Below are 56,528 nucleotides of genomic sequence, written 5' to 3'. Positions count from 1 at the left end.
TCTCCCTCACGCAGATTTCCGAACGCCAGCAGATCTCCGTGGCCTATCTCGAGCAGATCTTCTGCAAGCTCCGCCGTGCAGGGCTCGTTGCGAGCGTTCGCGGTCCGGGCGGCGGGTACCGTCTCGGCGCTCCGGCGGGCGACATTACCGCCGCCGCGATCATCGAGGCGATGGACGAGGACATCGACGCCACGCAGTGCCGCGGCGACGGCAGCTGCCTTGGCGGCGCCGCCTGCCTCACGCACCATCTGTGGGAGGACCTCAACCGGACCACGAGAAAGTTTCTGGAGGGCGTGACGCTCGCCGGCATGGTCGAGGCTCACGCAGCCCGCCACGGCAAGCAGGTCGTGTCCGCCGTCATTCCGGTGCGAAAGCACGCCTGAGGCGCCGCCTTTCAGCCGAAGCACAAAAGAGCCCCCTCTAAACCTACAAGCATCGCCGGCACCGACGATCCGTTCCCAAAAAGGATTCATGATGAAGCTGCCCGTTTACCTTGACTACTCCGCGACGACGCCCTGCGACCCCCGCGTGGTCGACAAGATGGTTCCGTATCTCTACGAGAAGTTCGGCAATCCCGCCAGCCACAGCCACAGCTACGGCTGGGAGGCCGAGAAGGCCGTTGAAGAGGCCCGCGGTCACGTTGCTGCCCTCATTGGCGCCGATCCCCGCGAGATCGTCTGGACGTCCGGCGCAACGGAGAGCGACAATCTCGCCATCAAGGGTGCCGCGCACTTCTACAAGGACAAGGGCCGTCACCTCATCACGGTGAAGACCGAGCACAAGGCCGTGCTCGACTCTATGCGCCATCTTGAGGGCGAGGGCTACGAGGTGACCTACCTCGACGTCAAGGAGGACGGCCTCATCGACATGGACGCCTTCCGTGCGGCCATCCGTCCCGACACGATCCTCGTCTCCGTGATGGCGATCAACAACGAGATCGGCGTCATTCAGGACCTCGAGACGATCAGCGCGATCTGCCACGAGCACGGCATCATCTTCCACTGCGACGCCACGCAGGCCGCCGGCAAGATGGACCTCAACGTCGACCGCCTCAAGGTCGACCTGATGAGCCTCTCCGGCCACAAGGTCTACGGCCCGAAGGGCATCGGCGCCCTCTACGTGCGCCGCAAGCCCCGGGTGCGCATCGAATGCCAGATTCACGGCGGCGGCCATGAGCGCGGCATGCGCTCGGGCACTCTTGCCACCCACCAGATCGTCGGCATGGGCGAGGCCTATCGTCTTGCCAAGGAGGAGATGGAGACGGAGATGCCGCGTCTTGCGCGCCTTCGCGACCGCCTCTGGGACGGCATCCGCAACAACATTCCCGAGGTCTACCTCAACGGCAGCATGGAGCACCGCTCCCCGCACAACCTCAACGTGAGCTTCGCGTTCATTGAAGGCGAAAGCCTGATGATGGCCATGAAGGACATCGCCGTCTCGTCCGGCTCCGCCTGCACGTCCGCCTCGCTCGAGCCCTCCTACGTGCTCCGAGCGCTCGGCCGCGACGATGAGCTCGCCCACAGCTCGATCCGCTTCACGCTCGGCCGCTTCACGACCGAGGAGGAGATCGACTACGTGATCAAAACCCTCGTCGAAGGCGTCACCCGCCTGCGCGAGATGAGCCCGCTCTGGGAAATGCACCAGCAGGGCGTCGACCTCAATCAGGTTCAGTGGTCCGAACACTGATCCCACGGAACCCGCACAGAACACAACACTGACCGGAGAGGCGCGCGAGCGCCCTCCGACGGAGATACAAGACATGGCATACAGCGAAAAACTCATGGACCACTACGAGCATCCGCGCAACGTCGGCACGCTCGACGTCAAGGATGACAATGTCGGCACCGGCATGGTCGGCGCCCCCGCCTGCGGCGACGTGATGCGCCTTCAGATCAAGGTGAACGACGAGGGCGTGATTGAGGACGCCAAGTTCAAGACCTACGGCTGCGGCTCCGCCATCGCCTCCTCCTCTCTCGTGACAGAGTGGGTCAAGGGCAAGACGCTCGACGAGGCCGGCCAGCTCACCAACGCCGCCATCGCCGAAGAACTCGCGCTTCCGCCCGTGAAGATCCACTGCTCGATCCTCGCCGAGGACGCAATCAAGGCGGCCATCAACGACTACCGCAACAAGCAGTCCAAGGAGTGATGAATCATGGCAGTTACGCTGACTGAAGCCGCCGCGAAGCACGTCCAGAAGTTCCTCACCCGGCGCGGAAAGGGCGTCGGCCTGCGCCTCGGCGTCAAGACCTCGGGCTGCTCGGGCATGGCCTACAAGCTCGAGTTCGCCGATGAGGTCAACTCCGACGACCAGGTCTGGGAAAGCTTCGGCGTCAAGGTGATCGTCGACGAGAAGAGCCTTCCGTACCTTGACGGCACCGAGCTTGACTACACCCGCGAAGGACTCCAGGAGGGTTTCAAGTTCCACAACCCGAATGAAAAGAGCCGCTGCGGCTGCGGCGAGTCCTTCCACGTTTGATGGATCATCGGGGATCCGCACGAAAGGCGGGTCCCCTTTTGGGCAGGAAAAGCAAGAAAAGGACAGGAAGAACCGACGATGGCGCAGATGAGTCCATTCCAGCTGTTCGGCATGAAGCCCGCCTTCATGATCGACGAAGCTAAGCTTGAGGCGGCCTATCAGGCCGCCATGATGAAGGTGCATCCCGACCGCTTTGCGGACAGGCCCGCCGCCGAAAGGCGCGTGGCCGAGCAGTGGAGCACCCGCATCAACGAAGCGTTCAAGCTCCTCAAGAGCCCCGTGAAGCGCGCGGCCTGGCTCTGCGAGAACGCAGGCCGTCCGATCGAGGCTGAAACCAACACCCGCATGCCCGCCGACTTCCTCATGACGCAGATCATGTGGCGCGAAGCCCTCGAGTCGGGCGACGCAGGCGCGGCGGACGCCGTCCGCGCCGAGGCAGGCGGGGTGCGTGCGGACGTCGTTCGCGGGCTTGCCGAAGCCATTGACGAAAAGGCCGACTGGGCCGCCGCCGTTGATCTCACGCGCCGCCTGATGTTCATCGACCGCTTCCTTGAGGAAGCGGCGCGCGACTCCAAATAAAAAGAGAAGGTCCCCTCATGGCTTTATTTCAGATTGCAGAACCCGGCCTTTCCGCCGCCCCGCACGAACACCGCCTTGCGGTCGGCATCGACCTGGGCACCACGAACTCCTTGGTGGCAAGCGTCATCAGCGGCTCCACGGAGGTGATCCTCGATGAAGGGGGCGCTGCCATCCTGCCCTCCGTCGTTCACTACGCCGCCGACGGCACAGTGACGGTCGGCGCGGTCGCACTGCGCGACGCCAGCCGCGATCCCAAGAACACCATTTCCTCCGCCAAGCGCCTCATCGGCCGCACGATGAAGGATCTGGCCGACGTCCACAATCTGCCGTACGACCTCGTCGACGATCCGTCGATGGTCCGCATCGCCACGTCCGCAGGCGTCAAGTCTCCCGTCGAGGTGAGTGCCGAAATCCTCCGCTCTCTTGCAAAGCGCGCCGAGGACCGTCTTGGCGGCGATTTGACGGGCGCCGTGATCACGGTCCCCGCCTACTTCGACGATGCGCAGCGCCAGGCGACGAAGGACGCCGCCCGTCTTGCGAACCTCACGGTTCTGCGCCTTCTCAACGAGCCGACGGCGGCTGCGCTCGCCTACGGCCTCGACAATGGTGCCGAGGGTACCTACATGGTCTACGATCTCGGCGGCGGCACGTTCGACGTCTCGCTTCTCAAGCTCACGCGCGGAGTCTTCGAAGTTCTCGCCACGGGCGGCAATTCGGCGCTGGGCGGCGACGACTTCGACCACCGCGTCCTCTGTCACGTCACGGAGAGCTTCCGCGGCGGCAATCCCAAGGCCCGCTTCACGGTTGACGGCAAGCCTGCCGACACGCTTCCCGGCCACATCCTCTCCGCCGCCGAAAAGCGCCGTCTGATGGCGCTCTCGCGCGCCGCGAAGGAGGCCCTCACGAAGGACGAGTCGACCTGCATCCGCTTTGCGTTCGACAACGGCGACGAGGTCGAGCTTGATCTCACGCGCGAGGAATTCGACGCAATGACCTGCCACCTCGTCAGGAAGACGATCGACACGGTCGAGGCCGTTCTGCGCGACGCTTCCGCCGGCGTTTCCGACGTCCGCGGCGTGGTGCTCGTCGGTGGCGCGACGCGCATGCCCTGCGTCCGCACGGCCGTCGAGAAGTTCTTCGGCTTCGCCCCGCTCGACGACATCGATCCTGACAAGGTCGTGGCGATCGGCGCCGCGATGCAAGCCAACAAGCTTGCAGGCAACACCTCGGGCGACGACTGGCTGCTGCTCGACGTCACGCCGCTTTCGCTCGGTCTCGAGACCATGGGCGGCCTTGTTGAAAAGGTCATTCCGCGCAACAGTGCGATTCCCGTGGCGCTTGCCCAGGACTTCACGACCTTCCGCGACGGCCAGACGGCCATGGCGATCCACGTCGTTCAGGGCGAGCGCGAGCTCGTCGACGCCTGCCGTTCGCTCGCCCGCTTCGAGCTTCGCGGCATTCCGCCGATGGCTGCGGGCGCCGCCCGCATCCGCGTGACCTTCCAGGTCGACGCCGACGGCCTTCTCTCCGTCTCCGCACGCGAAATGACGACGGGCGTCGAGGCTTCGATCCAGGTCAAGCCGAGCTACGGTCTTTCCGACGACGACATCGTCCGCATGCTGCAGGACGGCAACGGCAGCGCCGAAGAGGACATGCGCGCCCGCGAGCTTCGCGAGCAGCAGGTCGAGGCCCGCCGGCTTCTCGAGTCCACGCATTCCGCACTCGCCTCCGACGGCGACCTGCTTGACGATGCCGAGCGCGCCGAGGTCGACGCGCTTGTCGAACGCCTCACCGCGCTCGTCATCTCCGACGACGTCGAGGCGGTCAAGGCGGGCATCGAGGCCCTTACGAAGGGCACCGAGACTCTGGCCGAGCGCCGCATGGACCGTTCGATCCGCGAAGCCCTCTCGGGTATGAGTGTCGACGACGAGATGTTCGACGAGAAGCCCGAAGACGAATCCAAGAACCATTGACGATTCACTAGAACATTCACTGGAAAGGGTGATGAAATGCCGAAAGTGACAGTGCTCCCCCACGAAACGCTTTGCCCGGAAGGCCTCGTCTTTGAGGCTGCTACGGGTGAGAACCTGGCCCGCGCGCTCCTTGCGCACGGCGTCAAGATCGAGCATGCGTGCGAATTCTCGTGCGCTTGCGCCACCTGCCACGTGATCATCCGCGAAGGCTTCGACTCCCTCGAGGAGCCCGACGACAACGAGCTTGATCATCTCGACACCGCTTGGGGCGCCAGCGTGCTCTCCCGTCTCTCCTGCCAGACGAAGGTTGGCGAGGGCGACATCACGGTCGAAATCCCGAAGTACAGCCGCAACCACGCACGCGAGGAGTAAGCCATGTCTCTCAAGTGGACGGACGCCCAGGCGATTGCCGAGGAACTCTATGACGCGGATCCCGATCTTGATCCGCTCACGCTCTCCTTTGTGAAGCTCCACGACATGATCTGCGCGCTGCCTGACTTCGACGACGATCCCGAAGCCTCCAATGAAAAGATCCTCGAGGGGATCCTCATGAAGTGGCTCGACGAGCGCGATTGAGCGCAGGCGGTGTTCTGGCAAAGCAAAACGGCGGTCTCCCGATGGGAGGACCGCCGTTTTTGTCCGTGCGGCAGGCGCGGCGTCCGTCTCAGAGGGCGCTGACCTTGACGAGCGAGTCCGCAAGCGCGCGGGCGTCTTCGGCCGTGCGGGTGAGCGGAACGTTGGGAAGGAATCCGAGTCCTTCAACCTTCTTGTGGAAGGTTTCGTGCCCCTCGTCCGTGCAGGCGGACTGGTTGATGCGCGCATCGGCCATGATGACGCCGATGCCTGCGGCGCGAAGGGCATCGCCCGTGTAAGGCTCGTCCCAGAGGACGAGCAGGGGGCGGTCGGCCTTGAGCGACTCGGCCTTCAGGTCGTCAGGGGCGCCTGCGAAGCTACAGGAGAGGCCTGCGGCCCTGAGGCCTTCGCCGAAGGCCGTCCAGCGGGCGGCCTCGGGCGTGACGATGAGAATCTGCATGAGGAGGCCTCTTTCAGTGATGACCGCCGCCGCAGGAGTGGTTCGGCGAGAAGCGCGGCAGTTCGCCCGCGATGTGGGCGGCCACGGCCTTTTCAACCGTTTCGATGCCGGCGGCGTAGTAGACGTCGACGCCTTCCTGCAGGAAGCCCATGAGCGGGCGCATGCCCATGCCGCCAGCAAGCAGGACGGTGACACCGCGGTCGGCGAGGTAATTCACGGGGGCGAGGCAGCCGCCGTGCTCGTGGGCGCAGGACGGGATGACTTCGGACTTCACGACGGCACCGTCCTCAACGTCGACGAGCGTGTAGCAGTCGCAGTGGCCGAAATGGGCGCCGACCTGGGCTTCGAGGCCGCCGGGAAGAACGGACGGAATGGCGATTTTCATGATGTTTTCTCCTTGATGGGAATGATTCTGCTTCGGCGGCCTCCGCGCACGAGCGCGAGCAGGCGGTCGGCAAAGTTTTGGAAGTGGTCGTCGAGCTCCGACGGCGTCTCGCCGACGGCTTCGCCGCGGCTCATGGCCTCGGTGAAGACGGGCGTGAACGGAAGGGTGCCGAGGACTTCGGCGCCTGCGTCGCGGGCGGCCTGCATGGCGGCCTCCGTCGCTTCGGCGCTGAGGTCGGCCTTGTTGACGATGACGGCTATCGGCAGCCTGAAGCGGCGTGCAAGTTCGGCAAGTCGCTTGAAGTCGGCGATGCCCGAGGCGCCCGCCTCGATGACCGCGCAGACGAGGCCTGCGCCCGAGAGCGAGCTGATGACGGGGCAGCCGATGCCGGGCGTGCCGTCCGAGAGGATGATTTCGGCGCCGTCCGCCTGGGCCGCCTTGGCTGCCTCCTGCTTGAGGAGCAGGATGAGGCGGCCGGAGTTTTCGGCCCCGGGCGTCAGTTCGGCGTGGATCATCGTGCCGAAGCGCGTGCGGCTGCGGTAGTACTCGCCGCAGTGTCTGGGCACGAAGTCGAAGGCCAGCTCGGGGCAGAGCTTCACGCAGACGGCGCAGCCTTCGCAGAGCTGCTCGATGACAGGGTATTCGCAAGGAGCCGCCTGCTTGATCGCGTCGAACCTGCAGAAGGCAAGGCACTGGGCGCAGTCGATGCAGTTGTCGGAGTTGAAGACGGCGAGATGCCCGCTCACGAAGTCGGCGCGCATCTCGGTCTCGGGCTTGAGAAGAATGTGAAGGTCGGGGGCGTCGACGTCATAGTCGCAGACGACGATCTTCTCGCGGGCGCTCATGGCGCGCGCAAGCGCTGCGGTGACGCTGGTCTTGCCTGCGCCGCCCTTGCCGCTCAGTACGACGATCTCATGCATGACGGCCTCCCTCGAAAAGGGTGCTGAGGGTGCGAGCGGCTTCGGACAGGCACTCGCGCCAATCCTCGGAGTCGAGCATCGGATGGCGTCCTGCGGCAGCGCGTGCGGCGGCCTCGCGATCAAAGGGCAGGCGGGCCGCGACGGGCAGGCCTTTTTCCCCGCAGAAGGCGATGAGCTCCGCTTCACAAGCGGCGGCGGAAGGCTGGCCGCTTCGGTTGATGACAGCGGCCATGGGCTTGCCCAGACTTTCGAAGGCGCGCAGCGCGAGCTTGAAGTCGTGTACGCCGAAAGGCGTCGGATCGATGACGAGCACGACGGCGTCCGCGGAGGCCGCCGCCGTCATGACGGGACAGGAGACGCCGGGCGGGGCGTCGATGAGGAGGTCGGCCTTCTCACGCGCGGCGCAGGCCGAGGCCTTGCTCAGAAGTGCCCTGATGAGGGGAGGCGTCATCGCCTCGCCCACGCGCGAGCGGCCCTCGAGGAAGATGCGTCCGTCCTCAAGCGCGCCGAAACCGATGCGGCCGAGCTCGCGTTCGCCCGTCACGATGGCGTGCGGGGCGCAGACGGCCGTGCAGCCGCCGCAGCCGTGGCACATATCGGAGAACGGCATGATGCGGCCGCCGAGCTTCTTGATGGCATTGAACTGGCAGATCGACGTGCATTCGCCGCAGAGGTCGCAGGCGTCCGTAACACGCACGGGTACCTCGAGCCCCACGGGCGTTTCCTCGGCGAACGCGTGCGGGAGGTAGAGCCCGAGGTCGGGCGCCTCGACGTCGGCGTCGGCGAGGACGGCGGGATTCGGCCAGAAGGCGGCGATGCCCGCAGTGACGGTGGTCTTGCCCGCACCGCCCTTGCCGCTGGCAAAGAGAATTCGCATCAGGCTTCCTTGTTCGAGGGAAGAATGACGGTGAGCTCGCCCGCCTCGAAGGCGCGGACGACTTCGCCCACCGTGCGGTTGTCGACGTCCTGGACGGTGCCGATGCCGATCGCCTGCAGCGCATCGAAGGCCTTGGGACCGATGTAGCCGCTCAGCGCGACCGTGGCGCCTGCGTTCGAGACGGTCTCGACGGCGATGAGGCCCGCGCCCTGTGCGGCGGTCTGGCCCGCACCATTTTCGATGTATTCGACGGCCTTCGTCTCCGTGTCGTAGATGATGAAGCCGGCGGCGCGGCCGAAGCGAGGGTCGACGTCGTCCTCAAGCGTGGGGCCTTCGGCGGAAATGGCGATCTTCATGGCGGGATGCTCCTTGAGCAGCTCGCCGGATTCGCGACGACACGAGTTCGTGCCGCCCGTGACGACGAGCGGAATGTTGTTGACGAGACTCAGGGCCACCTTCTTCCTCGCAGAGGCGAGGACGCGGCCGAAAGTGTGGCGCGAGACGCCCATGCCCGAGCTTGCCTCGGATTGGGAGAGCCCTTCAAGGTCGGCCAGACGCAGCGCCTCAAGCTCCTCGAACTTGAGGCTGACGCGCTCGGCTGAGGCGGGAAGCTTCCCTGAGGGCTTGAAGTAGACGGTGCGCATCGGCATGTCGACGATGCGGCTGCGCGGAGGACGGCTCATGTTCAGGTCTCGCTAGTTAATGCTCAAATGAGCATAACTCCCAAAGGGGTTGATGTCAAGCAAAGACGACTGCAATCTTGACTTTATAAGTCGACATATTCAATTCGGGCGCGAAAGGCGGCGTTCGGAAACGTCGGCGGAGGACGTGAAAGTCAGTCGGCGTGAAGGAGGTGCTCGAGGATGAGTCGGGCGGCCTCGGGCATGATGCGTCCTTCCTCGATCATGGAGAGGACTTCTTCGGTGTTGAAGGCGGCGAAGCCCGCGGCCTCGCCGTCGAGGTTGACGGGGGCGTCGCAGGGGGAGAGCCTGAGGATGAAGCCTGCGGTGCTCTCCTGCATGCGGCCTTCGGGAACGTCGTGAAGGACCTGCCAGGAGAGGTGTGCGGGGGAGTGAAGGCGGGAGAATTCGGGGTCGAGCCCCGCCTCCTCATGGAGTTCGCGCAGCATGGCTTCGGCGGGCGTTTCGCCCGAGGAGACGAGGCCTGCGGCGAGATTGTCCCAGAGGCCGGGACCGATCGACTTGGAGAGGCTTCTCTGCTGAAGGAGCAGGCGGCCGTCGGGTGCGAGGGCGAGAAGCCTCACGACGACGGTGGCGAGGCCGAGTGCGCGGAAGACCGAGCGTTCGGCGCGGGCGACGATGCGGCCGCGGGCATCTCTCACGTCGAGGAGCTCGAAGGGGCGCTTCTGGGTGAGGCCGTGGTGTGCAAGTCCGGCCGTCAGGGCCGCAAACGCGGGCTCGAGGCCTTCGGGCGCGAAAAGCTCGAAGACGCGCGGGCGCACCTCGGGTGCGAGGGCCCGAAGTTCGGGATCCGTGCGCAGGGCGTGCATGACGTCTTCGCGCAGGCTTCCGAGCTCGAGTCCTCGAGCGACGAAAGCCCCGAGGGACTCGGGGCTTTCGGTCTGCATCCGGGTGCGAAGCTCCGCGAGGAGTTCCGCAGCCCGGCTGCGTCGGATCGAGTCGAGTCGATCCATGGGCTTCTTAGTTGCCCGATTCCGGACGCATGTGCGGGAAGAGCAGCACGTCGCGGATCGTCGGGGCGTCGGTGAGGAGCATGATGAAGCGGTCGATGCCGACGCCGCAGCCGGCGGTCGGGGGCAGGCCGTACTCGAGGGCGCGGATGTAGTCGGCGTCGTAGTACATGGCTTCGTCGTCACCGTGGCTCTTCGCATCGGCTTGGGCCTTGAAGCGGGCGGCCTGATCGTCCGGGTCGTTGAGCTCGGAGAAGCCGTTGCCGAGTTCTCGGCCGGCGATGAAGAGCTCGAAGCGTTCCGTCACGTCGTGGTTGGCGTCGGAGGCGCGGGCGAGCGGGGAGATCTCCGTCGGATAGTCGATGATGAAGGTCGGCTGGATGAGCTTGGCTTCGGTCGTCTCCTCGAAGAGGGCCATCTGCAGGGCGCCGAGGCCGACGTAGTCGGGCTGCGGCTCGCCGAGACGGACGAGTTCGGCGCGCAGGAAGGCTTCGTCGGCGAGCTGTTCGGCCGTGTAGTCGGGCGAGTACTTGAGGATGGCTTCAACCGGGGTGAGGCGGTCGAAGGGCTTCTCGAGGTCGATCTCATGCCCCTGGTAGGGCAGGATGGCGGAGCCGGTGGCTTCGCGGGCGGCCGTGCGGAGAAGGTCTTCCGTGAACTGCATCTGGTCGCGGTACGTCCAGTACGTGCAGTAGAACTCCATCATCGTGAACTCGGGGTTGTGACGGACGGAGACGCCTTCGTTGCGGAAGTTGCGGTTGATTTCGAAGACGCGCTCGAAGCCGCCCACGACGAGGCGCTTCAGATAGAGTTCCGGCGCGATGCGCAGGTACATGTCCATGTCGAGCGCATTGTGGTGCGTGATGAACGGCTTGGCGTTGGCGCCGCCCGGAATCGGGTGGAGCATCGGCGTCTCGACCTCGAGGAAGCGGTGCGCGAGCATGAAGCTGCGGATCGCGGCGATGGCCTTGGAGCGGACGAGGAAGCGGTTGCGGGAGTCCTCGTTCATGATGAGGTCGACGTAGCGCTGGCGGTAGCACATTTCGGTGTCGACGAGACCCTTGTGCTTGTCGGGCAGCGGACGGATGTTCTTCGTCATGAGGCGAAGCTCATGGGCACGGATGGAGAGTTCGCCGGTCTTCGTGCGGAAGAGCGTGCCCTTGACGGCGACGATGTCGCCGAGGTCGAACGTCTTCCAGGCGGCATAGGCTTCTTCGCCGATGTCGCCCTTCGTGATGAAGTACTGCATGTCGCCCGTGAAGTCGCGGACGGTCGCGAAGCTCGCCTTGCCCATGATGCGCTTGAGCATCATGCGGCCGGAGCAGGCCACTTCGGGCTTGAGCTCCTCGAGCTCTTCGGCGGTGGCGTCCTGGTACTTGGCGCGGATGTCGCCGAAGAGGTCCGTGCGAACGAAGTCGTTCGGATAGGCGACGCCGGCTTCGCGCAGGGCGGCGAGTTTGGCGCGGCGCTCGGCGATGATGTGGTTTTCTTCTTCCGCCAACTGCTGGGCGGTTTCCTGGTTCTGAGTCTGTTCGGACATTTTGTGTTCCTGTGGTGAGGCCGCGGCGGACGTGCCGTCGCGGCCTTCCTAGAAGCGGATCGTGTCTCAGGCGGCGGCGACGCCGTTCTTCAGAGACGCTTCGATGAACTGGTCGAGATCGCCGTCAAGCACGGCGCCCGTGTTGCCGGTTTCGACGTTCGTGCGGAGGTCCTTCACGCGGGACTGGTCGAGCACGTAGCTGCGGATCTGGTGACCCCAGCCGATGTCGGACTTGCTCTCCTCGAGCTTCGTCTGCTCTTCCATGCGCTTGCGCATCTCAAGCTCGTAGAGCTTGGCCTTGAGCTGCTGCATGGCCTTCTCGCGGTTGCGGTGCTGGGAGCGGTCGTCCTGACAGATCGTGATGATGCCCGTCGGAATATGGTGGATTCGGACGGCGGACTCCGTCTTCTGAATGTGCTGACCGCCGGCGCCCGATGCACGGAAGACGTCCACGGAGAGGTCGGCGGGGTTGATCTCGATTTCGATCGAGTCGTCGACTTCAGGGTAGACGTACACGGACGTGAAGGACGTGTGGCGGCGGGCGTTCGAGTCGAACGGGCTCTTGCGCACAAGGCGGTGGATGCCGGTTTCGGTGCGAAGCGTGCCGTAGGCCCATTCGCCCTCGATGTAGAGCGTGCAGGACTTGATGCCGGCGACTTCGCCCGGGCTTTCTTCTTCAAGGGTGACCTTGAAGCCCTTGCGTTCGGCGTAGCGCATGTACATGCGTTCGAGCATGCTCGCCCAGTCCTGGGCCTCGGTGCCGCCTGCGCCTGCCTGGATTTCCAGGTAGCAGTTGGCCGAGTCCATCGGCTGGTTGAACATGCGCTTGAATTCGAGCTGAGCAACCTCCTTCTCGATTTCCTCGACGTCCTGGCCCACGGCTTCAACCGTGTCCCAGTCTTCTTCGGCCATCGAGAGTTCGAAAAGCTCGGCAGCATCGTTGATGCCCGAGGTGAGCTTGTTGAAGCTGCCGACGATGTCGTCGAGGAGCTTCTTTTCCTTGCTCACTTCCTGAGCATGTTTGGGATCGTTCCAGAGATCCGGGTTCTCAACCTCGCGGTTGACTTCTTCGAGACGGCGCGCTTTGCGATCGACGTCAAAGATACCCCCGAAGTTCGGTCAGACGGCGCGTAAGGTCGTCCGTAAGGTTCTGGATCTGGTTGATGCGTTCGACTTCCATCATGTAACTCTGCTTTTTGTAGGGGTGGAAAAGGAATGGCCGCACCCGATCAGGGCGTTCGCTGGAGGCGAAGCGCGGAGTGCGGCTGAAAAATCAATCAATTATAAGGCGAAAGCGCCTGCGGTTTTTGCCGCAGGCGCCCTCAAAAGTGCACGAAAGCCTTGGAAAATCAAAGCTCTGCGGCCTCGATGACGAGCTGCACGCTCCTTCTGCCCATGAACTCGTTGATGTTCGGGCGATAGGCGAGGCGCACCATGCCGGGGAGCGTCTCCGTGTGGCGGAAGAAGATCGCGTCGAAGCGCTGGCCGCCGAGCTCGAGGATGAGCTTGGTGTGGGCGTCCTTCACGAGGCTCTGGCGCACGACGCGGAACTCGTTCGCAAAGACGGGCGCGTCGAAGCCCTGGCCCCAGATCTGGCTGTCGATCGCCTGCACGAGGCGCTCGGTGATCTCGTCGGGGGCGAGGCCGCCGTCCGTGTAGATCACGCGCTCGAAGACGGAGGCGTCGACCATGCTTCTGACGGCCTTCTCGAAGGCGTCGCGGAAGGCGGGCAGGTCGTCCTCGCTCCTGAGCGTGAGGCCTGCGGCCATGGCGTGGCCGCCGAAGCGGAGGACGGCGCCGGGCAGGGCCTTCGAGACGAGGTCGAGCGCGTCGCGCAGGTGTACGCCCGCGATCGAGCGGCCCGAACCCTTCAGCGCGCCGTCGTCCGTGGGCGCGAAGACGATCGTCGGACGGTTGACCTTTTCCTTGAGGCGGGAGGCGACGAGGCCCACGACGCCCTCGTTGAAGCGGCCGTCGTAGAGCGTGAGCGTCGCAAGGCTGTCGACGTTGCAGCACGAGAGCGCGGTCTCGGCCGCCTGCTGCATCTCCGTCTCGAGCTCCTGACGGGCGGCGTTGAAGTCGTTGAGGCTGCGTGCATAGTCGAGCGCGACGACGGGATCATCGGCAAGGAGGCACTCGATGCCGTTTTCCATCGTGTCGAGACGACCCGCCGCGTTGATGCGGGGCCCGAGCGCAAAGCCGAAGTCGCGCACGCCCGCGGCCTCGGGCTTCTTGCCCGCGACGGCGAAGAGCGCGCTGATGCCTGCGTGCGTGCGGCCGAGCCTGATGCGGTTGAGGCCCTGGGCGACGAGGATGCGGTTGTTCTTGTCGAGCTTCACGACGTCGGCGACGGTGCCGAGTGCGACGAGGTCGACGAGGGCGTCGAGCCTGGGCTGGGTCTGCTGCGTGTAGACGCCTCGCTCGCGAAGCAGCGCCCTGAGGGCGAGGAGCACGTAGTACATGACGCCCACGCCCGCAAGGGCCTTCGAGGGGAAGGCCGAGTCCGCGAGGTTCGGATTTACGATGCAGACGGCGGGCGGAAGCTCGGCGCCGGGCAGATGGTGGTCGGTGACGATGACGTCGATGCCGAGCTCCGCGGCATGGCGCACGGCTTCGGCGGAGGAGACACCGTTGTCGACGGTGAGGAGCACGTCGGGGCGCGGCGTGCGTGCGGCGAGCAGGTCGACCACGGCGCAGGAGAGGCCGTAGCCGTGATGGACGCGGTGCGGCACGAAGTAGTCGGCCTTCACGCCCATCATGCCGAGTCCTCGGATCGCCACGGCGCAGGCGGTGGCGCCGTCGCAGTCGTAGTCGGCGACGACGGTCACGCGTTCTCCGCGCTCACGCGCGAGCGCAAGGCGTTCGGCGGCCTCGCGGGTGCCCTCGAGCATGGCGGGCGGCAGCATCGACTTCCAGTCCTGGGCGAGCTCGGAGGCGTCCCTGATGCCGCGTGCGGAAAGCGCACGTGCGACGGGCGGCAGGTAGCCCTCTTCATGGAGGCGTCGCGCGGCCTCAAGATCGAATTCACGGTTGAGGATGCGGGTCATTGCACGGCTCCTTCATAGCGGTCGGGGCACCAGGCGGCGGGTTCGACGGAGGACTTCCTGCGGAAGAGCCTCTCCATGAGGCCGGCTTCGGCGGGGGCGAGCGTGGCGGCGCCCGTCTCGCCGAAGGCGACGACGAGGACGTCGTCGGCTTCGAATCTCTTTGCGTCCTCCCTGTAGGAGGCGGCCTTGCGGGCGACCTCGGGCAACGCGCGGGCCCAGGCCTCCCAGTCGCGTGCGAGCCAGGCGGGGTAGAGGTCCTCGATCACGGCGACGACGTCGCCGTGGGGCGCCTCGGGCCAGCGGCCCGTGTCCCTGCCGATGCGTTCGATGAGGATGCCTGCGGCATTGGCCCAGCCGCGGACGGCGGCGTCGTCGGAGGCGACGCTGCGGATGAGCGTGGGCGGGAAGAAGAGCTCCTCGTGTCCGCCGCCCGAAATCCAGAGGGCGTCGACGGCGTGCCTGCCTGCGGCGCGGCGGGCGGCGTTGACGGGATGGTCGGCGAGAATGGCGCGGACCTCCCTGAGGAGCCCCTTCACCTCTTCGGCGGCTTCGCCCTCGACGGGCGCCTCGTCCAGCATGAGGCCCGGGAGCGCCATGGCGGGCGCCGTGGTGACGGCCCAGTCCTCGCGACGCGTCAGGAACCAGCTCGTGTCCCAGATTTGAACGCGAAGGCCCGCCTTCAGGAAGACGGGCTCGATGGCGAACGTGAGCTCCATGAATTCGCGCTCCTCGAGTTCGGGGCGTTCGGCGAGAACGTGGCCGTTTTCGAGCGAGAGCGGCGTGAGGCACCAGAGTTCGGGCGCCTGCTCGCGGCCTCCGAGGGAGAGCCAGCGCCAGGGCGCCTCATGGGGCGTGGAATTGCGGCGCGTGATCACGCGCCAGAGCCAGGAAAGGTGCGGGGCGCGGCGGTAGCAGCCTGCGTCGAGCACCTGTGCGACGACCTGTCCCGCGCCTTCGCCGAGGCTCGAGAGCGCACGTGCGGACGCCTCGGGGAGCGAGGACAGGATGCGCTGCGCCTCGCCTTCTGGCAGGCGGGCGCCGGGAATGAGAATGAAAGCTTTCGACATAGTTTGAGCATTGTAACGGGAGGAGGACAGGCTAGAATGGAAACCTTCCCAACTCCTCACCTTGTCAGCCCGTGAAAATTCCGTTTGAACTGACCATCGGCCTCACCTACACGCGAGCAGGACGCAGGGGACGCCGCAAGGACCGCTTCCTTTCGTTCATCTCCGGCATGTCCGTCGCATCGATCGCGCTCGGCGTGGCTGCGCTCATCATCGTGCTCTCCGTCATGAACGGCTTCCAGAAGGAGGTCCGCGACCGCATGCTCGGCGTCATCCCGCACATCGAGATCACAAACGGCATGGGTCCCATGACCGACTGGAGGAGCGTCGCTGCCGACGTCATGAAGAATCCCGAGGTGGTTGCGGCCGCGCCCTACGTGCAGGGACAGGGCCTGCTCAACTCGGGCAGCGTCGTTCGCGGCGCGATGGTCAAGGGCATCGATCCCGAGACGGAACCCGGCGTGAGCGACATCTCGCAGCACCTTGAGCGCGTCGAATCGCTCGACGTCCTCAAGCCCGGCAGCTTCGGCATCCTGCTCGGACGCGACCTCGCCCATGCGCTGCGCGTGCGTCCCGGCGACCGCGTCTCGATGATGGTGCCGCAGGGCAGCGTCACGCCCGCGGGCCTCGTGCCCCGCATGAAGCAGTTCACGGTGCTCGGCTACCTGTCTTCTGGCCACTATGAATATGACAGCACGATGGCGCTCGTCAACATGCAGGACGCCGCCGCGCTCTTCCGCACGGGCGGTCCCCAGGGCCTTCGCGTGCGCGTCACCGACATGGATCTTGCGCCCTCCGTCGCCCGCTCGCTCGCCAGGACGCTGCCGCCCGGCGCCTACGCCTCCGACTGGTCGAGGCAGAACCGCACCTGGTTCGCGGCCGTTCAGGTCGAGAAGCGCATGATGGGCATCATTCTCTTCCTGATCGTCCTCGTGGGCGCCTTCGGGCTCGTCTCCTCGCTCGTGATGACCGTCAAGGAGAAGCAGGCCGACATCGCCATCCTCAGGACGCTCGGTGCGAGCGAGGGCGCGATCATGCGCATCTTCGTCATCCAGGGCACGATCGTCGGCATCGTCGGCGTGGCCTTCGGCGTCGCATCGGGCCTGCTCGTCGCCGAGAACGTCGGCGCGATCGTGAGCACGATCGAGGGGATCTTCAATGTCGAGTTCCTCCCGAAGTCGATCTACTTCATCTCCGACATGCCGTCCGATCCGAGGATGTCCGACATCATTCCGATCGCGCTCTTCTCCTTCCTGCTGAGCCTCGCGGCCACGCTCTATCCGAGCTGGCGCGCGGCCCGCACCCAGCCTGCGGAGGCACTTCGCTATGAATAAGGAACTTGCCGTCGAGGTCTCGGGCCTCGTCAAGGTCTATCACGACGGCGACCATCCCGTCCCCGTCCTCTCCGACGTCACCTTCAGCGTGGCCCGCGGGGAGACCGTCGCGATCCTCGGCTCGTCGGGCTCGGGCAAGTCGACCCTGCTGCACGCCGTGGGCGGGCTCGACACGATCGATTCGGGAGAGGTTCGCGTGGCGGGCACGAGCCTCTCGGGGCTTTCCCAGAAGGCGCTCGGCGAGCTTCGCAACCGCTCGCTCGGCTTCGTCTACCAGTTTCACCACCTCCTGCCCGAGTTCACGGCGCTCGACAACGTCGCGATGCCGCTCTGGATCCGCAGGGAGGATCAGGAGGCCTCGAGAGAGGAGGCCCGCAGGATGCTCGAGGCCGTGGGTCTCGGCCACCGCCTGCAGCACCTGCCCTCGCAGCTCTCGGGCGGCGAGCGCCAGCGCGTCGCCATTGCACGCGCCATCGTCACGAAGCCCGTCTGCATTCTCGCCGACGAGCCGACGGGCAACCTCGACAAGGCGACCGCCCAGGGCGTCTTCGACATCTTCCTCAAGCTCGCGCGCGACGAGGGCACGGCCATCGTGATCGTCACGCACGACGAAGGACTTGCGGCCCGCTGCGACCGCATCCTCAGGCTCGACGCGGGCGTCATCAGGGAGGCCTGACCTTGCAGGGACTCGTCGACACGCACTGCCATCTGCAGGCGCCGGCCTTCGAGGCCGATCTTGCGGAGGTGGTCGCGCGCGCCCGCGCTGCAGGCGTTGCGGACATGGTGGTGTGTGCGGGCGGCTCCGACGACTGGGAGAGGACCGCCTGTGTCGCCCGTGAGCACGGGCTTGCCTACATGCTCGGCATTCATCCGCTCCTCGTTCCCAAGGCGCATGAGGAAGACCTCGAGAGGCTCTCGGCGCTCGCCGAGGCATCGATGGCCGATCCGCACTTCATCGGGATCGGCGAGATCGGACTTGAGGGGCTCGTCATGACGATCGACGCACGTCAGGAGCACTTCTTCAGGGAGCAACTCAGGATTGCGGCCCGCCTCGACCTGCCGTGCTCCATTCACGTGCGAAAGAGCGCCTCGAGGCTTCTCTACCATCTGAGGCGCATCCGCGTCACGGGCGTCGTCCATGCGTTCAACGGCTCGGATGCCGAGCGGGACGCCTTCCTTGCGCTCGGCCTCAAGCTCGGGTTCGGCGGCGCCGCCACCTACGAGGGGAGCCTGAGGATCAGGCGGCATCTCGCCGAGGTGCCTGCGGATGCCTTCGTGCTCGAGAGCGATGCGCCCGACATGCCCTCGTCGGCCCGAAGGGACTCCGGAGACCTGAGGTCGGAGCCCGCCGACGTCGCCCAGACGGCCTCGCTTGCCGCCCGGCTTCGCGGCGTCACTAGGGATGAACTCTTATTTCAGTCAATCCAAACCACACAAGCCGCGTTTAAGCGGCTCAAGCTGCGCCAACTTCGTTAAGATGGGCTAAGTACCCCAAAAATGGAGGCGAATTGCTCATGAAAACGAAGGACATACTCGTCTCGATCATCGGGCTCGACGAGCCCGGTATCGTGGCCGCGACGGCGGAGACGCTGACAAGACTCGGCTGCAACATCGAGCAGATGACTCAGACGACCCTCAGGGATCAGTTCACGGCCGTGTACCTCGTGAACAAGCCCGAGGACATTGAAAACAAGAACATCCGGCTGGAGATCCAGACCGCCTACGATGCGAAGAAATTTCATCTGACGGTTTCGATCCGCGACGTGGAGACGGCCGAAGGCAAGGCCGCCGCAGGCGAGCCCTTCATCGTCAGCATCTGGGGCCACGACCGCAACGACATCATCGCCACCTTCGCCCGCATCTTCGCGGAACAGCGCATCAACGTCGAGGGCCTCAAGGCCTTCCGCATCGAGGACGACCAGAGCCTTCAGGTCTTCGAGGTCGTCATCCCCGAGCAGGTCGACACCCGCTCCCTGCACCGCATCATGGGCGAGCGCGCCAAGCGCATGGGGCTGAGGCTCTCCATGCAGCACGCTGCCATCTTCGAAGCCATTCACCGCGTCCGTGTGGTTTGAGACGAAAGGAAAGCTAAAACATGTTGACTGATTCTGAAGTCCTTGCGACTTTGTCCATGCTTCGTTCTGAACACCTCGATGTCAGAACCGTCACGATGGGTATCTCGCTCTTCGACTGCGCGGCCCCCGACTTCGACACGTTCGCCTACAAGGTCCGCAGCAAGATCCTCAGGAACGCCGAGAAGCTCGTTGAAACCTGCGACATCGTCGGCGACCGCTACGGCATTCCCGTCGTCAACAAGCGAATTTCGGTGAGCCCGATGGCCACCGTCTGCGCGGGCTTCACGCGCGACCAGATGGTCGAGGCGTGCCGCGTGCTCGACGACTGCGCCAAGGACGTGGGCGTCGACTTCATCGGCGGCTTCGGTGCGCTCGTTGAAAAGGGCATGACGCCCGGAGAACGCAACCTCATCGACGCGCTTCCCGAGGCCCTTGCCACCACGGACCGCATCTGTTCCTCGATCAACGTGGGCTCGACCAAGGCCGGCATCAACATGGACGCCGTGAAGCTCATGGGCGAGCGCATCCTCGACGTGGCCGCGGCCACGGCCGACCGTGACGCCATCGGCTGCGCCAAGCTCGTCGTCTTCTGCAATATTCCGCAGGACGTGCCGTTCATGGCGGGCGCCTACCTCGGCGTGGGCGAGCCCGACGTCGTGATCAACGTGGGCGTCTCGGGTCCAGGCGTCGTCAAGAAGGCGCTTGACCGCGCCTTCGAGGCCAAGGGCGACTACCTCACGATCACGGATGCCGCCGAGGTCATCAAGCACACGGCCTACAAGGTCACCCGCGTGGGCGAGATCATCGGCAACGAGGTCGCCCAGCGCCTGAACCTGCCGTTCGGCGTGGCCGACCTCTCCCTGGCGCCGACGCCCGCCGTGGGCGACAGCGTGGGCGAGATCTTCCAGACGATGGGCCTCTCCTCGATCGGCGCTCCCGGCACGACGGCCATTCTGGCCATGCTCAACGACGCCGTGAAGAAGGGCGGCGTCTTCGCCTCCTCGCATGTGGGCGGCCTTTCGGGCGCCTTCATCCCCGTCTCCGAGGACAGCGCCATCGAGGCCGCGGCCCGCAGCGGCGCCCTCACGATGGAGAAGCTTGAGGCGATGACGAGCGTCTGCTCCGTCGGTCTCGACATGATCGCCATCCCCGGCGACACGTCCGCGGCCACGATCTCCGGCATGATCGCCGACGAAATGGCCATCGGCATGATCAACTCCAAGACCACCGCCGTGCGCATCATTCCCGTGCCCGGCAAGGGCGTCGGCGAAAAGGCCGTCTTCGGCGGCCTGCTCGGCGAAGCTGCGATCATCCGCGTGCCCGGCGGCGACTCGACGGGCTTCGTGAAGCTCGGCGGCCGCATCCCCGCGCCGATCCACTCCCTCAAGAACTGATCGGCTGAACCTGTCCGGGTCGCGGCGGACGCTCCGTCCGCCTGTCGCGACGACCATTCACGGCGCCGTCCTCCTGTTTTGGAGGCGGCGCCTTTTTTTTGCTAGAAGAGAGGGTAAATACTGGTTTTGGTGGAAATTGTGCAGGGAGTGCGATACGCTATGTGGTGAGTTTCGCATGAGTACCGATATGATAAGTGGTATTGATACTGCGTGTATGATGGAAACGCGTGTGCCACAATCGTTTCGGGAATGAAGCCTTGGGGTTTGCCGTTTGTTTTTCCTATATGTCCGTACGAGCGGAACGAAGCCCGACAACGCAACCTTAAGGATGCTCCCTCATGAAAGCCAGCACCCCCATCGGCCCTTCTCTGGGCCTCAACGCCGTCCGCCTCTCACTCCTTTCCGGTGCCGTCACCGCTGCCCTTGGCGCCCCCGCAATGGCGCAGGAGAGCATGGAAATCGAGCTCGATCCCTTCGAGCATACCGTCTTCGTTCCGGGTGAGGACACGCGCGACGTTCTTGTGACGGGCGTGAAGACCGCAACGATCACGGCGGGCTTCAACAACGTCCTGATCGCCCCTCGTGTCGAGCAGGAAACGACCTTCAGGCTTCAGGGCTTCGGCGTCTCGAACGCCCTCACGGGCGTCTCGCTGGTCCTCCCCGCCGGCAAGGGTCCCGTGAACGTGCTGGCTTCGGGCGGCACAACGACCATCGTGATGGACACGTCGAACCTGCCTGAGGATGATGGTCAGGACGGCGGTTCTGGCAACGAAAATCCCGACGAAGACCTCGGTGATCTGGGGGGATTTCGTCTGCTTTCCGACGAGAATCAGGCTGATTATTCGGACGGTCAGTTCAAGGCGGGGGCGAAGCTTGTGCATGCGTTCGCAAACGGCGGGCGCGCCGCGCTTGAAACGGTGGGCAGGAACCCTCAGGACGTGCTTGTCATTGCAGGGCATCTCCACGTCACGCCAGATGTGCAGATGAGCTTCGGCGTCGAGGGCTCCGAAGAGACGAATGCCAACTTCCATCTGGGACCGTCGGCGGGCGTCGTGATCAACAAGTCGTGGTTCATGGGACTCGCCGAGGACAAGGGGGCGATCACGTTCGGCAAGGGGACGAAGGCCGTCTTTGAGAAGGGGGCCGTCTTCATCATCACGGACGGCATGGACGACCTGCGCGAACCTGAAGAGTTTGAGGCGGACGACGAGGCGCAGGAAGTGCCTGTGGAAGAGCGCCTCGTCTTTAAGGCGGTCGCGGGATCGGAGGTCACGGGCGTGGAGCACCTCGAGGGTTTTCTGACCAAGGATGGGCAGGTGTGCTCGATGAAGTTCGAGCAGACGGAGGACGGTTGGAGGGTCGTTGAGCGGGAGTGGCGCTACGAGGGGCCACTTGAGGAGGTCGTGAACGCACTGGGCGTCGAAGCCATGAAGGCCGATGCGCCCAAGGCGCTGCGCAAGGAGTTCCTCAGGAGGCAGAGCCCGAGTGAATTCGGCAAGACCATCAACTGGATGACCGAACTGATGGTGGGGGCGGGCACTTCGACGGAGATGATCAGGACGGCGGAGAACGTCGTCGAGCTCACGTCAAGGGCTGCAGTCGCCTTCGAGGACGACCAGGCCGTCAGGGTGTCCGCGAGAACAGGCTCGAGCAGGGGGCGCTTCAAGAGCGTCGATGGCAGTACAGGAGGATTCGCCGAGTGGTCGAGGGACGTGACGGGGCTTGACCTCGAGGTGCATCTCAGGCACCTCACCAGATTAGGCGGGCTGGTCGTCTCCTATGCCGACGCGGACGTCGGAAGCTCCTTCGATGTCTTCGACGTCAGTCAGGAGTCGAACATCGCTTCCCTGGCAGTCTACTACGGCGAATCAAGCGACAGGTTTGCGGTGACGGGCTACGGGATGTTCTCGGGCGCCAACGACAAGGTCCGCGTCATCTCGACGGGCGACATGCTCACCACGGGCGATCCGTCCCGCCGGGCCATGACGGCGGGCGTCGCGGGAAGCTTCTATCCCGACTGGGGCGGCTACAAGGACGTCAACTTCACGGGCGCCGTCTCCCTGACGAATTATCTTAAGTCGACATATGGGATCGCCTTTGACGGTGAGCGTGTCATGGACGTGGAGGAGGAGGGCAGGTGGGTGGGCACGCTGCAGCTGCAGGCGGGTTGGCACAGGCTCTTCCGTCCGGCGTCCTCGTCCTGGATCAAGGCCGACGTCACGCTCGGGGGACGCGTGCGCGCGGGCGACCTTGAGGTCAGGCAGACGGTGAGCGCGGGAGGCACCTCCTCAAGCGTCGGGCACGACGACCTGACTCGAGGCGAGATCTTCGGCGACGCCGCCCTCAAGGTGCGTCTGCGCGACAGCGTGGCGGGGCTGCATGTCGGCGGCTCCACTGGGCCCGACGGCTCGCGTTCGTGGACAGGCGGCGTGTCGTTCGACTACCAGTTCTAGGCGGGGTCTGCGCCCGTCGTCGGAAGGCGTCGGGCGTCGCGGGTCTGCCTATCCGACAGATGATCCTCTAAAATGGAAGATGCAGGCGTGCGCCCTGCGGGAAGTCCGCGGGACGTCCGCCTGCATGACTGTTGAAGCCCTCCGCTGCTGGGAAAGAGGCCTGCGGAGGCGCCTGGAGGAGATAAAACAGAAATGTCGGAAACGCCTGCCCTGGTCGTGGACGTCTCGCTTGCACGCAGCATGGTCGAGCCGCTCTATCGCGACCTTACCCTTCCGACCGGTGAGAACGTCATGCAGCATGCCGACGGCATCGCAAGCATTCTCAGAGAGGTCAGGGACGATCCGGAACTCATCAGCGCAGCCTATCTTTTCTGCGTGCCTTCCGTGATCCAGAATTCCGGCGAATGGATCGAAAAGAGCTTCGGTCCCGCCGTCAACGGGCTCGTGCAGGAGCTCGGACAAGTGAACGAACTTTCCCGCCGCGCCCGTTCCGAAAACGAGGAGGCGAACACGCGTCATCAGGTGGAGGCCATGCGCCGCATGTTCCTTTCGATGTGCAAGGACCTGCGCGTCGTCCTTCTCAAGCTTGCGAGCCGCCTGCAAACGCTGCGCTGGTTCGCCGCCTCGAAGCGCGAGGGCGCCGAGAAGTTCGGCACCGAGACGCTCGACCTTTACGCACCGCTGGCCAACCGCCTCGGCATCTGGCAGCTCAAGTGGGAGCTCGAGGACCTGTCGCTGCGTTTCACGCGCCCGTCCGAATACCGTGAGATCGCACAGCAACTCGACGAATCGCGCGAGCAGCGCATCGAGTTCATGCAGAGCGCCGTGCTGCGCATCCGCGGACTTCTTGAGGAGAACGGCATCAAGGCCGAAGTCTCGGGACGTCCGAAGCACATCTATTCGATCTGGAAGAAGATGCAGCGCAAGCACCTGCGCTTTGATCAGCTCTTCGACGTGCGCGCCGTGCGCATCATTGTCGACACGGTCGAGCGCTGCTACCAGGTGCTCTCCATCGTGCACGAGAACTTCCCCGTGATTTCGAAGGAGTACGACGACTACATCGCCAAGCCCAAGCCCAACGGCTACCAGTCGCTTCACACGGTCGTGACCGACAAGGCGGGCCGTCCGCTCGAGATCCAGATCCGCACCCGCGCCATGCATGAGTTCGCAGAGCTCGGCGTGGCCGCGCACTGGCGCTACAAGGAGGCAGGCAACTCCAACGGCGCGACGAGCGCCGAGGAGCAGCGCGTCGCCTGGCTTCGCCAGCTGCTCGCCTGGGGCAGCGACATGCAGAACCAGGGCCAGCCCGAGGGCGAGGCCGTGCTCGACGACCACATCTATGCGCTCACGCCGCAGGGCCGCGTGGTCGAGCTGCCCCGCGGGGGCACGCCCGTCGACTTCGCCTATGCCGTGCACACGCAGCTCGGCCACCGCACCAAGGGCGCAAAGGTCGACGGCGTGCTCGTGCCGCTCAACACCAAGCTCGAGACGGGCCAGACCGTCGAGATCATCGCCGCCAAGGTGGGACAGCCGTCCCGCGACTGGCTCTCCGCCGAGAAGGGCTTTGCGGCCAGTCCGCGCACCCGCAACAAGGTCCGCCAGTGGTTCAACGCCCAGCAGACTGCGGAGCTCACCGCCCAGGGCCGCGAGAAGATCGACAAGGAGCTTGCGCGCCTCGGCAAGACTGCGGTCAAGCTCGAGGATCTCGCCAAGCGCCTCGGCTATGAGGGCGTCGACGAGCTCTGCCTTGCATACGGCAAGGAGGAGATCACGCAGACGGCGCTCGCCACCGCTGTGCAGCAGCCCAAGCCCGTCGCGCCCGAGCCCGACGAGGTCCTCATCCGCCAGTCCCGCAACACGGGCAAGAGCGACGTGCTCGTCGTGGGCGTCGATTCGCTTCTCACGCAGCTCGCCCGCTGCTGCCATCCCGTGCCGCCCGACGAGATCGTCGGCTACGTCACCCGCGGCCGCGGCGTGACGATCCACCGCGCCGACTGCCCGAACATCCGCAACATGTCCGAGCAGGACCACGGCCGCCTCATCGAAGTGAGCTGGGGCAGGGGAGGCGACGGCGTCTTCCCCGCCGAGGTCTTCGTCGTCGCGACCGACCGTCCCGGCCTCATCAGGGACATCTCGGAAATCTTCATGAAGGCCAAGCAGAACCTCGTGGGTATGAATTCCCAGAAGGTGAAGACCGACGTCCGCATGCGCTTCACGGTCGAGATCCCCTCGGCCTCGAGCCTGACGTCCACACTCACGGCCATTCGCGAGCTCAAGGGCGTCCTGTCGGCCCGTCGCTGCTGATTTCGCAGACCCCTTGAGGTGTGATTACAAATAAAATACCGTAAAAACGGTAGGCGAGAAACTTCGGTTTCTCGCCTTTTTTCATTGTGCTACAGTGGTTTGCGGGTTTTTGTGTGCAGAGTGCCGAAAAAAAATATTTTTCGACGGTCTTGCTTTTTCAAAAATCTCAGGCATAATTTCGTTCTCACACGGCAGGCACGTAGCTCAGTTGGTTAGAGCATCACCTTGACATGGTGGGGGTCGTTGGTTCGAATCCAATCGTGCCTACCAGGAACTTCTTCCTGCGACGTCCGTGTGAAGCGGTTCAAGGACCGCGAATGCAAGAGTTTGCAAATGCGCAAAATCTCAGGCATAATAAAAACCTTGACAGGCACGTAGCTCAGTTGGTTAGAGCATCACCTTGACATGGTGGGGGTCGTTGGTTCGAATCCAATCGTGCCTACCAGAATTTTATTTGGGATTTTGTTGAACGATGTGTTCTTCGCAGACTTTTCGCACAACAACACCCTCTCTTTGAAAAAATTGAGGGCGTGAGCGAAACGTTGTCCAACAAAATGTCCAAGGCAAAGAAGTGCGGCTCATGTCCGCACTTTTTTTTCGCCTGTAGAAAACGAGGTTAAAAATGGTTGCAATTACCCTTCCGGACGGCTCCAAGCGCGAATTCGCCGCCGCCGTCACCGTTGCCGATGTCGCCGCCGACATCGGTGCCGGTCTGGCCAAGGCCGCTCTCGCCGGCCGCGTCGACGGCAAGCTCGTCGACCTCTCCCATGTGATCGACAAGGACGCTCAGGTCGCCATCATCACGGGCCGCGACGCCGAAGGTGTTGAAATCATCCGTCACTCGACCGCCCATCTGATGGCGCAGGCCGTGAAGGAGCTTTACCCGGAAGCCCAGGTCACGATCGGGCCGGCCATTGAAAACGGCTTCTACTACGACTTCTCCTACAGCCGTCCGTTCACCCCCGAGGACCTCAAGGCCATCGAGGAGCGCATGGACGAGATCGTCAAGCGCAACATCAAGATCGAACGCATCGAGATGTCCCGCGACGAAGCCGTGAAGTTCTTCACGGATCTCGGCGAAAAGTACAAGGCCGAACTCATTGAAGCCATCCCGCAGGGTGAAACGATCTCGCTCTACCGTCAGGGCGACTTCACCGACCTCTGCCGCGGCCCCCATGTGCCGTCCACGGGCGCGCTCAAGGTGCACCGTCTGATGAAGGTTGCCGGCGCCTACTGGCGCGGCGACTCCAAGAACGAGATGCTCCAGCGCATTTACGGCACCGCCTGGGCCACGAAGGACGACCTCAAGGCCTATCTGACGATGCTTGAGGAAGCCGAAAAGCGCGACCACCGTCGCCTCGGCCGCGAGCTCGACCTCTTCCACCTCCAGGACGAGGCCCCGGGCATGATCTTCTGGCATCCGAAGGGATGGGCCCTCTGGCAGGTGATCGAGCAGTACATGCGCCGCATCTACCAGGACAACGGCTACGGCGAAGTCAAGGCTCCGCAGCTTCTCGACCGCTCGCTCTGGGAACGTTCCGGTCACTGGGCCAAGTATCGTGACAACATGTTCACGACCGAGTCCGAGAACCGCTACTACGCCCTCAAGCCGATGAACTGCCCGGGCCACATCCAGATCTTCAACTGCGCGCTGCGTAGCTACCGTGATCTGCCGTTCCGCCTCGGCGAATTCGGCCAGTGCCACCGCAACGAACCCTCCGGCTCGCTCCATGGCATGATGCGTGTTCGCGGCTTCACCCAGGACGACGGCCACATCTTCTGCACGGAAGACCAGATTCTCGCCGAATGCGAAGCCTTCACGAAGCTCGTCAAGGACGTCTACCAGGACTTCGGCTTCACCGAGATCGCCTACAAGGTCGCCACGCGCCCCGAAATGCGCATCGGTGAGGACGCCGTCTGGGACAAGGCCGAGCATGCCCTGATGCAGAGTCTTGACGCTCTCGGCATCAAGTATGAAGTTCTTGAGGGTGAAGGCGCCTTCTACGGTCCCAAGATCGAATATCATCTTAAGGACTGCCTCGGTCGCTCTTGGCAGTGCGGCACCATCCAGGTGGACTTCCAGATGCCGGGCCGCCTCGGCGCCGAGTACGTCGCCGAAGACAACTCGCGCAAGGTTCCCGTCATGCTTCACCGCGCCATCCTCGGTTCTCTCGAACGCTGGATCGGCATGCTGATCGAAGAATACGCCGGCGCCTTCCCGACCTGGCTCGCCCCGGTCCAGTGCGCGGTCGCCTGCATCACGGACGCCCAGAAGGACTACGCCGACGAAGTCGCCGCCAAGCTTCACGCTGCCCGCATCCGCGTGCAGTCTGATTTGCGCAGCGAAAAGATTAACTATAAAATCCGCGAATTGAGCCTGCAGAAGATTCCGTACATTCTCGTCGTGGGCGAGAAGGAAAAGCAGGCCGGTTGCGTGGCGGTTCGCGCCCGCGGTGGCAAGGACCTCGGCTCGATCAAGCTCGATGACTTCATCGCGATGATCAAGCAGGAGGACGAAGCCCGCTCGCCCTTTGCGCACTAACCGCAAAACTAACGATTTAGGAGATTGTCATAGCACAAGATCGCAAGCATCGGATCAACGGTGAGATCCGAGTTCCTGAGGTCCGACTGACCGGCGTCGATGGCGCCCAGATCGGCATTGTCCGCACTGCGGAAGCCCTGCGCATGGCTGAGGACGCCGACGTTGACCTCGTTGAGATCGCGCCGAACGCCCAGCCGCCGGTCTGCCGCCTGATGGACTACGGCAAGTTCCGTTATCAGGAACAGAAGAAGGCTCAGGAAGCCAAGGCCAAGCAGAAGGTGATTCAGGTCAAGGAAGTGAAGTTCCGCCCGGTGACGGACGAAAACGACTTCCAAACGAAGCTCCGCTCCCTGGTGCGATTCCTCAATGACGGCGACAAGGCCAAGGTCACGCTGCGCTACCGCGGCCGTGAAATGGCTCACCAGCAGTTCGGCATGGAGCTGATGGACCGCATCCGCACGGAGCTCGCCGAAGTGGCTCAGGTTGAACATCAGCCCAAGCTCGAAGGCCGCCAGATGATCATGGTGCTGGCTCCTAAAAAGAAAAAGTGATTTTTTCACACACTGCCTCAAAATTGAGGTAGAATTCTGTCTTTCCCAAAAAACGGACCGCAAGTCGGTCCGTTTTTTGGATAACAAGTGAGCCTCGGGCTTGAGAAAGTTCCCGTCGTCTGGATGGGGCGCCTGTGGTTCATCAAATAAAGAGGTAACGGCAAATGCCGAAGATGAAGACTAAGCGCGCTGCCGCCAAGCGTTTCAAGCCGCGCGCCAGTGGCTCGATCAAGCGTGCCCACGCTACGAAGCGTCATATCCTTACGAAGCGTACGACGAAGAACAAGCGCCAGCTCCGCGGCATGGTCGATATCCATGAATCCGATATCGCTTCCGTGCGTCGCATGTTGCCTTACGCCTAATTAAAGGAGATATAGAAGATGCCCCGAGTTAAGCGTGGTGTGACGGCTCGTGCCCGTCATAAGAAAGTTTTCGCCCTTTCCAAGGGCTTCAGCCTCCGCCGCAACAACGTCTACCGTGTTGCCAAGCAGGCTGTCATGCGCGCCGGTCAGTATGCCTATCGTGACCGCCGTGACAAGAAGGGTACGTTCCGCCGTCTGTGGATCGCCCGTATCAATGCCGGCGCTCGCGCCAACGGCATGACCTACTCCGTGTTCATGAACGGCCTCAAGAAGGCCGGCATCGGTCTCGACCGCAAGGTCCTTTCCGACATGGCCATCTTCGACAAGGAAGGCTTCGCCTCCCTCGTCAACCAGGTCAAGGGTGCCTAATTCGAAGCATGTCCGGACGGACGGTTTGCACTGAATCGTCTTGCTTTCATCCGGAAGCTTTGAGAAGAAGAGACTCGGTATTCGCTGGGTCTCTTTTTTTTCGCCCTTTTTTCCGTCCTTCGAGGACTCCGAGGCCGCAGCGCTTTCCCGTGAAAGCCTGCGGTCTGTCGCTTTTGAGCAAAAAAAATGGACATGATGACAAACCGTTCATCACCCATCTATGATGAAAAATAAGGAGCAGGTGCATCGCCAACCATTCAGATCAGCTCATGAAGAGATACGGGTGCGACGCAGATCTCGGTGTGGTGATGAGGGCTTGGTTCCTGCGAATCTTTCATGATGCGACTTCGGGCCGCAGGGGGGCGTGCTTTGCTCTCATCTTTTTCATGAAAAAAAGAGGCCGAAAGGCATCAGAATTTTCCCTAGGGCGTTGTGCCTAGACGGAGGGGTGTCTGTTCTCGTCAAAGTGACGAAAACGACTGCGCCTTCGGTGGGGTTCGTCGAAGCTCCTGCCGAAGTCTTGTCCGGGCGTCGGGGCGTCTAGTACAAACGCCCGAGGCAGTCCGAAAGTCGGCGCAGGTATACTGCGATGCGTGGTAAACCCCGACAACGGATCACCGCCGTCGCTGGGGCGCCTTTCGCAGAAGAACGATTCAATCGTCTTCACTTCAACCCTCCCTCCGAAAAAGGACAAGACTCATGGCGGATCCCAAGACTCAGACTGCCTGCGAGGAGAATCCGAAGGTGGGCTTCGGCGCGTACATCGCGCTCGCGCTTGCCATCATCATCTTCTCCGGCGTCTTCTACAAGATGCCCGACGCCTACAAGTGGCTCGGCGCCTTCGACTACACGACCCTCATCGGCAAGTACGGCACCATCGCCGGCACGGCCAGCAACTTTCAGGGCTCCGGCGGCTTCAGCGCCCGCGCGGGCTTCCTCTTCTCCCTCAATCTGTTCCCCGGTGTCATGCTCGCCATGGGCCTCATTGAGGTGCTCTCCTTCTACGGCGCTCTGCGTGCCGCTCAGGTCATCCTGACGCCGCTCCTCAAGCCGATCCTCGGCGTGCCGGGCTACACGGGCCTTGCCCTCATCACCGACCTTCAGTCCACCGACGGCGGCGCCGCCATCACGCGCGCCCTGCACGACGAAGGCCGCATCACGACGAAGAACCTCGTGACGATCTGCGCCTGGCAGTATACGGGCGCGGGCTGCGTGTCCAACTACTACTCCACCGTCTCCGGTCTCTTCACGCTTTTCACCGTGAAGGTCTGGATCCCGATGGCCCTCATTCTGGTCCTCAAGTTCGTGGGCGGCGCTCTGATCCGCACCATCCTCAGCACCGTTTATCGCAAGGACTTCGAAAATGACTAATCACTCCACCACCTCGAAGAATCCCTTCGACATCTTCATCGTCGGCCTGCGCAAGGGTCTCGACATCGGTCTCTACAGCCTGCTGCCGAACGTGCTGATGGCCTTCGTGCTCACGTACATGCTGAATCTCTTCGGCGTCATGAAGTTCCTCGGCGACACCTGCGGCGGCGTGATGGGCGCCTTCGACCTTCCGGGCGAGGCCATCACGGTGCTTCTCGCCACGTGGCTCTCCTGCGGCGCCGGTGTCGGCGTTGCCGCCAGCCTGGCCGCTGCCGGCCAGCTCAACGCCCATGACGTGACGATTCTCGCGCCGGCCTTCATTCTGATGGCCTCCCAGATCCAGTACATGGGCCGTCTTCTCGGCGTGGCCAACTGCCCGAAGAAGTACTGGCCGCTGCTCATGTTCAACAGCGTCTTCATGGCCTGCCTTGGCATGATCGTGATGCGCTTCGTCGCCTGACCGCGTCCCTGAGCAATCACAACCCGAAAGCCGACGGCTTTAGCCGCCGGCTTTCGCGCTTTCCGGTTCTTCAAAATTTTGGGAATGCAGACAAGTCGTTGTAAAATAAGATTTTTCGTCGGTCCTCTCTTGCGATGGGAGCCTCTTGCGAAAAGAAGCCGGAGACCATTCGGGCCTTTTTTCGCAACAGGCTGTCGCAGCAGGCATCCTCCGCGTCAGGCGTTACCCTCGGATGAGGATGCGCGGCCGCCATGGACCGGACGGGTGATCCCGCCCGGTTTTACAACATCAAAGTCGAGATCAGTGAACATGCAGGATCTTTCCGAACTCATCGAGTCCGCGCGTCAGGACTTCGCTCAGGCAGAGCAGCCCGCTGCCCTGGAAGACGCCAAGGCCAAGTACATCGGCAAAAGCGGCGCCGTGACGGCTCTCATGAAGAGCCTCGGCCAGCTCGCGCCCGAAGAGCGCCGCGCCCGCGGTCAGGAAATCAACAAGGCCAAGGCCGCTATCGAAGCCGCGCTCAACGCCCGCCGCGAACAGCTCGCTCAGGCCGCCATGCAGGCCAAGCTCGCCAGCGAAGCGATCGACGTGACCCTTCCGGGCCGCGTCCGCACCGAAGGCGGCATCCACCCCGTCATGCGCACATGGATGCGCATCGAGGAGATCTTCCGCTCCATCGGCTTCGACGTTGCCGACGGTCCCGAAATCGAAAGCGACTGGTTCAGCTTCACGGCCCTCAACAACCCGCCCAACCATCCCGCCCGCTCCATGCAGGACACGTTCTACGTGGACCGCTGCGACGAGGAAGGCCGCCAGCTGCCGCTGCGTCCGCACACCTCTCCGATGCAGGTTCGCTACGCCCGCACGCATGAGGCTCCGATCAAGATCATCGCCCCGGGCCGCACCTACCGCGTCGACTCCGACGCTACGCACTCCCCGATGTTCCATCAGGTCGAAGGCTTGTGGATCGGTGACGACGTGAGCTTCACCGACCTCAAGGGCGTCTACAGCGACTTCCTGCGCCGCTTCTTCGAGACGGATGACCTCGTCGTTCGCTTCCGTCCGTCCTACTTCCCGTTCACCGAGCCGTCCGTTGAAGTTGACATGATGTTCACGAGCGGCCCGCGCAAGGGCAAGTGGCTCGAGATCTCGGGCGCCGGCGAAGTGCACCCGAACGTCGTGCGCAACTTCGGCCTCGATCCTGAAAAGCACATCGGCTTCGCGTTCGGCTCCGGCCTCGAGCGCCTCACGATGCTCCGCTACGGCATCGACGACCTGCGCCTCTTCTTCGAAGGCGACCTGCGCTTCCTGCGTCAGTTCAACTAACCGGGCCAACCATCGAAAGGAATTACTGAAATGCTGTTTACAGAAGAGTGGCTGCGTCAATATTGCAATCCGCAGCTCAGCACCGAAGAGCTTGCCGAAACGCTCACGATGGCCGGCCTTGAAGTCGAGGAGGTCACGAGCGTGGCTCCCGCCTTCACGGGCGTAGTCGTCGCCGAGGTCCTCACCTGCCGCGATCATGAGAACTCCGACCATCTGCACGTCTGCGAAGTGAATGCCGGCACGGGCGAAACGCTCCAGATCGTCTGCGGCGCCCCGAACGTGCGCGCCGGCATCAAGGTCGCCTGCGCCACGATCGGCGCCGTCCTGCCGGGCGACTTCAAGATCAAGAAGTCCAAGTTGCGCGGCGTCGTGTCCATGGGCATGCTCTGCTCCGCCCGCGAACTCGGCATCAGCGAAGAGCACAACGGCATCTGGATTCTTCCGGAAGACGCGCCGATCGGCACGGACATCCGCGAGTACGCCAGGCTCGACGACTCCAAGATCGAGATCAAGCTCACGCCGAACCGCGGCGACGCGCTCTCCGTTACGGGAGTCGCCCGCGATCTCCATGCCGTGACCGGCGCTCCGCTCGTCATGCCCGCCATGGATCCGGTGCCCGCCACGTGCGAATGCGTCAAGCCCGTCGTGATCGAAGCCCCCGACCTCTGCGGCCGCTTCACGGGCCGCGTGATCCGCAACCTCAATCCCGCCGCCGAGACGCCGCAGTGGATGCGCGACCGCCTCGAGCGCGCCGGCATGCGCCACATCTCCGCGCTCGTCGACATCTCGAACTACGTCATGCTCGAGCTCGGCCGTCCGACGCACTTCTTCGACCTCGCCAAGCTTGAAGGCGACCGCATCACCGTGCGCTGGGCCCGCGAAGGCGAAAGCCTGAAGCTGCTCAACGAGCAGACGGTCGAACTCACGCCCTACTACGGCGTGGTCTGCGACGGCGACACGCCGTCGTGCATCGCCGGCATCATGGGCGGCGAAAAGAGCTCCGTCTCCGAAACGACGACCGACCTCTTCATCGAGGCCGCCTTCTGGCAGCAGCTCGCCATCCAGGGCCGCTGCCGCAAGCTCAACTTCTCGACGGACGCCGCCTACCGCTTCGAGCGCGGCGTCGACTTCGGCACGAACGCCCAGCACATGGAATACGTCACGCGCCTCGTCCTCGAGATCTGTGGCACGTCCGAAACCCGCGTGGGCCCGGTCGACGACCAGATCGTCAACCTCCCCGAAAGGAAGCCCGTCACGATGCGTGTCGCCCGCTGCCTGAAGGTGGTCGGCATGGACATCCCCGTCGAGGCCATGCACAACACGTTCACGCGCCTCGGCTTCGAATACACGTTCGACGGCGAGGTCTTCACGGTTCAGGCTCCGTCGCACCGCTTCGACATCGAGATCGAGGAGGACCTCATCGAGGAGGTTGCCCGTCTCTACGGCTACGAAAAGCTTCCCGACCGTCCGCCGCTCGCCCGCATTGCGATGAAGTCTCCGAAGGAGGCCTCCCGCACGGGTCACGCGCTTCGCCGTGAAATGGCCGTCCTCGGCTATCAGGAGCTCATCAACTTCTCGTTCGTGCCCGAAGCCTGGGAAAAGGACTTCGCCGGCAACGACGCGCCGATCCGCCTGCTCAACCCGATCGCGAGCCAGCTTTCCGTCATGCGCACGCAGCTCGTGGGCGGTCTCGTCGACATCCTGAAGTACAACCTCAACCGCAAGGCCGAACGAGTCCGCGTCTTTGAGCTCGGCCGCGTGTTCTTCCCGGATCCCGCCGTGCTTGACGGTCCGTGGTCCGTCAAGGGCGTGCGCCAACCGTCCCACATCGCAGGCCTCGCCTACGGCACGGCCAGCGACGTTCAGTGGGGCGTCGAAGCCCGCCGCGTCGACTTCTACGACGTCAAGGGCGACGTCGAGCGCCTCGTCGCTCCGCTCAAGGCCCGCTTCGTGAAGGAGGTCTTCCCCGCCCTTCATCCGGGTCGCAGCGCCGCCATCTACGTCGGCGAAAAGCGTGTCGGCTTCATCGGCGAACTTCATCCGAAGCTCGTGCACGAATACGGCCTGCCCAATGCGCCGGTCGTCTTCGAGCTTGAGGTCGAGCCGCTTCTCACGCTCGAGCTGCCGCGCTACACGCCCGTGAGCAAGTTCCAGCCGATGCGCCGCGACGTCGCCGTCGTGGTACCTGCCGACTTTGAAGTGCAGGTTCTCATGGACGCCGTCAACGACGCCCGCGTCTCCGACGCCCGTCTCGGCGCGCTCGTCTCTTTCGGTCTCTTCGACCTCTATCGTCCGAAGACCGACGAGGGCGATGCCGAGAAGTCGCTTGCCTTTGCCGTCGAGCTCAACTCGACGGGCGAGGAGGCCCTTACGGACGCAGAGGCTGATGCAACGATGCAGGCCCTCGTCGAGGTGCTCGAACGTGCCGGTGCACGCCTTCGCGCTTGATCAACGTCTTCATCCTGCGATCTGCGCCCTCTCCGTGAGGGCGCAGGTCGAGAATCCTTATGAAATCCTTCACTGAATCTGGTGTCCTCTTCCCCGACGACTGGGAGAACGAGCCCGAAGAGCCCGCGGTTCCGCCGCCCGCCCCCGAGCCCAAGCCCGAGCGCAAGGTGCGTGACACGGCCGCAAGGCCCGCCCCGAAGCTCGCGTCCGAGGACGAAGACCTGGACTACGGCACGCCCTGCTTCAAGAGGGCGGACCTGGTCGATCTGCTCTGCGAGGAGCACGGGTTCGATGTCGCCGAGAGCCGCGCCTTCGTGGCGGAGTTCTTCGACATGATCTTCGACCATCTCGTGCAGGGACATATGGTCAAGCTCTCGGGACTGGGCAGGTTCTCCGTGCGCTACAAGGCGCCGAGACCCGCCCGGAACCCCTGGACGGGCGAAACGGTCATGCTCGAGGAGCGTACGGTGGTCTGCTACCAGTCCTCCGACACTCTCAACACCCGCGTCACTGCGAAGCTTCGTGAGAAGAAGAAGGGCTGAAAACGCCTGCAAAAAGGCAGGGCTATCACGTAAATATGGTATTTGAAGAAATGCTCTTGCTTTTTTCGGCAAGCTAGGATAAACTTCAAATCCTTCGGGGCGTAGCGCAGCCTGGTAGCGCACTTGCATGGGGTGCAAGGGGTCGCGAGTTCGAATCCCGCCGCCCCGACCAAATCCAGGAAAAGAGGTTGTTCAGAAATGAACAGCCTCTTTTTTTTCATCCGTACCTAGCGCCCGGGGGCCTCCGGTCGTTTCGAGCCGTAAGGTTCCCTTGAGGTTCGCGGTCTAACATTCATGATGCAGGCGTCCGCACGCGGCGGGCGCCTTTCGATTCCACGACCCAAGGAGAGACGTCATGACGCCGCAGGAAGCCGTCAGTGCATTTTTCAACACCATGAGGAGCGAGACCGATCAGGCGGGTCTCATGTACTCGCAGTTCGCCGTCGTTCAGGCGCTCGATTACGTCATCGACCGCTGGGAGGATCTCAACCCGCTCGCCCGCGACAAGGCGGGGAACCGCACTCGAGAATGGCTCGAGCACCTTGAGACGGTCTTCGGCGGCATGAGCACCGAGGAGCTCTGCGCGCACAAGTTCGACTTCTCCGCCGAGCTTCGCGACATCGCCGACCGCGGCTTCACCGAGGACCGCGTGATCCCCGACTACAGGGGCGACAACTTCCAGCGCGTCGCACAGGCCCGCGCCATTCTCGCCGACGGCATCTACGGCTCCGTCGACGGCATCGTCGCGCACATCAGGGACCAGGGCTGCCCCTACGCACTCCACGCCACGAGCCTTGAAATCGTCCGTCGCCTCGCTCGCATCGACGTCGAGCGCTTCGGTGAGGACAACTGCCCCGGCCAACTGAAGATGCTCGAGACGATCGAGTCGCTGCGCGGCTGATTTGCATAAGTCGACATATGCGCGTCCGAACTTCCGACGCGTACCCGAAGTCCCGTCCGGCGTCCGCCTGCGGGACTTTTGCGTTTGAGCCTTCATGCCCCTTCTTGCGCTTTCATCGGGCAGGCTTTGCTAAGATCGAAGGATGCCGCCTGCGCACGCCGCAGCCGGCGCTCAGAAAAAGAGGAGAGGATAGTGCGTACTGCATTCAAACTTCTGCCGGTCGTCGCCGGCATCTTCGCCGCGGCCTTTGCCGCTCCGTCCCACGCCGTCGGCGGCCCGAGCGGCCTCAAGGTGGGCTATGCCGTGCAGGGCACGCTCGGCGAGACGATCGTGAATCCCTACGGGCTTGCGCCCCTCACTGCCGTCATCAGGAACGGCGGCTACGTCCTCAAGCATGCGACCGTGCGCATCGTCCCGAAGGAGGGTGGCCAGGAGATCAAGTACGACGTTGGCCCGCAGACCCTGCGCACGCACGGCGGCATTCCCGTCTTCGGCCTCTACGCGGGCTGGCGCAATACGGTCGAGGTGACCTATACGCGCGTCTTTCAGGGCGAGGAGAAGACCGTGACGGAAAGCTACGTGATCAACACGCAGCCTGCCTGGCTTGAAACGACGGGAAATCCCGCGATTGCCCAGAACTTCATGACGGCCAAGGTGACGACGCCCGCGCCCAAGGAATTCTCAGATCGCCTCTACTTCATCAACAATCTCGGCGCAGCCGATGTGCGCGCGAGTCGCGCGGTCTGGAACAATCCCGTGGGCGGCGCCCTGCAGTGGAACAATCCGCCGCGAAACGCGATTCTCGACACGAAGGGCGAGATCCGCTGGTACATGAAGGCCGACCGCATCTATGATCCCGAGTCGCTCTACGACGCGGGCATCATGATGGGCTTCCATCAGAACGCCGACGGCGCGCTCTCCTGGGGCTACGGCCAGCACTATGCGAAGTACGATCTACTCGGCCGCAAGGTCTTCAACCGCCGCCTGCCCGCCAACTACGCCGACTTCAGCCACGCGATGATGCCCGCTGAAAACGGCGGCTACTTCCTGCGCGTCGCTTCGCCCGACCTCAGGCGCGCCGACGACACGCGCGTGCGCACGGTCCGCGACGTGATCATCGAGGTCGACGCCTCGGGCGAGGTCGTCGACGAATGGCGCCTCTTCGAGATTCTTGATCCGAACCGCAACATCGTCCTCAAGTCGATTGACCAGGGCGCCGTCTGCCTCAACATCGACACGTCGCAGTCGGGCAAGACGCTTTCCGCCGAGCAGCTCGCCAAGCTCGAGGCCCAGCACGCCTTCGGTGACATCGCGGGCACGGGTGCGGGCCGCAACTGGGCCCACGTCAACTCAGTCGACCACGACCCCGTCGACGACTCGATCATCCTCTCCTCCCGCCACCAGTCCGCCGTCGTCAAGATCGGCCGTGACAAGCAGGTGAAGTGGATCCTCGCCGCCCCGAACGGCTGGCGCGACGGTCTGAAGGACAAGGTCCTCACGCCCGTCGGCAAGGACGGCAGGCCCCTCTCGTGCCGCATCGGCAAGTGCGAGGGCGGCTTCGACTGGACCTGGACGCAGCACACTGCCTGGAAGATCGATGAGCTGAGCAAGGGCGACATTGTCTACGTCTCCGTCTTTGACAACGGCGACGGCCGCGCCTTCGTGCAGCCCGAGGACCAGAACGAGAAGTACAGCCGTGCCGTCGTCTACAAGATCGACCAGAAGGCTATGACCGTCGAGCAGGTCTGGGAGTACGGCAAGGAACGCGGCCATGAGCTCTACTCGCCGATCACGTCCTCCGTCGAGTATCAGGCCGACAAGAATTCGGTCGTCGTCTACTGGGCGAGCATCGGCACGGGCAGCAAGACCGGCCCCGCGCCCGTCCTGACGGAATTCCGCTGGGGCGAAACGAAGCCTGCTTTCGAGATGCACCTCAAGGGCGGTATGGGCTATCGCGCACTGCCGATCGATGCGCAGAAGGCCTTCGTCCGCTGACGCTCCTGCAGCCTGACGGGCCGACAGGATGACAAGGGGAGGATTCCGCAGGGAGTCCTCCCTTTTTTATCTCGGGGGGCCTTAGCTCAGGCAATTTTGTCAGACAACGAACTAGCGGCTTCTTGTACAGGAGATTTGACGGGCAGAAGTTTCTGAAGAAGTTTCTGAAGGTGTGTCTTCGCCGCGCGGACCGCAAAAAAAAAAGCGCCCGACCAAATGCCGGTCGGGCGTTGAAGGGGCGCGGAACTACCAGATTCCGCTAAAGGACCGGAAGAGGAACAATCGCGCTGCCGGCCTCTGGCAGAGCGAAGGGGAGGAGATTGGAACCCCTGATGTCCCTTTCCATGTGACACATGCTAACCCGACTCGGACCGGGGGTGGTTAAGCCCCGAATAAGAATCCGACCAAATCACTCGGGATTTGATCTTGCTCAATAAATGAGAACGTTTCTTAAGTGCTTTTAAGCAAAAAGGGCCCTGCGGCGGGGTTTCGGGTGTCATGAAATCGTCATGAAATGTTCACGGGGGCGTCAAGCCGGGTGTTCATACTGCGTTCACGTACAGGAGAACAGCACCTGCACGACTTTTAAAACTGAATGGAACACTTATTCATCATGCAGAACACCATCTTTTCCCGCCGCCGCGTCGTGACCTTCGTCTGCGCCGCCTCCGTCCTTGCCGCCTGCGGTACGACGTTTGCCGCCGGCACGGTCAACCTCAACGGCTCCACGACGGTTCTTCCGGTCATGCAGCAGGTTTCCGAAGCCTTCATGCAGAAGAACCCCGGCGTTGTCGTGACGATCTCCGGCACGGGTTCCGGCAACGGCATCAAGGCGCTCCGCGACAAGATGACCGATGTGGCCATGTCGAGCCGCGACCTCAAGGACAAGGAAAAGAAGGACTTCGAAGCCCACGGCATCAATCCGGTCAAGATCCCTGTCGCCCTTGACGCCATCATCCCTGTCGTCTCCCCGAAGAACGCCGTCGCCTCCCTTACGATGGAGCAGCTGCGCGACCTCTTCGCCGGCAAGATCAAGAACTGGAAGGAACTCGGCGGTGCCGACGCTCCCGTGGTCGTGGTCGGTCGCGACTCCTCCTCCGGCACGTTCGAATCCTGGCAGGAACTCGTCATGGGCAAGACCCGTGTGTCCCAGCGCGCTCTCCTCCAGAGCTCCTCCGGCGGCGTCGTTCAGGCCGTTGCCGGCAATCCGAACGCCATTGGCTACATCGGTGTGGGCTACCTCGACAGCCAGATCAAGGGCCTCGTCGTGAACGGCGTCCAGCCCGGTGCCAAGACCGCTCAGGACGGCACGTGGCCGATCTCCCGCGAACTCTACCTCTTCACCTCCGGCCAGCCGCAGGGCGACGCCAAGAAGCTCGTCGACTACACGCTCTCCGCCGAAGGCCAGCAGTTCGTCTCCAAGTCCGGCTTCGTTCCGCTCAAGTAATCGCCTGACCGGCGAGATGCAAGCGGTCAGAAAAACCGATTGAAGCACGCCGGCCGATCGCCCTCGATTCGGCCGGCGTTTCTTTTGCTCCAGAAAAGATCCAGCTGTTCCAAGGATCCCTCATGCTCAACTACAGATCAGCAGACACGCTGTTCAGAAGGGCCTCGGGTACCGTGGCGTGCGTGAGCGTGCTTGCGCTCACGGCCATCGTGCTCTTCCTGCTCGCACAGGGCCTTCCGATCTTCAAGGACGTTCCCATCGGGGACTTCCTCTTCACGACCGACTGGTACCCGACGGACGAACCGCCGGTCTTCGGTCTCGGCGCCATGATCGTCGGCTCCTTTGCGGCCGCCGTACTCACCGCCGTCATCGCCGTGCCGCTCGGCGTGCTCACCGCCGCGGCCCTTCACTGCGCGGTCCCCGCCTGGGCCGCCCGAATCCTCAAGCCCGTCATCGAGCTGATGGCGGCGCTGCCCTCGGTGGTCATCGGCTTCATCGGCATGGTGATCGTCGCCCCGTGGCTTCAGGAGACGTTCAACCTCCCGACCGGCCTCAACCTCTTCAACGCGGGCCTGATGCTCGCCTTCATGTGCATCCCGACGATCGCCTCGATTTCCGAGGACGCGCTCAGGAACGTGCCGGGCGCGCTTCGCGAGGCCTCGCTCGCCCTTGGCGCCACTCGCTGGGAGACGCTCTGCCGCGTCGAGCTTCGCTGGGCCATGGGCGGCATCGGCACCTCCGTCATGCTCGGCCTCTCGCGCGCCATCGGCGAAACGATGGTCGTGCTGATGGTGGCGGGCGGCGCGGGCATCATCCCCGAAAGCATCTTCGATCCGGTCCGTCCGATGACGGCGGGCATTGCGGCCGAAATGGCTGAGGCCGCCGTGGGCGGCGAGCACTACCACGCGCTCTACGCCGCGGGTCTGCTCCTCTTCCTGATCACCTTCGCCTTCAACCTCGCCGCGTGGTACTTCACGCGCCGTCTCTCCCTCAGGAGCGCATGATGAAAGATCTCAAGATGCGCAATCTCTCCGGCCTCGCAGGCTTCACGGTGATGCGCGGCGCCGCCCTCGTGTGCGTGCTCTCGCTCGTCTCGATGCTCGGCGTCATCTTCTGGAACGCCATGCCCGCCATGACCTGGGAGTTCTTCACCGAAGCCCCGCGCAACATGATGAGCGAAGGCGGCATCTGGCCCTGCATCGTGGGCACGTTCCTCCTCGCCGCAGGCGCCCTCGTGATCGCGCTGCCGCTCGGCGTCATGAGCGCCGTGTTCCTCAACGAGTACAACCTCGACTCGCCCGTCATCACCGTGATCCGCCTCTCGATCGCGAACCTCGCGGGTGTTCCGTCGATCATATTCGGCCTCTTCGGCCTGACGTTCTTCGTGGTCTTCTGCGGCTTCGGCGTGAGCCTTCTCTCCGGCATCCTCACGCTTGCCGTGTTGAGCCTGCCGATCATCATCAATACGACGGAAACGGCCCTCAAGCAGATCTCGCAGGACTGGCGCGAAGCCTCGCTCGCCCTGGGCGCCACGCGCTTCGAGACGATCATGAAGGTGATCCTGCCGAACGCGCTCCCCGGCATCCTCACGGGTGCCATCCTCGCGCTCGCCCGAGCCGCAGGTGAAACCGCCGCCGTGATGTACACGGGCACGGTCTTCTTCACCCAGAAGGACGGCGTCTCGCTCTTCGAGCCCGTCATGGCGCTTCCCTACCACGTCTACGTGATGGCCACTTCCGGCACGAACATCGAGGGCACCCGCCACCTGCAGTACGGCACCTCGCTCGTCCTCGTCGCGCTCGTCTTCCTGATGAGCCTCGGCGCCATCATCCTGCGCGAACGCCGCCGCTCCCGCTGAGACGGATGCGGCCGACATTGAACTGAATTTGAAAAGACACGAACATGACCAGCATTGATCTGAACAGCATGACCGCGATGAACCTTGACGGTCTTCCCACGAAGATCGCGGTGAACGACCTCAACGTGTGGTACGGCAAGTTCCATGCCCTCAAGCACATCACGCTCGCCATACCCGAGGGCCGAGTGACGGCCTTCATCGGCCCGTCGGGCTGCGGCAAGTCGACGCTCCTGCGCACCTTCAACCGCATGTACGCCCTCTATCCGGGCCAGCGCGCCGAAGGCGAGCTGATGCTCGACGGCGTCAACATCCTCTCGGGCACTATCGACGACTGCACGCTCAGGAGCCGCGTCGGCATGGTCTTCCAGCGCCCGACCCCGTTCCCGATGAGCATCTACGACAACATCGCCTACGGCATCCGCTTGCGCGAGAACGTCGCGAAGTCCGAGCTCGACGACCGCGTCGAGTGGGCCCTTAAGAAGGCCGCCCTCTGGAACGACGTCAAGGACAAGCTGCGCGAGCCCGGCACGAGCCTCTCGGGCGGCCAGCAGCAGCGCCTTTGCATCGCCCGCGGCGTTGCCGTCAAGCCCGAGGTCCTTCTGCTCGACGAGCCGTGCTCGGCCCTTGACCCGATCTCGACCGCCCGCATCGAGGAGCTCATTGAGGAGCTCAAGAACGACTACACGGTCGTCATCGTCACTCACTCCATGCAGCAGGCCGCCCGCGTCTCCGACTACACGGCCTTCCTCTACCTCGGCGAACTGATCGAGACCGGTCCCACGACCGACATCTTCACCCGTCCGCAGAAGAAGGCGACCGAGGACTACATCACCGGCCGCTTCGGCTAAAACGAAAGGAAACGACATCATGAACCACATCGTCAAAAGCTACGACCGCGACCTCGAGGAGGTCCTCGGCGAGGTGACCGCCATGGGCAGGCTCGTGCGCGAGCAGCTCGTCAAGGCGGCCGACGCCCTCGAGAAGCTCGACGCCGACGAAGCCCGCTCCGTCATGACCCGCGACGCCGAGGTCAACGGCTACGAGGTCTCCGTCGACGCGAAGATCGAATCCGTCTTCGCCCGCCGCCAGCCTGCCGCCCGCGACCTGCGCACGCTCATCGGCATGAGCCGCGTCTCCGTCGACTTCGAGCGCATGGGTGACGAAATCCGCAACATGGCAGGCAGCGTCCTAGAGCTCAAGGGACTCGACGACTCTCTCCTTGAGAACCGCTCCGCCATCATCATGGCCGTCAACACGGTCGCCCACATGATCGACGACTCGATCCTCGCGCTCTCGCGACTCGACACGAACCTCGCCCGCGAGGTCATCGCACGCGACAGGCTCGTCGACGACGTCTACCGCACGACGCTCAGGAGCCTGATCGTGCACATGATGCAGGATCCGTCCTCCACCGAGGGCGCCATCGCGCTCACTTGGATCGGCCGCTCGCTCGAACGAACGGGCGACCACGTGAAGAACGTCTGCGAGGCCGTCATCTACATTGAGGAAGGTGCGGACGTGCGTCACGAGTTCTATACTGGCAAAATGGAATCCTGCCGAAACGGCTCTGCCGAAGGCTGATCCGCCCATCAACAATTGCGACAAGGCATCTATGGCAAAACTGCTCACCGTCGAGGACGAAACCGCCATCCGCGAGCTCCTCGCCTTCATCTGCGAGACAGACGGCCACGAGGTCGTCAAGGCCGCCAGCCTGGCCGAGGCGCGCGAAGCGCTGCGCCGGGGCGGACTCGACCTCATTCTGCTTGACGTGATGCTCCCTGACGGCTCGGGGTTCGACTTCCTGCGCGAAGTCCGCACCGACGCCGCCAGCGCCTCGGTGCCCGTCGTGATGATCACCGCCCGCGGCGACGAGGCCGACAGGGTCGAGGGACTGGACGCAGGCGCCGACGACTACGTCGTCAAGCCCTTCATGCCCAGGGAGCTCACCGCCCGCATCCGCGCGGTCCTTCGCCGCGCGAGCGCCGAGGGCAGGGCGCGCGAGTCCGCAGTGCCTCCCGCCGACGACCGCCAGGAGGAGATCGTCCGCTGCGGTCCGCTCCTCATGAACGAGACGCGCTTCGAGGCGACGGCCGACGGCATGCCCCTCAAGCTCAGCGTCAAGGAGTTCAGGCTGCTCCTGATGTTCGCCTCCCGTCCGGGACGCGTCTTCACGCGCGGCCAGCTCCTTGAAAACATCTGGGGCAACTCCTTTGTCGACGAGCGCACGGTGGACGTGCACATGCTTCGTCTTCGCAAGGCGCTCGCTGGCACGGCCGCGGAAAACCTCATTGAAACCGTCAGGGGCGTCGGCTACCGCTGCCGCCCGCTTGACTGACCTCCCGCAGGCACGCATCCCGACCGCCCCGCACGATCGAGCACGCGCCCATGCACAGGATTGAGAAAGGAGACACCATGCCCGAAGCACTGTCGGCTCGTGGACGCCGCACGCAGTTCCTCGGCATTCTGATTGTCGGGGGCCTCATTCTGGTCGCGCTCGTCTCGGCCGTCCTGTGGCTGAGCGTCGCGGCAGGCACGGCCGCGATCTTCTTCTGCATGGGCGTCTCGTTCTTCGCGCTTCTCGCCGTGTACGCGGGCAAGCTCATCGTGGACGAGGAGCGCTACATGCAGGCAAGGCTCGAGGCGCGCGACGCGCGCTACCGCCAGACGCTCGAGCTCTTGCCCGAGGGCGTCGTCATCCTCAAGGGCGAGGACGGCGTCATCGAATGGGTCAATACCATGGCGGGCGTTCATCTGGGAATCACGTCCGAAGACGTCGGCAGCGTCTTCACCGACAGGCTCATCGCCTCGCAGCCCGCCTTCTGCGCGTGGCTGCGTTCGCGCGACTTCTCGCGCCATTATGCGCTTGAGACCGCGGGCGGCTCCGTGCTGCTCGATGCGGCCGTCGTCGCGCCCGACGAGCGCCACACCATCATCGTCACGCACGACGTCACCGAACGCCGCCGCGTCGACGACATGCGCCGAGACTTCGTCGCCAACGTCTCCCACGAGCTGCGCACGCCGCTCACCGTCATCGCGGGCTTTCTCGATCTGGCGGACATGGACGTGCCGCCCGAGCTCAGAAAGCGCCATCTCGCCCTCATGCGCGACCAGACGGCCCGCATGAAGCGCCTCACGGACGACCTGCTGATGCTCTCGAAGCTCGAGAACAGGGACGAGCGGGGGACAGACCAGCCCGAGCTCATCGACATGTCCGCGCTCATCGACGACGCCGTGCGCGAGGGCATGGCCTACTCGAAGATGCAGCACAAGTTCGAGGTCGCACACGAGCCCCTTTCGCTTCTCGGACATCCCGAGGAGATCCGAAGCGCGGTCCTCAACCTCATCACCAACGCCGTGCGCTACACGCCCAGAGGCGGCCGAATCAGGGTGGTCTGGAAGCGCACGGGCACGGGCGCCGTCCTCACGGTTGCCGACACGGGCATCGGCATTCCGCCCGAGCACCTGCCCCGCATCACCGAACGCTTCTACCGCGTCGACAAGGGGCGCTCGAGGGACACGGGCGGCACGGGCCTCGGTCTGGCCATCGTCAAGCACGTCATGCGGCGTGCGGGAGGCGAGCTCTCCATCGAGTCGACTCCGGGCGAAGGCTCGAAGTTCATGCTTAGGTTCCCCGAGGAGAGGATCTTCTCGGGCCGCTATCTGTAGAACGGACGCGGCATCCTGCGATCGGAGCCCGTTCGGGCGCGCCCTTGCTGGCGCGATGGGCTAAAATCAGACGATCCAATTCACCGAAGTCCGCAGGATTTCCATGCACATTCTTGTCTCCAACGATGACGGCTACCGCGCGCCCGGCATTCAGGCGCTCGCGCAGGCCATGCGCCGTTTCGGCCGCGTGACGGTCGTCGCGCCCGACCACAACCACTCCGGCGCCTCCAATTCGCTCACGCTCAACCGTCCGCTCACCGTCGAGCATCAGGACGGCGACAGCCTATACGTGCTTTCGGGCACGCCGTCCGACTGCGTGCACGTCGCGCTCACGGGTCTTCTGCCGAAGCCCGACCTCGTCGTCTCAGGCATCAACTGCGGCGCCAACATGGGCGACGACACGATGTACTCGGGCACGGTCGCGGCGGCCATCGAGGGCTACCTCTTCGGCGTTCCCTCCATCGCCTTCTCGCAGATCGACAAGGGCTGGGCCGAACTCGACTCCGCCGCGAAGATTGCGCAGCTCGTCGTCGAGCGTTATCTTGAAAGGCGCGAGGACGAAAGGGCCGTTCTGCTCAACGTCAACATGCCCAACATGCCCGTCGAGGCCCTCAAGGGCATCCGCGGCACCCGTCTGGGCAAGCGCAACTGCGCCGAGAGCGTCATCCGCGAGATGAGCCCGCGCGGCTTTCCGATCTACTGGCTCGGCGCTGCGGGCAAGCCCGCCGACGCAGAGGAGGGGACGGACTTCTGGGCGACCTCCCACGGCTATGTCTCCGTGACGCCGCTGCAGGTCGACCTCACGAACTACAAGCAGGTCCCGACGGTCCGAGGCTGGATGGACGGCCCCGCCGTCTGAGATCCGCAAGGCACATTCAAGGGATAGAACGGAAAGGAAAGAAGGTTCAAGGACATGAACAAAACCGTACGCATTCTGTCGATCTCCGTCGCGGCCGCCGCCGCGGCCTTCCTGTCGGGCTGCTCCTCCGTGGACATGGGCCCGGCTACGGTCGTCGACCACTCCACCTACAGCGACGGCGCCGCGACCGCGCCCGTCCAGACGCCGAGCCTGCTGCCGGGCGGCATCGTCGACTCCGGCCGCACCCACACGGTGGCCGTGGGCGACACCATCTACAACATCTCCGTGCGCTACGGCCTCTCCGCCGAACAGCTCCAGCAGCTCAACGCCATCACCGATCCGACGCAGCTGCGTCTGGGGCAGGTCCTGAGGCTTCCCGCCTCCGTCAACGCGCCCCGCGCCTACACGGGCAATCCGCAGGTCCGCGTCAACCGTGTGACGAACGACACCGTGCTTGAGACTGCGCCGATCCGCAATGCCGAGACGGTGCCCGCTGCGGGTGAAACGACCGCCACCTCGTCGGCTGCATCCGCTGACGCCGCCGAAGCCGCCCGCAAGAAGGCCGAGGCCAAAGCTGCCGCCGAGAAGGTCCGCACCCAGGCCGAAGCGGCCAAGTCCCAGGCCCAGCAGAAGCTCAACGCCGTCACGCCGGGCCAGCGCATGATCTGGCCCGTGAGGGGCAAGATCAAGAGCGACTTCGCGAAGAACACCTTCGGTCTTGAGATCGCGGGCACGCAGGGCGACGTGGTCGTCGCGGCCATGCAGGGAGAAGTCATCTGGGTGGGCACGCTCAAGGGCTACTCGGGCACGCTCGCCGTCGTCAAGCACAGCCCGACGCTCATCACCGCCTACGGCGGCCTTGAGAACGTGGCGGTCTCCCAGGGCTCGAAGATCAAGTCGGGCCAGAAGATCGCCGACCTCAAGGGCGACACGCTGAGGTTCGAGGTCCGCGAGACCGGCAAGTGCGTCGATCCGCTCAAGTACCTCAACAAGCGCTGATCCTCGGAGAGTCAGTCAAAAAAGAGCGCCGGCTTCACCGCCAGGCGCTCTTCTTTTTGGTAAAGTCTCCTACCTGAATTTTTGAGGACGGCCGGATGAAGTCGGCCGCCCAGGGATCCCCGTTTTACATAGAGAGTCAAGAGTCATGGCACGACGCAAAGAGAAAACCCCCGAATACTTCACCGTCGAGGTGGAGCGCCTCGACCAGGAAGGCCGCGGCGTGGGTCATCACGACGGCAAGGTCGTCTTCATCGAGGGCGCCCTTCCGGGCGAGCTCGTCACCTACGAGCGCATCCGCAACAAGACCAGCTTCGAGATCGGTCGCGTCGCCCAGGTTCACCGCGAGAGCGTTCAGCGCGTCGAGCCCCGTTGCCCCAAGTTCGGCCACGGTCCCGGCAGCTGCGGCGGCTGCGCCATGCAGCACCTTGAGCCACGCGCCCAGGTCGCTTACAAGGAGCGCACGCTCATCGACACGCTCTGGCACATCGGCCGCGTTCGTCCCGAACAGATCATTACGCCGATCTACGGTCCGTTCTGGAACTACCGTCACCGCGCCCGCCTGACGGTCCGCGACGTCGCCAAGAAGGGCGGCGTGCTCGTCGGCTTCCATGAGAAGTCCTCCTCCTACGTCGCCGAAATGACGGGCTGCCACATCCTCACGAAGAACGTCTCCGACATGATCATGCCGATGCGCGAGCTCGTTTCCAAGCTCTCTATCCGCCAGCGCATGCCGCAGATCGAGGTTGCCGTCGGCGGCAACGGACGCACGGCCCTCGTCTTCCGCACGCTCGAGGAGCCGACCGATGGGGACATGGCCCTGCTCAACGCCTTCGGCGCCGAGCACAAGGCCGACATCTGGCTCCAGCCCAAGGGTCCGGACTCCGCCCACCCGGTCGATCCCGCCAACATCAACGCGCTCGGCCTCCAGCTTCCCGAGTTCGGCGTTCGCATCAACTTCAAGCCGACCGACTTCACGCAGGTCAACCATGAGCTCAACGAGACCATGGTGAGCCGCGCCGTTCGCCTGCTCGGCGTGGAACCCGAGCACAAGGTCGCCGACTTCTTCTGCGGTCTGGGCAACTTCACGCTCCCGCTCGCCACGTGCGCTTCGCACGTGACCGGCATCGAGGGCTCCGACGCGCTCGTCGCCCGCGCCCGTCAGGGCGCCGCCGACAACGGCCTCGCCGAGAAGACCGACTTCGTGGCCCGCAACCTCTTCACGTGGTGCGACCAGGACTGGGAGGCCCTCTGGAAGAAGATGGGCGGCATCGACCGCGTCCTCATCGACCCGCCGCGCGAAGGCGCCCTGGCGCTCTCCCGCGTGCTCGCCGCCACCGACAAGCGTCCCGCCCGTATCGTCTATGTCTCCTGCAACCCCGCGACGCTCGCACGCGACTGCGCCATCCTTCATCATGAGGGCGGCTGGCACATCCGCGCCGCCGGCATCATGAACATGTTCCCGCACACGGGCCACGTCGAGTCCATCGCCGTGCTCGAGCCGGGTCCCAGGCCCGAGAAGAAGTCCGAGGAGGCCGAGGCCATCGAGCGCCGCATCGCCGCCTCGGGTGACGACGACGTCAAGATGAACCTGCCGCAGTAACCTCAGACGGCTCCGTCCCGTCCCGCTGATGCGGGCTCGGGGAACGAGACTATCCAAGAGTCGAAGGAGTCGAAAATGTCGAAAAAAGCGCCGGACGCCATCGCGTCGCGGCGTTTTTTTTCGCATTCCGGCTCATCGAACACGATGTTTTCCTGAGGCCTTTCACGGCAGGATCAAAAAACGCTCATGTTAAGTCGAAATATGCTCAACGGGAGGGTTACAATGGGCGAACAAAGCCCGTCATGCAAGGAGGAACAATCATGACCAGAGCCGCAGTCAGAGAAAGGGCGCAGGCCCGCCGCGCAGCCGATGCGGCCTTCAGGGAGGCGTTCGACGCCTACATGTTTGAATGCTTCGCCAAGCCCGGATTCAAGCTTGAGAGCGAGGCGCAGCTTGCCGAGCGTTTCGGCGTCACCCGCTACAAGGTTCGCAAGGCGATCGAGGCCCTTAATCAGGCGGGCGTGCTCGAGCGCGTCAAGCACGGCGGCTCCACCGTGAGGAGCGTCACGCCCGAGGAGCTTGCCGACCGCGCCGATCGTCTTCTGAGCGTCGCGGGGCTGCCCGCCGAGGAGTTCGAGGACGCCGTCTCCGATCTTGTCTGCGGCCTCGTGCCCGTCATCATGGACAAGGTCGACCCCGAGAAGCTCGCGGGTCTTGAGACCCTCGTCGAGACCGTGGGCGCCGCACGCACGCCTGCCGAGCGCCGCAGCGCCGTTTTCGACTTCCTGACGGGACTCGCAGCTGTCGACGGCAACCGCTACACCGCGCTCTGCGTGAGCCTTGCCGTCAGGCAGGCCGCCCGCCGCGAGGCCTATGACCTGAGGCTCGATCCCGCCGAGCTCGCCGCCGTCTGTCGCGGTGTTCTCAAAGAGCTGATGAAGGGGCGCCGCAAGAAGGTCGTGGCCGAGCTCGAGGATCTCTTCGGACTCGTGTTCCCGAAGCGCGCCGAGCTGAAGAAGGCCGAAAAGACGGAAAAGTCCGAGAAGGCCGAGAAGGCTGAAAAGGGCGGCAAGTAGGACTCGTCCCGGAAAAGAAAGAGGGGCGCAGGCGGCATGGCGACGCCTGCGCCCCGTTTTTGGCGGGCGCAAAAAAGGCGGCTCGATCGAGCCGCCCGTCAGGCGCCTGGGCATTCACCTTGCGCGGGATGGCGTCACTTGGCGCGAACCCAGGAGTTCGGAGAGTTGAGCGAGATGTCGAGCAGGCGCTTGAAGAGGCCCATGGACATGCCGATGTGGCCGGCGGTGTCGCTCACGCGGGAATCGGGGACGGAGTCGGGCGCGGTGCCGTGAACGAGCGCGAGGAAGGTGCGGGCCATGGACTCCTTGTCGGCGCCGGGCGTGAGGGCCGCCTGCGTCATGCGCGAGCGGATCGTGCTGTAGCGGTCGAGATCCTCGGGGGAGAGCTTCGAGAAGAGCGGACGTCCGAGGGCTTGGTCGACGAAGGTCTGCATCTGGAAGAGCGTCTTCTTCAGAAGCTTCTCGTCGGCATAGGAGGGGAGGTTCTCGACGGCGGTCCTCATGGCGACGGCCTGAAGGTTGGCCGCCCAGAAGGCCTTGAAGCGGCGCTTCTCCTCGCCGCCTAGAAGCGGAATCGGGCACAGGCTCACGCCGGCGGCCTTGGCCACCTCCTTGTTGAAGAGCGAGCCGGAGAGGTCTCGCACGCAGCCGCCGAAGGTGTAGCCGAGGTTTTCCGCAAAGATCTTGTCGACGGGACGATTGACGGGCGTGTCGTTCTTTTCTTGGTTTTTGGAGGACATGAGCTGGAATCCGAAATGGGTGTGCCGGAAACCTCCGTGCAGGGGAGATTTCTCAACAGGTGCAATTCTGCCATGACTCGCACGCGGTGAGAAAGGGAAACTAACCCTGATCGGGTTGTAGCCAAAAGAAAAAGGCGTGTGCCCCGGGGAGTGATTGCGCGGCCTCGTGCTAAAATCATCAGTTCAGTACGAAAGGGAGCACAACCGCTCCCTTTTGTCGGTTTTTCCACGTCCCGGAGCCTTTTCCGGGCATTTTCTCTGAGAGAACAAAATGGCTATTGAACGCACCCTCTCCATCATCAAGCCGGACGCCGTTGCCAAGAACGTCATCGGCAAGATCTACTCCCGTTTCGAAACGAACGGCCTCAAGATCGTCGCCGCCCAGATGCGTCAGCTTTCCCAGGCTGAAGCCGAAGGCTTCTACGCTGTTCACAAGGAACGTCCCTTCTTCAAGGATCTCGTCTCCTTCATGACGTCCGGCCCGGTCATGATCCAGGTTCTCGAAGGCGAAGGCGCCATTCTCAAGAACCGTGAGCTCATGGGTGCCACGGACCCGAAGAAGGCCGCCGCCGGCACGATCCGCGCCGACTTCGCTGAAAGCATCGACGCCAACGCCGTTCACGGCTCTGACGCTCCGGAAACGGCCGCCGTCGAAATCGCCTACTTCTTCCCGGCTCTCTCCATTCACAGCCGCTAATCCGCTGCGAACACAGTGAGGAATAATTCGTGACCGACAACGTCAAAGAGTCTGCCGCCGCCTCTAAGGTGAACCTTCTCGACTTCGATCTGGAAGGGCTCACCGCTTGGTGCGCCGGCATCGGCGAAAAGGCCTTCCGTGCAACTCAGCTCTCGCGCTGGCTCCATCGTCATGTCGAAGGCGACTTCGACAACATGACGAACCTCGCGAAGGTGTTCCGAGCCAAGCTGAAGGACATGGCCGAAGTGCGTCCTCCCGTGCCCATCACCGAGAAGAAGTCGGCTGACGGCACGCGCAAGTGGCTCTTTGACGTCGGCAACGGAAACGCGGTCGAATCGGTGTTCATTCCAGAGGATGACCGCGGCACGCTCTGCATCTCCACGCAGGCGGGGTGCGCCATGGGCTGCCTCTTCTGCTCCACGGGCAAGCAGGGCTTCAACCGCAACCTCACGACCGCCGAGATCGTGGGCCAGCTCTGGTGGGCCGAACGCGAACTGCGCCGCGACGCAGGCGTGACGGACCCCAACGACCGAATCATCTCCAACGTCGTGCTCATGGGGATGGGCGAGCCGTTGCAGAACCTCGACAACGTTCTGCGCGCCCTGCACGTCTTCCTTGACGACAACGGCTACGGGCTCTCCCGCCGCCGCGTCACCGTCTCCACGTCGGGCCTCGTCCGCCAGATGGACAAGCTCGCCGAGGACAGCCCTGTTGCGCTCGCCGTGAGCCTGCATGCGGGCAACGACGCGCTGCGCGACAAGCTCATGCCCGTCAACCGCAAGCATCCGCTTGCCGACCTGATGGCCGCGTGTCGCCGCTACCTCAAGATGGCCCCGCGCGACTTCATCACCTTCGAGTACGTCATGCTCGGCGGCATCAACGATCGCCTTGAGCAGGCCGACGAACTCGTCGAACTCGTGCGCCGTGAAAACGTGCCGTGCAAGTTCAACCTGATTCCCTTCAATCCCTTCACGCAGTCGGACCTGCGCAAGCCCGAGCGCGAGCAGGTTCTCGCGTTCTGCCGCCGCCTCAACGAGGCGGGCATCGTGACGACGGTCCGCAAGACGCGAGGGGACGACATCGACGCTGCGTGCGGCCAGCTCGCGGGCGAGGTGCGCGACCGCACCCGCCGCGCCGAGCGCCTTGCACAGCAGAAGGCCGAGGCCGCGCCTCTTCTGCAGGCGGCCCGCCGCAGCGAGTAGCCTCCCGCCGGGGCGTGCGCGAGTCCTGAGGGTCCGCGGCGCCCAAGACACCGAACATCAAAACACTCCTGGAAGGAAGCGCCATGGCCCAAGAAACGTCTGACATGAACGAGCCGGTCCTGCATCCGGCCCCCGCCGAAGGCTTCGGCGCCGCGCTCAAGCGCGCCCGCGAGGCCCAGGGCATCTCCATCGGCGACATGGCCGCCCGCTCCCGCCTTTCGGTCCAGCAGGTCCGCGCGCTTGAGAGCGAAAGAACTGCCGAGCTTCCCGAGCCCGTCTACGTGCGCGCCTTCATCCGCGGCGTCGCCTCGGTGCTCGGTCTCGAACCCGATCCGCTCGTCGCCGACTACACCGCCCGCTACGGCGCCGCAAGTGTCGGGGTCCTTCCCGACCATGATCCCGCCAAGGAGACCGTCGTGCGCGCCTCCGGCCGCCGCACGGGCCTCAAGGCCGCCGTCGTCGCCATTGCTGCGGTCCTCGTCTGCGCCGCAGGCTGGTACGCCTGGTCGAGCATGAGCGACGGCGCCGAGACGCAGCCCGCTGCGGAGACGCCCGTCGTCGATGCCCCCGAATCAGTTGAAGCGGCGCCCGCCCCTGAACAGGCGGCAGCCGATCAGACTGCTCAGGAGAAGACTGCGGCCGAACAGGCCGCCGCCGAGAAGACCGCTGCGGAAAAGGCCGCTGCCGAGAAGGCCGCTGCGGAGAAGGCCGCCGCTGAAAAGGCGGCCGCCGAAAAGGCCCGCGCCCAGTCGCAGGCCGCCGCGACGGGTGAGCGCCGCGTCACCCTCTCGACCTCGGGCGCCTGCTGGGTGCAGATCCTTCTGCCCAACGGCCGCAGCTTCTTCGCCAAGGAGATGGCCGAGGGCGGCAGCGAGACCCTGAACGTGCCCGTCGGGGCCCGAGTGACGGTCGGCAACGCCTCCGTCATGACGCTCACGGTCGACGGCAGGCCTTACGAACTCACCAAGTCCACCCGCAACGGCATCTGCCGCTTCGTGGTGAAGTAAGAAGATTCAACAGAGCAGCGGCCTTCGGGCCGCTCTTTTCACACCGGCCTCCGGCCGGTGCGTATTTCCCGGAGACTTAAGCCGTGTCGGAAAACACCCTTGAATTCCGTCGCAAGACCCACGCCGTCAAGGTCGCCTGGGGCGGCCGCGTCGTGACGATCGGCGGCATGAACCCGATCGTCGTGCAGTCGATGACGAACACCTCGACGGCCGACGTCGAGTCGAGCGTCGCCCAGGTGCTTGCGCTTGCGCGCGCGGGCAGCGAGCTCGTCCGACTCACCGTCAACACGCCCGACGCCGCTCGCGGCGTCGCCCGCATTCGCGAGGCGCTCGACCGCTCCGGCTGCGACGTCCCGCTCGTGGGCGACTTCCACTACAACGGCCACAAGCTGCTCGCAGATCATCCCGAATGCGCCGCCGCGCTCTCCAAGTACCGTATCAATCCCGGCAACGTCGGCAAGGGCGAGAAGGGCATGGAGAACTTCGCCTCCATGATTGAGTGCGCGAAGAAGTACGGCGCCGCCGTGCGCATCGGCGTCAACTGGGGCTCGCTTGATCAGGCGCTCCTCGCCCGCATGATGGACGAGAACAACTCGCTCTCCGATCCGCTTCCCCCCGACGCCGTCCTTCGCGCCGCTCTCGTCGAGAGCGCTGTGCAGAGCGCCGACATGGCCGTGAAGCTCGGCCTTCCCGCCGACCGCATCGTGCTGAGCGCCAAGGTCTCCGAAGTCCAGGGCCTCATTTCCGTCTACCGCATGCTCGCAAGGCGCGGCAGCTACGCGCTCCACCTCGGCCTTACCGAGGCGGGCATCGGCTCCAAGGGCATCGTCGCCTCGACGGCTGCGCTCGCCGTGCTCCTTCAGGAAGGCATCGGCGACACGATCCGCGTCTCGCTCACGCCGTCTCCCGGCGCGCCCCGCACCGAGGAGGTCGTGGTCGCCCAGGAGATCCTGCAGTGCATGGGCCTCAGGAGCTTCACCCCGATGGTGACGAGCTGCCCCGGCTGCGGTCGTACGACGTCGGACCTCTTCCAACGCCTTGCCGCGGGCACGCAGGACTACCTGCGCTCGCGCATGCCCGAGTGGCGCGTCTCGTGCCCCGGCGTCGAGAACATGACGGTGGCCGTCATGGGCTGCGTCGTCAACGGTCCCGGCGAGAGCCGTCAGGCCGACATCGGCATCAGCCTGCCGGGCTCCGGTGAGAGCCCCGTGGCTCCTGTCTACGTTCGCGGAGAGAAGGTCTGCGCCCTCAAGGGCGATGACATGCAGGCCCGCTTTCACGCTATGATTGAAGAATTCGTCCAAACGACCTACGGCGCATCGTCCCGTGGGCAATCCGATAATTGACAAGAATGAGCAAAGAAAAATTCGCCGGCGTCAAGGGCATGAACGACATGCTCCCCGCCGATGCCGCCGTCTGGCAGACCCTGCAGCAGACGGCCGTCGGCGTTCTCGAACGCTACGGCTATCAGGAAATCCGCACTCCGATCCTTGAAAACACGAAGGTGTTCACCCGCGGCGTCGGCGAAGTGACCGATATCGTGGAGAAGGAGATGTACTCCTTCACCGACAGCATGAACGGCGACCAGCTCACGCTGCGTCCCGAATGCACCTCCGCCGTCGTGCGCTCCGTCAACGAGCACAGCCTGCTCTACGGCGCCACGCAGCGCCTCTGGTACTGCGGCCCGATGTTCCGTCACGAGCGTCCGCAGCGCGGCCGCTACCGCCAGTTCCACCAGCTCGGCGCCGAGGCGCTCGGCATGGAGGGTCCGGACATTGACGCCGAGATGATCATGATGCTCGCCCGCATCTGGAAGGAACTCGGCGTGGGCGATGTCCGCCTCGAGCTCAACACGCTCGGCGCGCTGCCTGAACGCCAGGCCCACCGCGAGGCCCTGATCAAGTACTTCGAGGGCAATCAGGACGTGCTCGACGAGGACGCCCGCCGCCGTCTCTACACGAATCCGCTGCGCATTCTCGACACGAAGAACCCCGAGATGCAGGAGCTCGTCAACGCTGCTCCGCGTCTGCTCGACTTCCTCGGTGAGGAAAGCCGCGCCTTCCTCGCCCGCATGGAGCAGCTCGTCTCCGCCGCCGGCATCGAGTACGTGATCAATCCCCGCCTCGTGCGCGGCCTCGACTACTACAACCACACGGTCTTCGAGTGGATCACGGACAAGCTCGGCGCCCAGGGCACGATCTGCGGCGGCGGTCGCTACGACCCGCTCATTGAAATGCTCGGCGGTCGTCCCGCCCCCGGCGTGGGCTTCGCCATGGGCATGGAGCGCGTCATCGAACTCATGCGTGAATGCGGCCGCGTGCCGGTCCGCACCCAGACCGACGTCTACGTCATCCATTCGGGCGGCGACACGCAGGTCCAGGCGATGCTTCTCGCCGAAGCGCTTCGCGACGCGGGCGTGCGCGTGATGGTGCACCCCGGCAAGTCCGGCTTCAAGAGCCAGATGAAGAAGGCCGACGCGAGCGGCGCCCGCTTCGCGGTCTTCGCCGCCGAGGACGAGCTTGCCGCCGGCACGGTCTCCGTCAAGGCCCTTCGCGAGGGCGAGAAGTCCTACGCCGAGCAGACGGCCCTGCCGCTCGCTGGCGCCGCCGCGGCCATTGCCGCCGCGCTCGCCGCGTAATCATTCAATCGAGTTGACTTAAGGAGCGCAAGCGATGGCTTACGACTTGGAAGAACAAGAGAGCATTGACCAAATGAAGGCTTGGTGGGATCAGTGGGGCACCCCGATCACCGCCGCCGTCTGCGTCTGCTGCCTCGGCTTTGCCGGCTGGAACGGCTGGCAGTGGTACCAGCGCAATCAGGCCGCACAGGCGTCCGGCGCCTACGTGCAGCTGCAGAACGCGATCTATCAGAACGATACGAAGAACGTGAAGTCGATCGCCGACGGCCTCATCGAGGACTACGGCACGACGATCTACGCGCCCCTGGGTGCGCTCGCCTCCGCCGCGGCCGAAGTTCAGGAGGGCAATCTCGACCTCGCCCGAGACCGTCTCGTCTGGGTGATCGAGAAGTCGGGCCATCCCGAGTACGACACCATCGCGCGCGTTCGCCTCGCGGGCGTCGAGCTCTCGGCCAAGAAGCCCGAGGCCGCCCTCAAGGCGCTTGAGCCCGCCAAGCCCGTTCCCGACCAGACCGCTCTGGTCGAGGACCGCCTCGGCGACGTCTACTACGCCATGAACGACTTTGAAAAGGCCCGCGCCGCCTGGCAGAAGGCCGTTGAGGCCGCTGGCGAGCAGAGCCCGATCCGCGGCGTCCTCCACTACAAGCTCGCCTCGCTTCCGCCTGTTGCGGAATGACGGACTGCGCCGCCCGGCACGGCCGTGACCGGGCAGGAGGACCCTGCATGACGGCGGCGCAGGACGAATGAAAAATACGAGTCATTTGTCCCCGCTGCCGTTCTTTTTGCTAATACAATCATGGATTCAGCCGCGCGGTGGTTTGCCTGCG

54 protein-coding genes and 3 tRNA genes (1 of these 57 cut by a window edge) are annotated in these 56,528 nt (G+C 64.2%); 46 read left to right on the top strand and 11 right to left on the bottom strand.

The annotated features are described in order from the left end of the window. From HMPREF3036_RS10335 to iscX, 8 genes are all read left to right on the top strand, one after another. Nucleotides 1-383, top strand: the 3' portion of a protein-coding gene (locus tag HMPREF3036_RS10335) for an Rrf2 family transcriptional regulator (protein WP_005433645.1). 76 nt of this gene lie to the left of the window's left edge; the window shows 383 of its 459 coding nt (coding positions 77-459); its start codon lies beyond the left edge, outside the window; it ends in the stop codon at nt 381-383. A 91-nt stretch (nt 384-474) separates the two neighbouring features. Then, nucleotides 475-1,686: an IscS subfamily cysteine desulfurase gene (locus HMPREF3036_RS10330; RefSeq protein WP_062334207.1), complete on the top strand. Its 1,212-nt coding sequence runs from the start codon at nt 475-477 to the stop codon at nt 1,684-1,686. A 73-nt stretch (nt 1,687-1,759) separates the two neighbouring features. After that, complete coding sequence (gene iscU / locus HMPREF3036_RS10325) at nt 1,760-2,146, top strand: Fe-S cluster assembly scaffold IscU (RefSeq protein WP_005433643.1); 387 nt, start codon at nt 1,760-1,762, stop codon at nt 2,144-2,146. 6 nt (nt 2,147-2,152) lie between these two features. Next, nucleotides 2,153-2,476 (top strand): iron-sulfur cluster assembly protein IscA, encoded by a 324-nt coding sequence (gene iscA / locus HMPREF3036_RS10320; protein ID WP_005433635.1) that lies wholly within the window; start codon nt 2,153-2,155, stop codon nt 2,474-2,476. 87 nt (nt 2,477-2,563) lie between these two features. Continuing rightward, the gene (gene hscB / locus HMPREF3036_RS10315; protein WP_369818389.1) at nt 2,564-3,055 is read left to right on the top strand and encodes a Fe-S protein assembly co-chaperone HscB; all 492 of its coding nucleotides are present in this window, start codon (nt 2,564-2,566) and stop codon (nt 3,053-3,055) included. 17 nt (nt 3,056-3,072) lie between these two features. Next, nucleotides 3,073-5,028: a Fe-S protein assembly chaperone HscA gene (gene hscA / locus HMPREF3036_RS10310; RefSeq protein ID WP_062334203.1), complete on the top strand. Its 1,956-nt coding sequence runs from the start codon at nt 3,073-3,075 to the stop codon at nt 5,026-5,028. Between the two features lie 36 nt (nt 5,029-5,064). Next, the gene (gene fdx / locus HMPREF3036_RS10305; protein ID WP_005433621.1) at nt 5,065-5,400 is read left to right on the top strand and encodes an ISC system 2Fe-2S type ferredoxin; all 336 of its coding nucleotides are present in this window, start codon (nt 5,065-5,067) and stop codon (nt 5,398-5,400) included. Between the two features lie 3 nt (nt 5,401-5,403). Continuing rightward, on the top strand, nt 5,404-5,604 hold the full coding sequence (gene iscX, locus HMPREF3036_RS10300; protein WP_005433619.1) for a Fe-S cluster assembly protein IscX: 201 nt from the start codon (nt 5,404-5,406) through the stop codon (nt 5,602-5,604). An 88-nt stretch (nt 5,605-5,692) separates the two neighbouring features. Here iscX and HMPREF3036_RS10295 read toward each other — a convergent pair whose 3' ends face one another. From HMPREF3036_RS10295 to HMPREF3036_RS10250, 10 genes are all read right to left on the bottom strand, one after another. After that, a complete protein-coding gene (locus HMPREF3036_RS10295) occupies nt 5,693-6,061 on the bottom strand; it encodes a hypothetical protein (RefSeq protein ID WP_005433618.1) in 369 nt (122 codons plus the stop codon). 13 nt (nt 6,062-6,074) lie between these two features. Then, nucleotides 6,075-6,446, bottom strand: a complete 372-nt coding sequence (locus tag HMPREF3036_RS10290; protein WP_005433617.1) for a NifB/NifX family molybdenum-iron cluster-binding protein — start codon at nt 6,444-6,446, stop codon at nt 6,075-6,077. Beyond that, a complete protein-coding gene (locus HMPREF3036_RS10285; RefSeq protein ID WP_062334201.1) occupies nt 6,443-7,366 on the bottom strand; it encodes a nucleotide-binding protein in 924 nt (307 codons plus the stop codon). Before HMPREF3036_RS10285 ends, HMPREF3036_RS10290 begins: the two co-directional genes overlap by 4 nt. After that, entirely contained in the window at nt 7,359-8,243 is an 885-nt protein-coding gene (locus tag HMPREF3036_RS10280) for a nucleotide-binding protein (RefSeq protein WP_062334199.1), read from the bottom strand. Before HMPREF3036_RS10280 ends, HMPREF3036_RS10285 begins: the two co-directional genes overlap by 8 nt. Next, complete coding sequence (locus tag HMPREF3036_RS11690; protein ID WP_005433614.1) at nt 8,243-8,926, bottom strand: DUF134 domain-containing protein; 684 nt, start codon at nt 8,924-8,926, stop codon at nt 8,243-8,245. Before HMPREF3036_RS11690 ends, HMPREF3036_RS10280 begins: the two co-directional genes overlap by 1 nt. Nucleotides 8,927-9,078: 152 nt before the next feature. Then, nucleotides 9,079-9,897, bottom strand: a complete 819-nt coding sequence (locus HMPREF3036_RS10270; protein WP_062334196.1) for an NUDIX domain-containing protein — start codon at nt 9,895-9,897, stop codon at nt 9,079-9,081. A 7-nt stretch (nt 9,898-9,904) separates the two neighbouring features. Further along, nucleotides 9,905-11,434: a lysine--tRNA ligase gene (lysS, locus tag HMPREF3036_RS10265; protein ID WP_062334193.1), complete on the bottom strand. Its 1,530-nt coding sequence runs from the start codon at nt 11,432-11,434 to the stop codon at nt 9,905-9,907. A 66-nt stretch (nt 11,435-11,500) separates the two neighbouring features. After that, a protein-coding gene (prfB, locus tag HMPREF3036_RS10260) for a peptide chain release factor 2 (RefSeq protein ID WP_156469817.1) occupies nt 11,501-12,614 on the bottom strand; the annotation gives its coding sequence in 2 pieces (ribosomal slippage) (nt 11,501-12,532 and nt 12,534-12,614; 1,113 coding nt in all). Nucleotides 12,615-12,783: 169 nt separating this feature from the next. Beyond that, the gene (gene recJ / locus HMPREF3036_RS10255) at nt 12,784-14,481 is read right to left on the bottom strand and encodes a single-stranded-DNA-specific exonuclease RecJ (protein ID WP_005433610.1); all 1,698 of its coding nucleotides are present in this window, start codon (nt 14,479-14,481) and stop codon (nt 12,784-12,786) included. Beyond that, entirely contained in the window at nt 14,478-15,548 is a 1,071-nt protein-coding gene (locus tag HMPREF3036_RS10250; RefSeq protein WP_005433609.1) for a hypothetical protein, read from the bottom strand. The genes recJ and HMPREF3036_RS10250 overlap by 4 nt, the downstream gene beginning before the upstream one ends. A gap of 71 nt (nt 15,549-15,619) precedes the next feature. Here HMPREF3036_RS10250 and HMPREF3036_RS10245 point away from each other — a divergent pair, with 71 nt between their 5' ends. From HMPREF3036_RS10245 to HMPREF3036_RS10090, 32 genes are all read left to right on the top strand, one after another. Beyond that, nucleotides 15,620-16,879: a lipoprotein-releasing ABC transporter permease subunit gene (locus HMPREF3036_RS10245; RefSeq protein WP_062334191.1), complete on the top strand. Its 1,260-nt coding sequence runs from the start codon at nt 15,620-15,622 to the stop codon at nt 16,877-16,879. Beyond that, nucleotides 16,872-17,555, top strand: a complete 684-nt coding sequence (locus HMPREF3036_RS10240; protein WP_005433600.1) for an ABC transporter ATP-binding protein — start codon at nt 16,872-16,874, stop codon at nt 17,553-17,555. The genes HMPREF3036_RS10245 and HMPREF3036_RS10240 overlap by 8 nt, the downstream gene beginning before the upstream one ends. 2 nt (nt 17,556-17,557) lie before the next feature. Further along, a complete protein-coding gene (locus HMPREF3036_RS10235; protein WP_062334188.1) occupies nt 17,558-18,355 on the top strand; it encodes a TatD family hydrolase in 798 nt (265 codons plus the stop codon). A gap of 38 nt (nt 18,356-18,393) precedes the next feature. Further along, the gene (locus HMPREF3036_RS10230) at nt 18,394-18,954 is read left to right on the top strand and encodes a glycine cleavage system transcriptional repressor (RefSeq protein WP_005433590.1); all 561 of its coding nucleotides are present in this window, start codon (nt 18,394-18,396) and stop codon (nt 18,952-18,954) included. Between the two features lie 20 nt (nt 18,955-18,974). After that, a complete protein-coding gene (locus HMPREF3036_RS10225; RefSeq protein ID WP_005433588.1) occupies nt 18,975-20,348 on the top strand; it encodes a PFL family protein in 1,374 nt (457 codons plus the stop codon). Between the two features lie 338 nt (nt 20,349-20,686). Continuing rightward, a complete protein-coding gene (locus HMPREF3036_RS10220) occupies nt 20,687-22,801 on the top strand; it encodes a hypothetical protein (RefSeq protein ID WP_062334186.1) in 2,115 nt (704 codons plus the stop codon). 192 nt (nt 22,802-22,993) lie between these two features. Continuing rightward, nucleotides 22,994-25,105 (top strand): RelA/SpoT family protein, encoded by a 2,112-nt coding sequence (locus tag HMPREF3036_RS10215; protein WP_062334183.1) that lies wholly within the window; start codon nt 22,994-22,996, stop codon nt 25,103-25,105. Nucleotides 25,106-25,298: 193 nt separating this feature from the next. Beyond that, nucleotides 25,299-25,375, top strand: a tRNA-Val gene (locus HMPREF3036_RS10210). A gap of 98 nt (nt 25,376-25,473) precedes the next feature. Beyond that, nucleotides 25,474-25,550, top strand: a tRNA-Val gene (locus tag HMPREF3036_RS10205). A gap of 177 nt (nt 25,551-25,727) precedes the next feature. After that, entirely contained in the window at nt 25,728-27,647 is a 1,920-nt protein-coding gene (gene thrS / locus HMPREF3036_RS10200) for a threonine--tRNA ligase (protein ID WP_005433582.1), read from the top strand. Between the two features lie 29 nt (nt 27,648-27,676). Then, complete coding sequence (infC, locus tag HMPREF3036_RS10195) at nt 27,677-28,198, top strand: translation initiation factor IF-3 (protein WP_081579406.1); 522 nt, start codon at nt 27,677-27,679, stop codon at nt 28,196-28,198. A gap of 164 nt (nt 28,199-28,362) precedes the next feature. Next, complete coding sequence (gene rpmI / locus HMPREF3036_RS10190) at nt 28,363-28,560, top strand: 50S ribosomal protein L35 (RefSeq protein ID WP_005433578.1); 198 nt, start codon at nt 28,363-28,365, stop codon at nt 28,558-28,560. Nucleotides 28,561-28,578: 18 nt separating this feature from the next. Next, the gene (gene rplT / locus HMPREF3036_RS10185; RefSeq protein ID WP_005433574.1) at nt 28,579-28,929 is read left to right on the top strand and encodes a 50S ribosomal protein L20; all 351 of its coding nucleotides are present in this window, start codon (nt 28,579-28,581) and stop codon (nt 28,927-28,929) included. A 699-nt stretch (nt 28,930-29,628) separates the two neighbouring features. Beyond that, nucleotides 29,629-30,300, top strand: coding sequence for a hypothetical protein (locus HMPREF3036_RS10180; RefSeq protein WP_005433570.1), 672 nt, complete (start codon nt 29,629-29,631; stop codon nt 30,298-30,300). After that, entirely contained in the window at nt 30,293-30,760 is a 468-nt protein-coding gene (locus HMPREF3036_RS10175) for a YjiG family protein (RefSeq protein ID WP_005433569.1), read from the top strand. The genes HMPREF3036_RS10180 and HMPREF3036_RS10175 overlap by 8 nt, the downstream gene beginning before the upstream one ends. Before the next feature lie 309 nt (nt 30,761-31,069). Then, entirely contained in the window at nt 31,070-32,086 is a 1,017-nt protein-coding gene (gene pheS / locus HMPREF3036_RS10170; RefSeq protein ID WP_005433568.1) for a phenylalanine--tRNA ligase subunit alpha, read from the top strand. A 30-nt stretch (nt 32,087-32,116) separates the two neighbouring features. Continuing rightward, nucleotides 32,117-34,534 (top strand): phenylalanine--tRNA ligase subunit beta, encoded by a 2,418-nt coding sequence (pheT, locus tag HMPREF3036_RS10165; RefSeq protein WP_005433567.1) that lies wholly within the window; start codon nt 32,117-32,119, stop codon nt 34,532-34,534. A 59-nt stretch (nt 34,535-34,593) separates the two neighbouring features. Further along, on the top strand, nt 34,594-35,076 hold the full coding sequence (locus HMPREF3036_RS10160; RefSeq protein ID WP_005433566.1) for an integration host factor subunit alpha: 483 nt from the start codon (nt 34,594-34,596) through the stop codon (nt 35,074-35,076). A 95-nt stretch (nt 35,077-35,171) separates the two neighbouring features. Continuing rightward, nucleotides 35,172-35,248, top strand: a tRNA-Pro gene (locus tag HMPREF3036_RS10155). 183 nt (nt 35,249-35,431) lie between these two features. Next, the gene (locus tag HMPREF3036_RS10150) at nt 35,432-35,977 is read left to right on the top strand and encodes a hypothetical protein (protein WP_005433563.1); all 546 of its coding nucleotides are present in this window, start codon (nt 35,432-35,434) and stop codon (nt 35,975-35,977) included. Between the two features lie 192 nt (nt 35,978-36,169). Then, the gene (locus HMPREF3036_RS10145) at nt 36,170-37,972 is read left to right on the top strand and encodes an aryl-sulfate sulfotransferase (RefSeq protein WP_062334181.1); all 1,803 of its coding nucleotides are present in this window, start codon (nt 36,170-36,172) and stop codon (nt 37,970-37,972) included. A gap of 613 nt (nt 37,973-38,585) precedes the next feature. After that, on the top strand, nt 38,586-39,419 hold the full coding sequence (locus HMPREF3036_RS10140; RefSeq protein WP_062334219.1) for a PstS family phosphate ABC transporter substrate-binding protein: 834 nt from the start codon (nt 38,586-38,588) through the stop codon (nt 39,417-39,419). 122 nt (nt 39,420-39,541) lie between these two features. Then, nucleotides 39,542-40,423, top strand: a complete 882-nt coding sequence (gene pstC, locus HMPREF3036_RS10135) for a phosphate ABC transporter permease subunit PstC (RefSeq protein ID WP_005433470.1) — start codon at nt 39,542-39,544, stop codon at nt 40,421-40,423. Next, entirely contained in the window at nt 40,420-41,277 is an 858-nt protein-coding gene (gene pstA / locus HMPREF3036_RS10130; RefSeq protein WP_231853626.1) for a phosphate ABC transporter permease PstA, read from the top strand. Before pstC ends, pstA begins: the two co-directional genes overlap by 4 nt. Before the next feature lie 44 nt (nt 41,278-41,321). After that, the gene (pstB, locus tag HMPREF3036_RS10125) at nt 41,322-42,125 is read left to right on the top strand and encodes a phosphate ABC transporter ATP-binding protein PstB (RefSeq protein ID WP_005433472.1); all 804 of its coding nucleotides are present in this window, start codon (nt 41,322-41,324) and stop codon (nt 42,123-42,125) included. A gap of 19 nt (nt 42,126-42,144) precedes the next feature. Continuing rightward, nucleotides 42,145-42,858 carry a phosphate signaling complex protein PhoU gene (gene phoU / locus HMPREF3036_RS10120; RefSeq protein ID WP_005433473.1) on the top strand — a complete coding sequence of 238 codons (714 nt, stop codon included), beginning with the start codon at nt 42,145-42,147 and terminating at the stop codon, nt 42,856-42,858. Nucleotides 42,859-42,889: 31 nt separating this feature from the next. After that, a complete protein-coding gene (locus tag HMPREF3036_RS10115) occupies nt 42,890-43,612 on the top strand; it encodes a response regulator (RefSeq protein ID WP_005433474.1) in 723 nt (240 codons plus the stop codon). Between the two features lie 77 nt (nt 43,613-43,689). Beyond that, the gene (gene phoR, locus HMPREF3036_RS10110) at nt 43,690-44,943 is read left to right on the top strand and encodes a phosphate regulon sensor histidine kinase PhoR (RefSeq protein WP_005433475.1); all 1,254 of its coding nucleotides are present in this window, start codon (nt 43,690-43,692) and stop codon (nt 44,941-44,943) included. A gap of 103 nt (nt 44,944-45,046) precedes the next feature. Then, a complete protein-coding gene (surE, locus tag HMPREF3036_RS10105) occupies nt 45,047-45,802 on the top strand; it encodes a 5'/3'-nucleotidase SurE (RefSeq protein WP_062334175.1) in 756 nt (251 codons plus the stop codon). A gap of 54 nt (nt 45,803-45,856) precedes the next feature. Continuing rightward, nucleotides 45,857-46,801 (top strand): M23 family metallopeptidase, encoded by a 945-nt coding sequence (locus tag HMPREF3036_RS10100; RefSeq protein WP_082897455.1) that lies wholly within the window; start codon nt 45,857-45,859, stop codon nt 46,799-46,801. Nucleotides 46,802-46,946: 145 nt separating this feature from the next. Beyond that, complete coding sequence (rlmD, locus tag HMPREF3036_RS10095; protein WP_062334171.1) at nt 46,947-48,401, top strand: 23S rRNA (uracil(1939)-C(5))-methyltransferase RlmD; 1,455 nt, start codon at nt 46,947-46,949, stop codon at nt 48,399-48,401. Between the two features lie 260 nt (nt 48,402-48,661). Beyond that, complete coding sequence (locus HMPREF3036_RS10090; RefSeq protein ID WP_005433482.1) at nt 48,662-49,417, top strand: GntR family transcriptional regulator; 756 nt, start codon at nt 48,662-48,664, stop codon at nt 49,415-49,417. A gap of 134 nt (nt 49,418-49,551) precedes the next feature. On the opposite strand, the gene HMPREF3036_RS10085 is transcribed toward HMPREF3036_RS10090, so the two are convergent. Beyond that, nucleotides 49,552-50,157 (bottom strand): hypothetical protein, encoded by a 606-nt coding sequence (locus HMPREF3036_RS10085; protein WP_005433483.1) that lies wholly within the window; start codon nt 50,155-50,157, stop codon nt 49,552-49,554. A gap of 271 nt (nt 50,158-50,428) precedes the next feature. Between HMPREF3036_RS10085 and ndk the strand changes: the two genes are divergently transcribed. The 6 genes from ndk (at nt 50,429) to HMPREF3036_RS10055 (ending at nt 56,377) form a co-directional block, all read left to right on the top strand. Then, on the top strand, nt 50,429-50,854 hold the full coding sequence (gene ndk, locus HMPREF3036_RS10080) for a nucleoside-diphosphate kinase (protein ID WP_005433485.1): 426 nt from the start codon (nt 50,429-50,431) through the stop codon (nt 50,852-50,854). Between the two features lie 29 nt (nt 50,855-50,883). Beyond that, entirely contained in the window at nt 50,884-52,056 is a 1,173-nt protein-coding gene (rlmN, locus tag HMPREF3036_RS10075; RefSeq protein WP_062334168.1) for a dual-specificity RNA methyltransferase RlmN, read from the top strand. A gap of 83 nt (nt 52,057-52,139) precedes the next feature. Further along, nucleotides 52,140-53,063: a helix-turn-helix domain-containing protein gene (locus tag HMPREF3036_RS10070; RefSeq protein WP_062334165.1), complete on the top strand. Its 924-nt coding sequence runs from the start codon at nt 52,140-52,142 to the stop codon at nt 53,061-53,063. A gap of 83 nt (nt 53,064-53,146) precedes the next feature. Beyond that, nucleotides 53,147-54,409 (top strand): flavodoxin-dependent (E)-4-hydroxy-3-methylbut-2-enyl-diphosphate synthase, encoded by a 1,263-nt coding sequence (ispG, locus tag HMPREF3036_RS10065; protein ID WP_062334162.1) that lies wholly within the window; start codon nt 53,147-53,149, stop codon nt 54,407-54,409. A 5-nt stretch (nt 54,410-54,414) separates the two neighbouring features. Next, nucleotides 54,415-55,701 (top strand): histidine--tRNA ligase, encoded by a 1,287-nt coding sequence (gene hisS / locus HMPREF3036_RS10060; protein ID WP_005433501.1) that lies wholly within the window; start codon nt 54,415-54,417, stop codon nt 55,699-55,701. Between the two features lie 73 nt (nt 55,702-55,774). After that, nucleotides 55,775-56,377: a YfgM family protein gene (locus HMPREF3036_RS10055; RefSeq protein WP_231289322.1), complete on the top strand. Its 603-nt coding sequence runs from the start codon at nt 55,775-55,777 to the stop codon at nt 56,375-56,377. Nucleotides 56,378-56,528 lie beyond the last annotated feature (151 nt).

The organism is Sutterella sp. KLE1602, from assembly GCF_001578585.1.
GTDB classification, from domain to species: Bacteria; Pseudomonadota; Gammaproteobacteria; order Burkholderiales; family Burkholderiaceae_F; genus Sutterella; species Sutterella wadsworthensis_A.
The sequence above is the reverse complement of the archived record's forward strand: the minus strand, read 5'-3'. Positions and strand labels throughout refer to the sequence as shown.

Bases quoted from the DNA above. Each gene is read 5' to 3' on its own strand.
- HMPREF3036_RS10330 (WP_062334207.1), top strand. From the start codon at position 475: ATGAAGCTGCCCGTTTACCTTGACTACTCCGCGACGACGCCCTGCGAC.
- iscU (WP_005433643.1), top strand. From the start codon at position 1,760: ATGGCATACAGCGAAAAACTCATGGACCACTACGAGCATCCGCGCAAC.
- iscA (WP_005433635.1), top strand. From the start codon at position 2,153: ATGGCAGTTACGCTGACTGAAGCCGCCGCGAAGCACGTCCAGAAGTTC.
- hscB (WP_369818389.1), top strand. From the start codon at position 2,564: ATGAGTCCATTCCAGCTGTTCGGCATGAAGCCCGCCTTCATGATCGAC.
- hscA (WP_062334203.1), top strand. From the start codon at position 3,073: ATGGCTTTATTTCAGATTGCAGAACCCGGCCTTTCCGCCGCCCCGCAC.
- fdx (WP_005433621.1), top strand. From the start codon at position 5,065: ATGCCGAAAGTGACAGTGCTCCCCCACGAAACGCTTTGCCCGGAAGGC.
- iscX (WP_005433619.1), top strand. From the start codon at position 5,404: ATGTCTCTCAAGTGGACGGACGCCCAGGCGATTGCCGAGGAACTCTAT.
- HMPREF3036_RS10295 (WP_005433618.1), bottom strand. From the start codon at position 6,061: ATGCAGATTCTCATCGTCACGCCCGAGGCCGCCCGCTGGACGGCCTTC.
- HMPREF3036_RS10290 (WP_005433617.1), bottom strand. From the start codon at position 6,446: ATGAAAATCGCCATTCCGTCCGTTCTTCCCGGCGGCCTCGAAGCCCAG.
- HMPREF3036_RS10285 (WP_062334201.1), bottom strand. From the start codon at position 7,366: ATGCATGAGATCGTCGTACTGAGCGGCAAGGGCGGCGCAGGCAAGACC.
- HMPREF3036_RS10280 (WP_062334199.1), bottom strand. From the start codon at position 8,243: ATGCGAATTCTCTTTGCCAGCGGCAAGGGCGGTGCGGGCAAGACCACC.
- HMPREF3036_RS11690 (WP_005433614.1), bottom strand. From the start codon at position 8,926: ATGAGCCGTCCTCCGCGCAGCCGCATCGTCGACATGCCGATGCGCACC.
- HMPREF3036_RS10270 (WP_062334196.1), bottom strand. From the start codon at position 9,897: ATGGATCGACTCGACTCGATCCGACGCAGCCGGGCTGCGGAACTCCTC.
- lysS (WP_062334193.1), bottom strand. From the start codon at position 11,434: ATGTCCGAACAGACTCAGAACCAGGAAACCGCCCAGCAGTTGGCGGAA.
- recJ (WP_005433610.1), bottom strand. From the start codon at position 14,481: ATGACCCGCATCCTCAACCGTGAATTCGATCTTGAGGCCGCGCGACGC.
- HMPREF3036_RS10250 (WP_005433609.1), bottom strand. From the start codon at position 15,548: ATGTCGAAAGCTTTCATTCTCATTCCCGGCGCCCGCCTGCCAGAAGGC.
- HMPREF3036_RS10240 (WP_005433600.1), top strand. From the start codon at position 16,872: ATGAATAAGGAACTTGCCGTCGAGGTCTCGGGCCTCGTCAAGGTCTAT.
- HMPREF3036_RS10230 (WP_005433590.1), top strand. From the start codon at position 18,394: ATGAAAACGAAGGACATACTCGTCTCGATCATCGGGCTCGACGAGCCC.
- HMPREF3036_RS10225 (WP_005433588.1), top strand. From the start codon at position 18,975: ATGTTGACTGATTCTGAAGTCCTTGCGACTTTGTCCATGCTTCGTTCT.
- HMPREF3036_RS10220 (WP_062334186.1), top strand. From the start codon at position 20,687: ATGAAAGCCAGCACCCCCATCGGCCCTTCTCTGGGCCTCAACGCCGTC.
- HMPREF3036_RS10215 (WP_062334183.1), top strand. From the start codon at position 22,994: ATGTCGGAAACGCCTGCCCTGGTCGTGGACGTCTCGCTTGCACGCAGC.
- thrS (WP_005433582.1), top strand. From the start codon at position 25,728: ATGGTTGCAATTACCCTTCCGGACGGCTCCAAGCGCGAATTCGCCGCC.
- rpmI (WP_005433578.1), top strand. From the start codon at position 28,363: ATGCCGAAGATGAAGACTAAGCGCGCTGCCGCCAAGCGTTTCAAGCCG.
- rplT (WP_005433574.1), top strand. From the start codon at position 28,579: ATGCCCCGAGTTAAGCGTGGTGTGACGGCTCGTGCCCGTCATAAGAAA.
- HMPREF3036_RS10180 (WP_005433570.1), top strand. From the start codon at position 29,629: ATGGCGGATCCCAAGACTCAGACTGCCTGCGAGGAGAATCCGAAGGTG.
- HMPREF3036_RS10175 (WP_005433569.1), top strand. From the start codon at position 30,293: ATGACTAATCACTCCACCACCTCGAAGAATCCCTTCGACATCTTCATC.
- pheS (WP_005433568.1), top strand. From the start codon at position 31,070: ATGCAGGATCTTTCCGAACTCATCGAGTCCGCGCGTCAGGACTTCGCT.
- pheT (WP_005433567.1), top strand. From the start codon at position 32,117: ATGCTGTTTACAGAAGAGTGGCTGCGTCAATATTGCAATCCGCAGCTC.
- HMPREF3036_RS10160 (WP_005433566.1), top strand. From the start codon at position 34,594: ATGAAATCCTTCACTGAATCTGGTGTCCTCTTCCCCGACGACTGGGAG.
- HMPREF3036_RS10150 (WP_005433563.1), top strand. From the start codon at position 35,432: ATGACGCCGCAGGAAGCCGTCAGTGCATTTTTCAACACCATGAGGAGC.
- HMPREF3036_RS10140 (WP_062334219.1), top strand. From the start codon at position 38,586: ATGCAGAACACCATCTTTTCCCGCCGCCGCGTCGTGACCTTCGTCTGC.
- pstC (WP_005433470.1), top strand. From the start codon at position 39,542: ATGCTCAACTACAGATCAGCAGACACGCTGTTCAGAAGGGCCTCGGGT.
- pstA (WP_231853626.1), top strand. From the start codon at position 40,420: ATGATGAAAGATCTCAAGATGCGCAATCTCTCCGGCCTCGCAGGCTTC.
- pstB (WP_005433472.1), top strand. From the start codon at position 41,322: ATGACCAGCATTGATCTGAACAGCATGACCGCGATGAACCTTGACGGT.
- phoU (WP_005433473.1), top strand. From the start codon at position 42,145: ATGAACCACATCGTCAAAAGCTACGACCGCGACCTCGAGGAGGTCCTC.
- HMPREF3036_RS10115 (WP_005433474.1), top strand. From the start codon at position 42,890: ATGGCAAAACTGCTCACCGTCGAGGACGAAACCGCCATCCGCGAGCTC.
- phoR (WP_005433475.1), top strand. From the start codon at position 43,690: ATGCCCGAAGCACTGTCGGCTCGTGGACGCCGCACGCAGTTCCTCGGC.
- surE (WP_062334175.1), top strand. From the start codon at position 45,047: ATGCACATTCTTGTCTCCAACGATGACGGCTACCGCGCGCCCGGCATT.
- HMPREF3036_RS10100 (WP_082897455.1), top strand. From the start codon at position 45,857: ATGAACAAAACCGTACGCATTCTGTCGATCTCCGTCGCGGCCGCCGCC.
- rlmD (WP_062334171.1), top strand. From the start codon at position 46,947: ATGGCACGACGCAAAGAGAAAACCCCCGAATACTTCACCGTCGAGGTG.
- HMPREF3036_RS10090 (WP_005433482.1), top strand. From the start codon at position 48,662: ATGACCAGAGCCGCAGTCAGAGAAAGGGCGCAGGCCCGCCGCGCAGCC.
- HMPREF3036_RS10085 (WP_005433483.1), bottom strand. From the start codon at position 50,157: ATGTCCTCCAAAAACCAAGAAAAGAACGACACGCCCGTCAATCGTCCC.
- ndk (WP_005433485.1), top strand. From the start codon at position 50,429: ATGGCTATTGAACGCACCCTCTCCATCATCAAGCCGGACGCCGTTGCC.
- HMPREF3036_RS10070 (WP_062334165.1), top strand. From the start codon at position 52,140: ATGGCCCAAGAAACGTCTGACATGAACGAGCCGGTCCTGCATCCGGCC.
- hisS (WP_005433501.1), top strand. From the start codon at position 54,415: ATGAGCAAAGAAAAATTCGCCGGCGTCAAGGGCATGAACGACATGCTC.
- HMPREF3036_RS10055 (WP_231289322.1), top strand. From the start codon at position 55,775: ATGAAGGCTTGGTGGGATCAGTGGGGCACCCCGATCACCGCCGCCGTC.